Consider the following 57,671-nt stretch of genomic DNA (forward strand, 5'->3'; position numbering starts at 1 on the left):
AGCTTCACCAGCAGCTAACCAAAGCGTTGCAGCGGTATGGCGTGTCTGATAAGGCCGTCTGTAGGTTAGACCTAAGCGCTCTAACAGCGGCTTCCAGATACGGTCACGTACGTTACGATGATCCAGCGGAGTGCCTTTCGAAGTGCAAAACACAAATTCGCTGCGCTTGCCAGAAATGTGCTGTTGTAGTTTTAGCGCCTCATAGACCAGGGACGACATTTGAATTTCGCGGTATGACCCTAATGTTTTTGTGGTTTCCATAAAACCGTTCACATTAGTTTCCCGAACCAAAATGATTCGACGGTCGAAGTCGACATATTTCCATTTCAAGCCATCCGATTCTGAAGTACGCATTCCCGTGAAAAAGCGCACTGTGAAATAAGGTTTAAAGTCCTCACGTACTTCATCGATGATCAGCTTCACTTCTTCCAGCGAAAAGGGCTCCACATCAGTTTTATCAACCCTCAGTGGCTTAATGTTTTCAAACGGCGTACGAAAGCCATGGCGGTCGGCTGCCTCAGCTAAAATCATGCGTAGTGGTGTCATCACATGATTGACAAAATCGGCAGATAACTTTTTGCCATCGTCTTTTTCTTTGCCAAGCCGGGCGCGAAATTTCAGAATGTCAGCCTTGGTTATCAAATTCATCGGGACTGTGCCAAATTCAGGTTTCAGATAGCTTTTTAAAATGAAAGAAATGGTTTGCTGATAGCTATTTTTCCAGCGCACAGCATTTTCTTCATACCACTCATCCGCAAAGCTTTGAAACAAGACATGATCCGTTTTGGCTACACTTGGTTGGTAGTGACTAAAACACTCCGCCTTTCGTTTGGACGCTTCGTCGTCATGTCGCGCAAACTGTTTAGCTTTCGCAGATCCAGGAAAGTAGTCACGGTAGACAAAGCAATCCAGCCGCATATCTCCTTCAATGGTTTTGATTAATTTCTCCAGTTTTCTCCTGTTAGTCGGGTTGTCCTCTAACTCAGTTTGTTCCCTGCAGCGCACATCAAAGTGCCTGAAGTCGACTACCAGCTTGTTATTTCTTACGCCAATACTAGCCATGACAAATTCTCCCGTTAGCCATAGGAATGTAAACCCGATTGCGCACTGCGCTTTGGTACATGGTTTCTTCAATCCTTTCCCAGATGTACAAGATCTTCCTGCCGTTAAATGGTCTGATGTAGTGAACTCCTTCTAAAAACACACTGTCTCTCAGTGACTTGTTGATATAAACTGGGCTAAACTTGATTCGTTCAGCCAGCTCTTTAGCGCTTAACAACGTAGTAGACATAAACACCTCGCTCTTCTGTGGAACATTTGTTCTCAGTAAGAACAATATAAATCATTTCATTTGTTCTGTCAAAGAACATTTGATGTTGTATTTGGCATTTAGTGATGATTATTTTTCGTATAAAAGAACTGGTCGCTGAGAAAGAGCGCAAAGAGTTGAGGAAAATCACCTTGACTGAGGTGTCTGAGACGACGGGTGTAAACAGAACCACATTGTCAAAAATGTTGAACCCGGCTGTTCGTCATTCAACAACAACGTCAGCTATCGAAGCTTTGTGTAAGTACTTTAATTGCCGTGTTGAAGACTTAATGGTGTATGTGCCTGAAGGTGATTGAGGGTAGGGCGCTGTGTACAGTTTTTTTCCGGTGGCTTAGTTTTTAAATTCGGACATCTATTGTGTATACAAAGCCAATATGAGCAGAGGGTGATTGATGCTTGTAGTTAATCTTTCTAAAGCTAAGTCTCAGCTGTCTAGCCTAATTACTGCCATCGAAAACAAGCAACAAGATGAAATTATTATCTTAAAAGATGGCAAGCCGGTGGCAAAGTTAGTAGGTCTCACCACATCTAGCGATACCTTCGCACGCATTGGAATAGCTAAAAACGCCTTTGTCCTGCCCGATACTATCGATGATAAAAATGAAGAAGTTACGGCTTTGTTTTTAGGCGAAGGCTTTTCAAAACCTACAGTTTGACCGTCAGCAAATAGCGCTCTAAATAATCCGTAGTCCACTGTATTCAAAACGTACATGATGTTCTGTCCAGTAATGCGGCGACAGGACAAAGACTGTATGCTGGATCTCATAAGCTTTTGAAGCGTGATAGAGGGATTTAGCATGTGGTTTGATGAATTAACTGGTTGTACAGAAACTACTGCCAATGTCGCCCGGTTGTTGCAATACCGAGACGGTATGCTTCACTGTCAGAGTAATGGTGCTACTTATCAGGTAGGGCAGCTTACAACTCCAAGTCTCGCAGACCTTCGTAAAAAAGTAACTTTTGCGTCTACTGCGAATAGTCAACTTAAGCTATCAGAACGAATTGCTGATGCACAATCTTTGCATCGAGACTCCGCCAATGCGGGGGCTCTATTCCAGGTTGCATCGCAGTTTAATTTACTTGAAATGACATCTCCGGATGTCAGCCCAGAGCAGGGTGTGAGTTGCTATCAGTTCTATAAAACTCAAGGGCCAGCTTGCGCTATCGCCTGCGGTGCTGGAACCATTTATCGCAACTACTTTGTTCAAGTAAATGATAGCAGGGGCCAAACTGCAGAGCGTCAGTTGAATATGGTAAGCGACCTAGGTGATTGTTTGGCCAGCCAAATGAATATGTCGGTATCTGAGTTGTGGCGAATGCGAAATGGTTACCTCGTGCCCAGCACAAAAGGACTGGATGCTATAACGAATTACCTTAACTCTTTGGATGAAAACGCTTTAGATACACTTCGGTCACTACTGAGAATTGGATTACAGTCAAACACTCAGGTTACGTTGCAAGGTTCTGAGCACTGCGTTTCACAAGCCTATTGTTCAGCCTTACCTGTCGCCTACTGCGATTTGCCGATAAAAGTGTGGCAACCTTTTGCGCAGTTAGTGTTAGACGCTGCGTATGAGGCCACCTTTGCTGCGGCAGTCATTAACCACAAAACCACGGGTAACCCTCGTTTGTTCTTAACATTGTTAGGTGGTGGAGTTTTTGGTAACAGAATAGATTGGATTATCAATGCAATACAGCGTTCTTGTATGCTTTATAAGCAAAGTAACCTGGAGGTTTTTATTGTCAGTTATGGCCGTTCAAAACCTGAAGTACGTCAACTTATCAAAAGCTTAGAGCAGCCAGCAACTAACTAGCTTAAAGTGGAAAGTATCAATGAGGTGCCGTCAGCAAATCAAAAGCTATTGGGGCGGACGGTTTATCTAAAGATAATGATGGTGACTGTACGCAAAGTTTACGTGGGTAAATATCCAGTATTTGTTTGACAGATATTCAAGAGTATCTTTTAAAGGCAGTCTTGTAGGTCTGCTAAATCGTTATAAAAAGGAAGTTCAGGGATGGCAGTAAAAGCTCAAGTTTACGATATCAGGGACGTTTGGATGGCATTAAAATTGGCGGGGTACAACCTGCTGTGGACATCGATGATTTGGCTAATTACCTCCTATCTTTTTAATCTTTGGCAGTGGTTTAGTCATGGCGCCATTCTTTTGTTTATTCAAAGTACTTTGATTTACTTTGCCAACAGACGTTACCTTATCAATCTCGAAACGCAAAGTTTTGGTTTTCCAAGGTCGGATATGGAAAACAGCATTTTTGCGATCATCACATTACAACCATACTGGAATTTAATGCGCCGAAAAACAGTACTTTTGGCGGACATCGAAAACATTTATTTGGATACAAAGCGTTGGACCAGTGTTAAAAAAATGAGTAATGGTAATGATGCGAAAGGGAGGCCTAAAACAAAAAATAAAGCTACTCGACAAATTCGCTACACCCTCAATATTGCTGGCCAGTTCGGGTCAGCCAATTTAACTTTTCTAAGCAGGCAGAAACGTGACGAGGTGCGCAATGCGCTTGAACGAAGCATACGCCGAATAATTGGTAAAACAGTTGATGTCAAAGTAGCAGAGTTGTCTTGAGACCACATAATCACTGGTAATATCATGAAATTTATTCGTAATTTGTTTAGTTTGATATTTCTTTTGGTGACCGGTTATTTCTTATTTCCGGTTGCTTATGACTCAGCCATGCTCTTAGCTTACCAACACGGTCATAGTGCGATTGTTCGTGCTCATCTTCGATTTTTGCCAGATGAACGTTACAACATTGAGCTGCAAAACGCACTTAAGGCTGACGATATTGATACGGCAAATCAACTCAGTACCTTGGGGTTTCAGAATAATGTCATGTTTGAACCTGGATTATTAAAAGAGTTGGAAGACAAGAACTCTGCCTGGATGTCAGTTTCGCGAAGTGGCGATGAAATATGGAACGGATTAACGGGTAAGGAAGTAAAAACATTCACGGGTTTGAGTGCTGCTGTAGCTGCAGACCTAACAACTATTTCTGATTTTACGGACTTGTACCAAGAGTTTCAAAATTACCCAGATTACGACAATCTGACCGTTGGTTTGTCATTGCTCGGTATAACTGCCACAGGTATGGCATTTGCCTCTGGCGGTATTTCTGCAGCGAAAACGGTTTCTTTACGGTTAATGGCTAGCAGTATAAAAATGTTTCGCAAAGCGGGGCGATTTTCTAAACAACTAGAGGCTGAGCTAATTGGAAGTATGGGCAAGCTTGTAAACAAAGACGCTGTTAATGAGCTATATCGTAAAACTCAATCTGTTGAACTAAGTCAGCTTAATTCAAAACAAATGAGCGAGATGTCTGTAATTTTAGCTAGGTCAATAGACACAACAGCATTAAGAACATTAAGAACAGCTGCGGATGATTCATTGTTTATCGCGTCCAAAGGCGGCTTAAGTGCTTTATCAAATAGCTTTAAAGCAGCGGATAATTTGCAGGATCTTTCTCGTTTGAAAAAAGTTGCAACATTATCAGGCGATGAATTAGCAGGTATTGTAAAACTTGCTCCTCGCTTGGCTAAGCCTTTATTCAAAGCTATGGACATCATCTATCAGGCCATAGCGTTTTTATTCGGTGCGTTTGTTTGGGTAATTTCAGTGTTGAAATTTATTTATTCTGCTGCCAGATTAGTGTTTTAGGGAAATTGGTTTTAGCAGTCATAACTGCATAAAATTATCGGGAGATGAGAGAGAATCATGGACAGTAATGAGTTCGAAATTGAAGTCATCCCATCACCGAACGATCCTGGTGTAGGTGCTCACGTTGGTGTCAGGATCAGGCATAAAATACTAAATCTAACAGCGGAAAGCACATCAAAGCGTACTCAATACACTAACAAGTTGAATGCGATTGAGATGCTGAAAATGCAGCTGGTGGCGGCTGAAACTGTTCGATTAGTCCCACCTACAACTTGAACTGTCAGCTAAAGCAACAGCCAGCTCAGAATCGTTTGTCTTGTATGGTTTATCAACGCACAAAAATATCTTTTCTGTTCAGAGCTTTACGTCCGGCTTAAGCTAGCTAAAATGATAAATAGCGAGAGGAGTAAAGCTATGGATCTTGACGTTACCCTGCTTGAGCAGCAGAGCTTAGAAGCACTGCTACATAACTACCGACAATTAGAACAGCTAAACGGATCTATGACTTTCCTAGCCGAAGCTGATTCCACCATACTTACTGCAACAGCCTGGCATTTTACAGAGTCAGAAAACTTACTTCTAAAGCAAAAGGGCATCAAAGCCGCTATTTTGGAGTTGCTTGATACCTTAGTTGAACAACGAAAGCAGCATCGGATCCGCCCAAATAGGGAAGGTAGATTGCATGTTAAAAACGGTGTAGTGGCAATTGAATGGCTAACAGAGGGGACAGTGCTACTATCAGCCTATGAGCATACGGGGTAAGGTTAAGGGGAAAGGCATCGAAGCCACTTAAAATAAGTGTGTATCGCTGCTATCTCTGCACAGTTACCCGCTATAACGTCGAGCAGCATGGTTTTAGAGTTTTTGCCCCTCAATCAACAGGCACTACACTTGAATAACAAGAATAAACAAAATATTCGCCAATAGTGCCATCTACAACAAGCGCATAACCCTTTAAAACTTGATTGTGTTTGCCATAAGTTCGCCATTCAGCCTCAAATCTGTGAATGTCGGCATTTTCCGGTAATGCATTGTTAAACTGCAGCCAGGACTGGTGCAAATGGCCAAAGGGAAGCTCAGGCGCCGCCTGCAATGGGTCTTTGATACGGTGGTGCTGTTCTATTTCACTTAGGCTCATGGCTTCCAGTAAATGTTCGGGCCTTACTGAGCGCAGCAGTTCGATATTCTGTTCTGAAGTTTGGCTTTTACTTACTAAGTGATTGACTCGAAATAGATAAAGCGACAGTGGCCATAAAAATACACAGAAGACCGCAAGTAGGGAGAAGGCCATAACATCAAATGTTGATAGGCTTTTAGCCACGTGATTAGCTCGTTGTTCTTTTAGATTTTGTCGCCGTGTCCATTCCCAAAGTACCAGAACGATAAACCCAATCGCAATGTAAAATAGCAGTACCAAGTTCCATATATTCAACGTCTTGTATCCCTATGCAACGCCTCTTCTATGCTCTTTTCATCCGAGCTTACCTCTTGAGTTTCATTGCTAATAACGCATAGTCGTTTTACGCGCCCTTCATCAATCAAAATCATTAAATCGTAAGCATATAGGCTGCCAAAACCAGAATGTTTGTACTCCAGCATTCGTCCTCTGGGTATTCGAAGTGTACCTGTGTACCAATGTGCAAAAACTAAGTCTGGAAAGCCCGGAAAAATCATCTCAAGTCGCAATGGTTCGCCACTGTTTAGTTCGCCATGCAGAGACGAGAGATACAACCGATGGTCAATAATCTTCCAATGCCCAATATAGCCACGGTGCAAAGCGGTACTGTTTCTCGCAAACTCAATATCTACAGGTGTTCGCACCAATCGAAAATAGTCAGACAATGGACACGTGGCCATGGGTAAATCAAAGCCCAGATAGCTCAGTTTTTCAGAACATTGTGCCGTCATATCAAGTTTACTAACTGAATGCGTGCAGCGACCAAAGAGTTATTTTTAAAAACTAAGCGATGGTTATTGTGCAGTAAACCACTAAAACGCATGCTTTTTTACCTCATCCAAATTAGCCACTGTGATTTGTTGCGCTTCTGGCCTGGCTTCAATTTTGTTTAGGTCTAAATTCAGTGCCTGCACAGCGTAGGGGATGAGTGCCGAACGCACTGAGATCACGCGTTTGCCATCTACCATGTTGTAGTCGTGTTCAATAATGGCCTTTTGGTAGTCACTCAGGCGGGAATCTGGCACCAGTACTATGCTTACCTTTTGTTGCCAGCGTTGGTCTTGCTCTTTGGAATAGGGGCTGACGCCTTCAATGCTGTTAATGCCTCGAAACCGGCTTAAAACAAAATCTCTGAATTCCCGGTTTTTCTCACAGTAGGCCCTGACGTGCCAACGTAATGGTGTGCATACCAGCGTGTGCGGTGCGATGATCCGGCTTTCTTCATCCGGTGAAGTCATGGACACATAACCCATATCTACTTTTTTGCCTTCTCTGGCGGCTTGCACCAGGCCACGCAAAATTTCCGGATCCACTTGTCTCAGCGGTGGTTGCAGCATCTCGGTGTGAGGAAACCCCAAATCCAGCGTAGTAAAGGTATGAGAAAAATCTCTGTTACTGGCCAGCGCATGCAAATATTCTTCAGATAAACCTTTGGTTAAACGAGGTGTAAAATTTGCAGTCGGGCGATAGCCTTTTAATTTGCTATCGTAATCCAGATTCCCCGGCGCAATCTCGGCCAGGTATTTATTAATGTCTTTGGATGCCTGCTGGCGCGCTATACCAAAACTATTACACAGATGGTTGGTGGTTAAGCGGCCTTCCCACAATGCAATGATCTCAATCAGCCGGTAACGCATCAATACTTCCCAGCCAAATGGCAAGGCGGAGTTGTTTTCTGCTTCCATGGTAAAAATCCTTTTCTTATGATCTGTCTATTTTCGATACGCATTTTGAACGCAGATACGGTTAGATCAGGTTGCCTTACTCATCCGGATCTTTTTATCTTTATTTATCTACTCTATGGTTTTTTACAGTTCCAAACCGAGTTTGGCAAGTCGGTTTTTTTCGCTGTTGAGCCACACTTCCACCTTTGAGACATCCACAGAATGTTTGCGCCCCAAGATTAAATAACGATGTGCAAGACCAAGCAAATCATCATAGTTCCATGATCTACCTGAATGGATCAGGACGAGTTCTCTTGTTTCGTCTTTAATGAGCCCTTTAAGAGCAGTCATGTCTGCTGTAAGGGTAATTAATTCCTCCAACTCAGCTTTTTTCTTCTTTAAATCGATCGCTTTTACAAGTTTTAAATTGGCCACAGGTCGTCCTTATGTTCAGTGAGTGAAATGTCCTTTTGATTTTCGCAAAGGTTAGAACGAGCTAACTGGGTTGGTCAATTGAGTAAAATCTCGTCTGTACAAAAACAATACATGAGTAAATGTACAGCTGTAGCAATTATCGCCAAAGCCTATAGCATCTGTATTCACGGATGACATGTCACCTGATGGATAAGGTGAAGCAGGGATGTTGTAACGGATAGCCATGACGGCAATGGCAGGGACGCCACTTTCTGAGCTCTATGCTGAGTGAAGACAACGTAACTTAAAGGAGAATATCGAGATGCATAGCAATTTTGACTTTGTACAAGAGACCCATCCACACTTCTTTGAGTTGCTGTCGTCGGCAGAGCGCTTTATTGGCGATGATGCCTGCTGCTTTTTGTTAAAGATTCGGTTGGCATTGGAATTGTGGTGTTATGAGTTTGCCGATCTAAAATCAGTGCAACTTTGTGTAGAGAGCACGCTGGCGGAAAAAATAGATACCTTGCAGTCTGCATCTGTGTTACCAGAGCAGCTGGTCAGCGATTTAAAACTGTTACGCCGCTTATGTAATGAAGGCGTACATATTCGGGAGAATAACAGAGGCCAGCGCATGGTGTTTAACGACCTGAGCAAAGCCCAAATGACACAGGCGTTAAAGTGTCTGTTTGAATTGATGGTTTATGTGGTCCGCTTCCAAAATAGCGATGCCCAAATTCCCGCGTGGCGGATTTACCCAAGTATCAACTTCACCAGCTTGCTTCATAAAGCCAGCAAGGGTGACGGCGATGCTTGCGCTGATATTGCTGACTACCTGTTCAAGGCAGAAGCTGAAAACGTCCATCACTTTAGCCATTTTAAAAGTGAAGATGTCAGTTACTGGCTGCGTAAAGGCTTAAAACACCAAAGTGTAAAAGCGGCCACATTAATGGCAAGCCTAGTGCTCGATCATAAAAGAAGCCTATTCAGCCTGGATGAGGTGCAAAACGCATTGCGCTCACTTAAAGCAGGCTCGTCCGATCAACAACTGAATCATCTTGCCGGCACTATTTCTGAGCGAAAAGGCCAAATGCTTCAGGCCATCAAGCATTATCAAAAGGCGGCAGAGCAGGGCTGTCATCACTCCATCAAACGATTAGTAGAGCATTTCGCCTATAAAGATGATGCCGCCTTTGGTGAGTTGATAGCACAGGGTGTAAAGCATCGTGAGCCCATCAGTACAGTGGTTGATTTAGTATCTGCACTCGCAACACCAGAAAAAGCGAAAGCAAAATCATTCAAAAGCGCAATCATCAGCGCAAAGGCAACGTCCTTGCCTGGTTTTGGTTTTGTCGAAGGTTTGTGTTTTTTCAACGGCTTCGCTGGTTATACACAAGACAGTGAAAAAGCAGCTGAGCTGATGCTCAGCCACTATAAAAAATTGCCAGATTTTATCGAACCCGCAGTGCTTACTTTTTATGTGTTATTGCAAGCGGGCAAAAAGAGCCAGTCGGTTAACGTGGCAAAAGACGCCATGCGCCAGCTTAGCAAAGCCAATAAGATAACAGAGCTTGCGCGGCTGGAACTGGATTTAGCCTTTGTACTCATTGAGCTTTGTTGCAGCCAGCATCACGTCGCGTTCGATCAAACACCCAAAAGTCTGCTGCAAAGTGCGGCTAAAAAAGGTTTATCGGAAGCTATTAGCTTTTTGGCGCAAACCCAGTCCAGGCATTTACCAAAAAATACCAGAGCCACCTCAAAACTGCAGTCGGCCAATGGGAATTGGGCAAGTCGGTTGGTCACAAAAAGCTGCTCGTCTCAACGCGCAGCCGCATAAAGTTTAAAAAGCTTGTTTCATCCTGAGGGAATTGTTAGTGTGCTAAAAGCTCCCTTGGCAGTTGGTAACGTACTGTTAAATAATAAGGATTTTTATGGAAGCAAATTATTACATGGTCGTTGTAGCAGCTAGTTTGCTGTCTTCTGCTGTTGCATATTTACTCGGCAACCGCTCTGCTAAACAGGCAGTGACAGAGTTGGAACTCGCCAAACAAGAGTTGCTAAAAATCAATGAATTGTTGATCGCAGGCCAGAATGCGAAGGCAGTTTTGCAAACTGAGGTTCAACACGCTCAGTTGCAATTCGCCCGTACCGAAGCTGATAAGCAGGGCGTCACTGCGGCGAATCAGCTGTTGTCCAAAGAGTTAGCTGACGTAAAACAAAGTGCTGAGCTATTCCGTTCAGAAACCCAAAAAGCAAAAGAACAAAGCGCCGCCGCCCAGTCTGAATTGGCTGGTAGCGTAGCGCAGCAGCACGACTTAAAAAGCCGCTTTGATAGTGCTGCAAAAGAGTTGTCAGAGCTTCGAAGCAAAAACACCAGCCTGCACGCCGAACTCAGCGAAACCAAATCCTCTCTGGATAGCCTTGGTAAACAAAACGCGCAATTAGAACAGCGTTTGCATGTAGTGCTTGCAGAAAAACAAGAACTACAGCAACAACACACCCAGCTCACCCGTGACAGTTCAGAGGCAAAGGCGCAGTTGGAAAGCCAGCGTATGCAGAACCGTGATTTGAACTCTCGTCTCGAGCAATCACAAACTGAACACAGCACACTTAGAACTAGCTATCAGCAACTGACTGAAACCTATACTCAGCTTAAAACCAGCTTGCAAGAAAAAGAGCTGCATTTTTCCGAGCAGCTGAAATTGCTGCAAGACAGCAAATTGGAGCTGAAAAAAGAATTTGAGCACCTGGCCAACGACATTCTGGAGAAAAAAGGCACTGCTTTTAAAGAAATGAACCGGGAAAGCATGGCATCCATTCTTAGCCCTATTCATGAAGAACTAAAAGGCTTTAAAACCAAGGTTGAAGATATTCACAATCAGGAAACAGAGCAGAGGGTGAAGTTACGCACCGAACTGGAAAACCTGCAAAAGCTGAATATGCAAATCACCGATCAGGCCGAAAAACTGACCAAGGCGCTCAAAGGCGAGAAAAAAGTGCAGGGCAATTGGGGTGAACTGATGCTGGAAAACGTGCTGGAAAGTTCAGGCTTGCGCTTGGGCAGCGATTACCAGCGCGAAGTCAGCTTTGGTACCGAAGAGGGCACATTCAGGCCCGACGCCATTATCTATCTGCCGCAAAACAAACACTTAGTTATTGATGCCAAAACTTCACTGAATGCCTATACCCGCTTTGTGAATGCCGAAGATGAAATTGAGCGTAAAACCGCACTCAAAGAACATGCCCAAGCGGTAAAGGCCCGTATTTCTGAACTGGCCAACAAAGAATACACCCGCTTGCCGACCATTAACTCGCCGGAAGTGGTGATTATGTTTATCCCTATTGAATCCGCTTATGTCGAAGCGCTGCGTGAAGACGAAAGCATTTTTCAAAAGGCGATAGAGCAAAAAGTACTGGTGGCCACACCAACCACCTTGCTCACCAGCTTAAACATAGTCCGCCAGTTATGGCGCTTCGAAGAGCAAAACAAACATACCGCCGCACTGGCGGAGCGGGCAGAGCGTTTCTATAAAAAACTCAATAGCTTTTTAGAGAGCATGCAAGCCGTAGGCAACCAGTTAGACAAAGCCAAAACCACCTACAACAAAGCTTTCAGCCAGCTCTACACAGGCCCGGGCAACTTAATATTGCAAGCATCGCAATTTAAAGAGCTGGGCGTATCAGTGCAAAAAGAGCTGCCAGCTGAGTTGGTGAATGTTGCGAAGTTGGAGCTTATTTCCGATGTTTCGATTGATAGATCAGAAGGATGAAATTTGTGTCGGATTCTTCATTAAAATTTGATGTCCGTGAACCGGGAGTTTCACTGGATAAAGATGTGATCCTTCCTCAGCATACTCGCCTCATGTTTGATGAAGCTATTGGAGCGTTAAAACATCATAAAACTATCTATACCGACTGGGGGTTTGGAGCAGTCGATCCTCAAGGTCGTAATATGGTGTTGAACTTCTATGGGCCTCCTGGTACCGGTAAAACGCTAGCAGCAGAGGCATTGGCTGGAATTCTGCAAAGAAAGTTTATCCATATTGGTATATCCGAATTAGAAAGTAAGTACGTAGGCGAAACAGCTAAGAATATTACTGCAGCCTTTCAGGAGGCTGCTTTGTCTGGTGCATTATTGTTCTTTGATGAAGCTGATACTTTGTTAGGTGCTAGGTTATCGTCTGTAACTCAAGGTATTGATAACGAAATAAATGCGATGCGTTCAACTCTGCTCATCGAACTAGAGCGCTTTGACGGTATTGTTGTATTTGCTACTAATTTCGCAAGAAATTATGACGCGGCATTTGTGAGTCGAATCAGATATCACGTCGAATTTTCACTTCCTGATTTGGCTGGACGTACAGCACTTTTTGAAAAAATGCTGGTGTCGGGCATACCTACAGAAGAAACACGTCAAAACCTCATCGAAAAGAGTGCTGAACTATCAGTAGGGTTATCTGGTAGAGAAATTCGTACAGTTCTTCGTACGGCATTACCTAAAGCATTGATCAATGGTGTGGAAGGTGCAGCGCTAAAATGGGAACATTTAAGTGCTGCCATTCAAGCAATAAATAAATCCAAAAAAGATGTGGGAACACCAGTCTCATCTGGTTCGTTATCTTCGAATATAACTTTAAGCCAAAAAATGCTTGGCGTTGAAAATAAATAAGGGAGTTGGATATGGGATTTTTTTCCGATTTATATAGTGGAGCGAAGGATTTTGTAGCGTCTGCTGTTAGCACAGTTAGCGAAGGTTTTGTCAAAGCTAAAGAAATTGCTGGAAGGGCACTTGGATGGATGGCTGAGAAGGCTGAAAGTTTCATTGGTGGTGTAAAAACCGTTTGGTCAGCAGTAAAGCCTCATGTAGATAAGATAATAGTATTTTTGGAGTATGCCGCCACAAAGGCTCCGTACCCATGGCTTAAAGCAGCTTTGCTATTGTTGTCTAAGGGCCTTATCGCGCTCACAAAGTTTGAAAATTCTCCAATTGCGAAAAAATTAGATGAAGCAATTAAATGGGCAATTAAGATCGCAAATCGCTGGCAGAAAAGGAGAGAGCAAGACGAAAATCAGCGAAAAGCTGCCCAGGAAACTGAGGAATTAAGTGACGCTGAACTTGCTGAAGCGAAGAGTCACCAGTCAACATTTCGCAGTGCTGAAAGAGAGTTTGCAACTGAAGAAAATAGACACGTATTTGAACTTTCTTCTGCTATCAACGATTACGAAATCTCCCGTGCTGAATTAAAAAATGCGCTCAAAAAAGAACCTCAAAACTTCGAGCACTACTTGCGATTACGGGCAACTCAAAAATTATTAAATATGACAGAAAATAAATTTGTCTCAGCCAAGAGTATCGACGACTTAAGCTTTGATGATTTGTTTCTTGTGAAAATCGCAGCTGACTTAGTCAAAGCCAATCCTGAATTAAGTAATGATGCTGCAATGAGGTTAGACCGAATTTTGAAAGAAGTGTATGGAAGAGCGTTAGCACCATTCGTATTTGAGGAATTGGTTGCATCGTGGTCACTGCGTGTCAAGGAGTTAAATAATGTTTGGGAGCAAGACCGTAAAACGTTATCAAAAGAAAAAATTCTATTCAAAAATCTAACTTTGGCAAAAGAAATTCAATCTGATTTATCAAGTGAAGAACAAAGCCTCTTAACTCAGTTACAGGCGGACTTACCATTACAGCAAGCGAAACTGGATTCGACATTAAATGAGTTAAATGACGTGAGTCGTTATGTCGGTGCTGTCGAAGGTTTTTTGCAGCTTCTTGAGAAAGACGAACAACAATTAGAAAGTGAAGGCAAAGAATATTTGATTGACGAGGGGGCTATCGTCGGCACTTTATTACTTAAATGTGCAGAACAGAACATTCCATTTGCTTCTTTGACTGAAGACGAACAGGCGCTTGTTAACGATTATGCAAACATTTTCAAAGCAGAATCCGAGCAGAGGATTGAAAGAGTATTGGAGTCGTTTGCATGATTTTGTCTGACTTTATAAATTTCTTGTTACCTGATTTTGCTGACCCTATCCAGATTACATTTTTTATCTTCATGGTTGCGTTGATCACGCTGACCATATCCAGTGCCCACGTTACAGCGAGTGCTGGCGCTTGGAATAAAAAATGGACCGGAGGTGCTTCTGGCAAAGCCGATGACAACCTAGACATAGAGCATGGCAGTGTTATGGATCTTTCTCATGCTGTTGCCACTGCGCCAGAAAAGCTTGCAGATGTTATGCCTGGGCTGCTATTGATTGTTGGCTTGCTGGGTACATTCCTGGGCTTAGGCCTTGCTTTGAATAATGCATCTAATATCCTGAGTCAGCCAGATGCTTTAAATCCGGGCGCTGCCGCAAGTAGTATGCAAAACTTGCTTGATATGCTTCAAGGGCTGGGCACCAAATTCAAGACGTCTACATGGGGCATCATCGGATTTATTCTTCTGAAAATTTGGAGCGAAGTCACTCGTTTTGAAGAGAAGAGAATGACGTGGGTAATTCGAAAAGTTAAACAAGATCTTGATGCCAGAAAGTTAGAAACAAAAAACTACGAGGATGAAAAACTATCTCGCATAGTTAAGGCCGTTGCTGAAAACTCCCATAAGACTAGTATTGTTTTTGAAGAATGTATGGAGCGGTTGATTAGCTCAGTTGTTGGGTTAGAGAATACTAGAGAGCAAAGTGAAACACAGCGAGAATCTAAAAGGCTTGAACTGTCAATTCAGATTAGTAATCAGATCAACGACGTTGGATCTAACATAGTAAGCGGTTTTTCTTCTTTACAAGATGCTATTAAAACTCAAAACTCGAATGCTGAAATTCGTTCAATCGAAACTATTGGTGTTGTTAGAGAAGGTTTCAATGGTGCTTCACAGCTCTTAAATGCAATGCGTTATGAGCTGGAGAGTTCTTCGAAGACTCTTAAAGATTTTAGTTTAAATACTTTTAGCCTGGTTGAAGGAATGTCGCAAGCATCTTCTCAGATGGCTGAAGGTGCCAGAGGTGTTGGTGTCGCAGCTAGCGGCCTAGTGGGGGCAGTAGAAACATTTGAACAAAAATTTACCGAGGTTTTAGACCAAATAAGAGCAGATTTAGGTAACGCCATAAATGAAATGAGTCAGCAGGCAGCCAGTACATTAGAATCAGGTAGTAACAAACTCCACGCCGCAACATCCGAGATATCTGTAGCACTAGGTCAGCTATCTGAGGACGTACAAGGTACCATGCAGCAGGTGCAAGGCTCTGTAGATAAGGCATTAAAAATACAAGCAGAATCTGCGAGACAATTTATTATTTCTAGCACTACATTAAATGAAAAAGTTCAAGATTCGATTGAGATTACTAAGAAGCTAACTACCCCAATAGAGTTTGGGTTGAAAGCAATTTCAGAGTCAAATCGTGAACAAGCCGGCGTTTATCGAAAATTGGATAGCTCCATAAAAGAATTGCAGGACATGTCGAAAAAGCTGAACACTTTTGGCCAAATCATAACGCCGATAGAATCTATTTCTGACCAATTTAATACATATTTAGTAGGATTACAGGAAATAACAGAGTTACTTACCTCAATAAAAAGTACAGACCGATACCATGAAGCTATCAATGTAATCAAAAGCTCAATGCAAAACCTTGAGACGCACTCATTGGCTATTAATTCAACTCTTAAAGAAAGTTTAAAGCCGAGAGTTTCAGTCGATAAGCAAATACAGGTTGAAGCTCAATGAGAGAAAAACCAAGTGAGTGGGTCGCTATATCAGACTTAATGGCTGGTATTTTGGCTGTAGTCATGCTTTTGCTGGTAGTTGCAGTATTACAGAAAAATGTCAGTGAAATGCAGTTTCAACAAGAGCTCGCGAATGCAAAAAAAAATGCAGAAGACCCAATAAAAAATGTTGGCATATCACTGCAAGCTGTTCTTGAACAAAGTGAGTTTTCTGCATTGATGTCAGTTGACTTAGCCGCTAATCGCCTTACTTTGAAAGATGGGGTGTTTGAACGTGGCAGTGCTTGCCTAACAAATCAAGCGCTCCGCTCTGTTGAAGCTGTAAGAGACTTATTAGCAAGGTTTCTGACTTCAAACAACGCTGCGCGTATATATGTAGAGGGTTACACCGATAATATCCCAGTGAAACGCCCGGTAACAGATTACGCAAGATTTTGTACTGTATATGACGACAATTACACTTTATCAGCAGCCAGAGCGAGAGAGGTTAGGAAAGCATTGATTGGTGAACTTGACGAAGGTTCTTCAAAGCGAATAGTCGTTGCAGGTTTTGGTGATTCAAAGCCTTTAGATGGTCTTGAAGCCAGTGATTCAAGAAATAGGCGAGTTGAAGTTTTGTTTACTATGCAAAAAGCGGGCTCCTAGTGAAAACTACACTAGTTAATTTGCGAGATTTATTCTTGAGTTTTTCTCATTAAGCAAAGGATAAACTGTGCCAAAAGCGGTTTTAGGTTTTAAATTGGTCTGTAAATCTTGCTGTTGGAGCAAGATTAATACTTCAAGGAGCGACGCAGTAAGTCTGGTCGATTCACAATTAGAATAACATCATAAAGAGCGAAGGTTTAATAAGGACATTTAGTATGCCAGAAATTAACTATTCCCAGTTTGCCGATAAAACTATTAAGGCGTTAACAGCGGTCGCAGATTTTGCGCGTAGCAAGCTTACTCATATTCCTGGTAACCCAGCTGACTGCTTTGCGTTATTAAACACAGCGAATTCAACGCGGGCTATTCAAGATGTAACTGTTGCACGAGATCTGGTACGAAAAAGCCTGGGAAAACTATTACAAGAACCATTTGTGGTTTATCTGGTAGTGGAAGATGCTGAAGGTCAGAGCCACGAACTGTATATAACTCGTAGCACCCCACCTCAATTAAACTCCGGCAGGATGTTCGCAAGTTATCAAACGGAAATTGGTAAACTGGCTGAGATACCAGTTGGTGATGGGCGTGAAGTTGAATTTAAAGGGGAACGCCAATATGTCCGCGTGCTCCAAAAAGCAGGTTTGCGGCCTATTGAAAGAGCAGCAAGTTGGGATTCTCAAACTACTCGATTTATATATCCTGCTCAAAAAATCGATATTCTATTTGATTCTTTGTTGCCATTGCTCGTTGAAGCTCATTTTGAAGAAGTCGACGATTTGGATGCGCTTCTGGCACAGCCACACCCATTGGAAAATCAAACTACAGGTTACAAGCATGAAGCCTTAGTCGCAATGGAACTGCGAGACCAGCCTATCTTGGATCAATTCCAAGGCGAAATTTTCCGTTTACCGTTGGATAGTCAGCTATTAATTCTTGGGCCTCCAGGTACCGGCAAAACAACAACATTGATAAAGCGCTTAGCACAGAAAACAAACATTCTAAGCCTGGATGCATCTGAGTCCGAATTGTTTGACGATGAGGCTGCCTTATCGAAACAACGTTCTAGCTGGATGATGTTTTCTCCTTCAGATTTATTGAAACAGTATTTAAAAGAAGCTTTTAATCGCGAACAGATACCTGCTAGCGATGAAAATATACGAACATGGAGTAACCATCGAGATCGGCTAGCACGTGAAAGTTTGAGAATATTGAAAACAACAAATGGAGGAAAGTTTATCCTGCGAAACGGGCTTACCTTTTTAAAGCCAGGGGTAGATATTCCACAGTGGTACACGGCATTTGCAGATTTTCATCAATTATCGATCAAAAACCAACTATCTGAAGGTTATCAGACAGCGTTGCGTCTCGGTAACGCCGATGACATTGCTACGTTTGAAAGCCTCGAGATGTTCTTTGACGCAGAGTCGACCTATTCGCTTTTAGACTTACTCATTGCAGTTGAACAAAAAGAAGACAAGATCAAAGCACTACTAGATAAAGGCAAAGAAACAACAGACCAGTTGATTAAACAAGAGCGTGACCGAGTTTTTAAACTAGATAGGACTATTTTTGAGCGCTTAGGCACGCATCTTCGAACGTTGACGCAAGATCAAATCAATGACGATGAAGATGAATTTGAAGGTGACGAGAGCGATGTTGCTGAGCAAACGAACGATCTAAAGCTAGGTGTAGCTGCGTTTGTTGGTTCATTAAGATCGATAGCAAAGAACGTTTATTTAAAGAAATCAATTCTCAAAACGGGGCGAACCGCCGAAGTTATTGCGTTCATTCAAGATAAATTACCTGAGAATGATGTGTTGCAACAATTGGGAAAAGAGTTTGTGTTCCAAAGTGCGCTGAGACGACTCAGCAATGCACATCGCCGTTTTGTTGAAGATGTTTCAACGAGCTATCAAAGGTTTCGACGGGATAAAAACTTCAAAGACCTGTTCTACGTTGACGAAGTTATTTCTGCAACAGATATTTCATTTCCTGAGTTAGATGCGATCATCCTTTTGACCCTGCAAAATGCTCGTCAATTGATGCATCAAGCTGTCATCAAGCGAAAAATACTTGAGGTTAAATTTGATTACCTGACTGGGATCCGAAGCTTATTCAAGAATCAAATTATGGTTGACGAAGCAACGGATTTCTCAGGGTTAGAATTAGCTTGCATGGAGGCATTGACCTCTCTTGACACAAAATCATTTTTTGCATGCGGTGATTTTAACCAACGAATCACGACAAAAGGTCTGAGGTCAGAACAAGATTTTTCTTGGCTGATGCCGCGGTTAGAAATGCGCAGAATTAACTGTGTCTACCGTCAGAGCAAAAAGTTAAATGATTTCTCGCACCAGCTCATTCAACTGCAATCGGGTGACTTGACGACGCTGGGCACTCTGCCAACTTATAAAGTCCATGAGGGTGTCGCACCATTGCTTATGGAATACGCAGAGGATCTAAATACTAATGCGCAGTGGTTAGCCGAACGCATCCGTGAAATTGATAATGGCGTGAACCAAATTCCAACCATTGCAGTGTTGGTCAATCAAGAAGCACAGGTCATTCCTATGGCTGAGCTACTAACGCAGCATTTGGAAGATATCAACCTTAAAGCTGCTGCTTGCTCCAACGGTAAAATTCTCGGTGAAGGCAATGAAATAAGAGTTTTTGATATTCAGCATATCAAAGGCTTAGAGTTCGAAGCTGTGTTCTTCGTCGGTTTAGATGAGCTTGCAGAGCAAAAACCGGATTTATACGAGCGGTTTTTGTATGTCGGTGCGACTAGGGCGGCGACGTATTTAGGTTTATCTTGCATAAAGCAGCTACCAAGTAAATTAGAGCCGTTACGCGCAGTATTTGTGAGGGATTGGTCTGATAATGCCTAATTCATTTAGGACCGATAATGGATGCATGTTGTTTACAACGTCGCGAGCAATGTTTTGTTATGTAACCCAAGGAAGAATCGGTAGAATGCAACACTTAGCTGTACCGCCAAGACTGGCGTTGAACGCACACTCTACCGAGGATAATGCTCCCATGGTTGATGAACAAAGCCGTAGCCAACTGGGTTTTAAATTTGGCATCAACGGCGCACATGCTGCGCGCAGCATGATGCTAGAAGAGCTTAAGTTATTGTTTGCTGGCCGTCCCGAACACGCAAGTAAAGACGATTATCGACAAGATATCATCGACTTTAACGTGCTGCACAAAACCAGTGAAAACGCGCGCAAGTTAACGTTTAGTCACCTGGTCGATCTTTACGGCCTGTCTCCCGACATTCCGCTGTTCCGGGTGTTTCGCCAATTGTGGGAGTTGTCCGAAGCGGCGCAGCCGCTGCTGTGTTTGCAAATGGCTTTAGCACGTGACCCGTTATTACGTGGCAGTATGGATGTGATATTACCGCTGCAGCTGGGGGAGTTATTAACGCGAGAACAAATGGAAGAGCATTTAGCCGCGCCAAACCCAGACCGTTTTAGCCAGGCGTCGCTGAAGTCGTTTTCGCAAAACATTAACGGCAGTTGGACCCAAGCTGGTTACCTAAGTGGCAAAGCCAAAAAATACCGGGCCGAACCCAAAGTAACCTATGTCAACGTGGCGTTTGCCTTGTTTCAAGCCAGCTGCGAAGGCTTTTCTGGCCAGCGCTTGTTTACCAGCAGTTGGTGCAAGTTGCTGGGCAAAGATTTAATGAGCGTGTATGACCTTGCGCAAAGCGCCTCGCTGCGTGGGCTGATTAACTTTAAGCACGCTGGTGAAATTGTCGAAGTGACGTTTCCGAATTTGAAAACCGCATAATTTGTTGAGGAATTGACTGGATGTCTGATCGTTTATCCAAATTATTACAAAGCTATCAAAGCCATATCAGCATTCCGTGGAGCCAGGTGATCTCTGCCGAAGAGCGCGCCATTTTTGTGGTTTACCATAAAGAAGATGAATTAAAACTGCGCGCACGCTTGCCTGAATTTGTCGAAGCCACAGTGCAAGCGGGTCACCCCTTTATTCCGTTAGACGTGACCAACGCCTTCCCGGATTGGATGGCCAAGCAAGATTACCGCGATTCTTATTTTGAAGATCCAGAATATTTAGAAGGTAGTTACGGCTATTTCGTAGATGAACTGGTAAGCCAGCTTACTGAACAGTACCAGAACCAACAAACCGCCGATTCCGTGGTTGCCTTAATTGGCTGTGGCACGTTGTTTGGTTTTGCGTCTGTATCTGGTTTAGTGAAAGCCTTAACCACCCATATTCAAGGACGCTTAGTGGTGTTTTTCCCAGGGGAATACCACGACAACACTTACCGCCTGCTCGATGCTAAAGATGGCTGGGGTTACCAAGCCACCGCCATCACCGCGTTTTAATAAAGGACTATCACAATGCTAAACCGCGATATTTATCTCAACGATCCGCTTGAAAGCAAATTAGCCAACAATGGCGTGGCAGAAGTCAAAGACGATACTACAGCCGCGTCGTTAAGCACATTGATGTATGAGTTACAAACCTTCGTCTGTGACGGTGCTTACCAAAAAGGTTTGGAGAAAATCCTCAGCAACTTCGTTTCTAATGTCAAAAGAAATGAGGAACAACCTGGCGTTTGGATCAGTGGTTTCTTTGGCTCAGGCAAATCGCATCTCGCGAAAATGCTGCGTTCGCTCTGGACCAATCAACAGTTCCCAGATAAAAGTGACGCCCGCGGTTTAGCTGATTTACCCAATGACATCGCCGAGTTACTAGAGCAGTTAAGTCAGCTGGGCATTCAACATGCTGGCCTACACGCCGCGTCCGGCACCTTAGGAGCAGGCGCTAAAGACCAAGTCCGCTTGGCACTGCTATCGATTATTTTCCGTTCGGTCGGTTTGCCAGAGCAGTACCACTTAGCGCGTTTTGTCCTTTGGTTGAAACAACAAGGTGTGCTATCGCAAGTGCAAGAGTTTATCCGGCAGTATGTCAAAGCCCAACCGGGTGAAGACATTTGGGCCAAAGAGTTACGCAACTTGCACGTATCGCCTGTTATCGCCAAGGCGCTATTAACGGCTATGCCAGGTTTTGCCGCGGATGAAAAAGATGTCCGAGAAAGCTTGCGTGCCCAATACAAAATTGTCACTGACGTCACCAACAGCGAAATGGTTGAAGCCATCATGGATGCGCTGGCCGTCAATGGCGAACTGCCTTTAACGCTAGTGGTATTGGACGAAGTGCAGCAATACATCGGCAACGACGTGCAACGTGCCCACGATGTGCAAGAAGCCATAGAAACCTGCTGTAAAGCCAGTCAATTCAAATCTAAATTGCTATTTGTAGCCACAGGCCAAAGCGCGCTATCTGGCATGCCGAACCTGATGCGCTTAATGGGCCGTTTCCAGGTGCCAGTGCAGCTTGAAGATACCGATGTCGATTCGGTGATCCGCAAAGTCATTCTGCAGAAAAAAGAAAGTGCCCGGCCGCATATCGAACAAGTGGTGCATGACAACTTAGGCGAAATTTCCCGTCATCTGCGCAGCAGCGTCATTGAGCACAACAAAGACGACGAAGCCTGGATGGTCGCCGATTACCCATTGTTACCGGTGCGTCGGCGTTTTTGGGAAAAAGTTTTACCTGCGTTAGATAAAACCGGTACCGGCTCGCAGCTGCGTAGCCAACTGCGCTTGGTGCATGAAGCCACCAAAGAAACTGCCAATTTGCCACTGGGCGCTGTGGTGCCCGCCGATTTTATCTATGAACAAATCGCTACCACCTTGCTGCAAACCGGCGTGATCGGCAAAGAAATTTACGAAAACATCAGCCGCTTAAAAGGCGGTGATGCCGAGCAAGTGCTGCAAGGCCGTATCTTGTCGTTGATTTTATTAATCAGCAAATTGCCGTCCGACATCGATTACGGCATTGCAGCCACCGCCGATACCTTAACCGACCTGCTGATTGAACATCTGCAAGACGGCAAGCACGAACTGCGCGCACAAATGCCAAAGCTTTTAAAGCAGCTGGAAAAAGACGGTTTAGTCATGAGCATGCAAACCTTGCAAGGCGAGGAGTACCGCTTACAAACCATCGAAAGCCAACAATGGTACGACATGTTCCGCCAACAAGAAAACGAGCTTCGTAGTAACCCAACCAAGCTAGAAAGCTTTCGCGCCTTTGAAATCCAAAGCTTCGTTAAAAAACAAGCGCAGCAAGTTCGGCTCACCCAAGGTGTGGTGGCCGAGGCTCGTACTTTATATCTGTCGTTTGATACAGAACTACCGGCCGATGCGGCGAAAAAAATCTACGCCTGGGTGCCAGATGTCACCGAAAAAGCCTTCGGCGATTTAGCACGAGCAGCAAGCCCAGATCAAGCCACTATTTATGTCTATGTGCCAGCGTCCTATCGCTCTCAGTTAACCGATGCCATAGTCACGTTCAAAGCGGCTGAAACCACCTTAGAAGTGCGTGGTGTTGCCAGCACCGACGCTGGTAAAGAAGCCCGCGCTGCGATGGAATATCGGGTGATTGAAGCCGAGCGTACCAAAAACGCCATTTTAAAAGATATCTTTGCGCAAATTCAGGTCAAATTGGCCGGTGGTGCTGACGTTGTCGCCGACAGCTTGGCCTTGCAGCTGCAAAAAGCCGCCGAAACCGCCTGTTTACGCCTTTACCCAGACTTTGCCATGGCTGACCATAAAGGCTGGGGCACTGTGTATAACAGAGCCAGCAAAGAAGGTGGCGAAAACGCCATAGAAGCCGTTGGTCATAACGACGAAGCCGACAAACATCCGGTGTGCGCCAAAATCAAAAGCTTTATTGGTATGGTGAAAACTGGCGCCGAAATTCGAGAAGAGTTTGGTAACGCTCCTTACGGTTGGCCGCGCGATGCGATCGACGGCGCTTTATATGCCATGTTGGCCGCCGGTATATTAAAAGCCAGCGACGCCCAAGAAAAAGCCGTCGATGCCAAAAATCTTGACCGGCAAAAGCTTACCCAGCACAAGTTTCGCCCTGAGAATATTACCATCAGCAACGTTGAGCTGATTAAAGTTCGTAGCCTGATCAATAACATCTCGGACTTAAACTGCACCGCCAAAGAAGAAGTCAGCAAGTTGCCACTGGCGTTGCAACAACTGAAGTTACTGGCGCGAAGCGCAGGCGGTGACGCACCATTGCCGCCACCTCCACAATTACCAGCTTTGTTTGAGCTAGAAGTGTTATCCGGCAATGCTCAATTAAAGTTGGCCTATGAAAAGCGCGATGAGTTAGAAACTGCCGCCAACAGTTGGAGAAACCAGGCCGATTTAACGAAGCAGCGCCGTTCTCGCTGGGCAGAGTTGCAACTAGCGCTCAAATACTGCGCCGACTTAGCTATATACCAAGACTTAGTCGACGAACAACAAGCCATTGTGAAAAACCGCAGCTTGTTAGCCCAGCCTGATCCGGTAGAGCCGCTACTGAAAAAAGCTATTATCGCGCTGCGCGATTTAATAACAGCCCATTTGGGCGAATACGAAGCCGCCTATCATCGCTGTATGCGAGAACTGGAGCAAGACCCAGATTGGCAACGTTTAGCCAGCGATCGCCAGCAAGAGCTGTTAAAAAAAGCCAACCTGGCCGCCTTACCCAAAGTGGATTTAGCCGGCCAAGCGGCCGTATTGGATGAAATTGCCGGCACGCCAATCCAAACCTGGAACGACCGCATTGCCGCACTGCCAGGTCGTTTTGAACAAGTGCGCAAAAAAGCCGTCACGGAAATACAGCCCAAAGTGCAGCATTTAAGCATTAAAAAGCCGGTGCTGAAAACCGAAGCTGAGCTAATGGCCTGGCTTGCGGAACTGGAGCAGCAAATCAAAGCGGAACTACAAAAAGGCCCGGTCGCACCCAACTAACTGGCGTAACGCTGCCAGCTAACCCATTGGTGCACAAACTACAACTTCCGCCGGTGCTATGGTCTCGGCGTTTTCCCAGAATTTATTGCGAGGAGCAACCCATGCGTGCCGCCTTAGAAAAAACCTTACGTAGCCAATTAGAAAAAACTGTGCAAAAAGCACGGGAGATTGTCGAAACTGCGGTCAGTGAAATACTTGCTCGGTTGGGCGTTGCAGAAAATAGTGCTCCCAGTTATTTATCTGACGACGAGCGCAAACTACGCAACCGCTTGCGCGCCCATGGCCGTCAACTGGGCGATGTACTTGCGGATAATGGCAGTCAAAGTACCGAGCTACTAATCAATGAAATGGCCTACGAGCATTGGCACCGTATGTTATTTGCACGCTTTTTAGAGCAAAACCACCTGCTAATGTACGACCCGCAAACACCGGTCACCTTAGACGAATGTGCTGAATTGGCTGCCGACGAAGGTTTTAGTGACGGCTGGCAACTGGCTGCCAAACTCGCCGAAAAGATGCTACCGCAAATCTTTAAAACCGGCTCGCCGGTGTTTGACGTCAAACTGGCCATTAACCATATCCGCGCGCTTGAACAACTAATTAATGACTTACACCCAGAAACTTTTCAAGCGGCCGATTCGTTGGGCTGGTGTTATCAGTTCTGGCAAAGTAAACGCAAAGACGAAGTAAACGCCTCAGGAGTATTAATTGGCGCACAAGAGCTAAGCCCGGTTACTCAGCTCTTTACCGAGCCCTATATGGTGAGCTTCCTGCTAGATAACGCCTTAGGCGCCTGGTGGGCGAAACTCCGCTTAAGCCAAGACGACTTGGCCCAAGCGCCAAATGAACAGCACCTGCGTGAACTTGCCGCAATTGACGGTGTGCCACTAACTTATCTGCGTTTTGTGAAAGTAGGGGAGGAAGGTAGCCAGCATTGGCAACCTGCCGCTGGTTGGTTTGATGCCTGGCCAAACGAATTAAAAGACTTAAAAACCCTCGACCCTTGCTGCGGCTCTGGCCACTTTTTAGTGGCGCTGTTTTTAATGCTGGTGCCGATGCGCATGCAGCTAGAGGGCTTAAGCGCCCGCGATGCGGTCGATTCTGTGCTGCGCGATAACCTGCACGGTTTAGAGTTGGATTTACGCTGTGTTGATATCGCTGCTTTTGCCGTTGCCCTAGAAGCCTGGCGCTACCCAGATGCCGGCGGCTATCGGCCATTGCCACCACTGCAAATTGCCTGTAGCGGTTTAGACGTTTCCGCTGCCAGCAAAAACTGGCAAAAAATTGCTAATGGCAACCCAGAACTCACTGCTGCCATGCAGTGGTTTAGCCGCACCTTTAAAGATGCACCGGTTTTAGGCAGTTTAATTGACCCGAACACCAGCTACTTCGACGGTAAAAACGAAGGCAAACCTGCCCCTTGGCAGTTGCTGTTAAGTGCCCAGCAGCAAACTGGTGATGAGGAAGTTTTTGAAGCGCAAGTGACGGCACAAGGTTTAGCACTTGCGGCGAAGTTATTGGCGAGTTCTTATCATTTTGTTGCGACCAACGTGCCGTATTTATCCAGAAGCAAGCAGTGCCAGCTATTACGCAGTTTTTGTGAGAGCTACTATTCTGAGGCCCAACCTGATTTGGCAACCGTGTTTTTGGAGCGTTGTTTAGGCTTTAGTCCCAAAGGTGGCACTTCGAGCATAGTTCTGCCACAAAACTGGCTGTTTTTGACAAGTTACCGCAAATTCCGGGAAAAGCTGCTGAAACAAAATACCTGGAATTTGATTGCTCGTTTGGGAGCTAAAGGGTTCCAAACCCCCATGTGGGATTTTAACGTACAGCTGATTACGATCAGTAAAGGGGAATCAGTTCCTAATTCACAACTAAGTGGCCTTGATGTTTCTGAAGAAAAAACTGTAGTTAGTAAGATTGACGCGATTTTACATAGAGATGTCGCGACAGTATCGCAGTCGGATCAGCTTTTAAATCAGGATTGTAGGGTTTCTCTCAGTGAGTATCGTGAGTGTGAATTGTTGATGAAATATTCTTCGGGTTTGGCTGGAATACTCAATGGTGATTCACCAAGGTTTCTTAAACTGTTCTGGGAATTTCCTAAGAAAGATGCATTATGGAGCTTTCAGCAAACCACACAACAGTTTCCTAGCTACTTCGGTGGCCTTCATAACGTAGTGTTTTATGACGATGTAAATCATCATCTTAGAGAGCTCGAGTGGATTCGTAGGGAAAAATTGCATGATTCTGACCAAAGGGGAAAGATTGCGTTTGGGAAGCAGGGTGTATCAGTTTCATCTATGGGAAGCTTACCAAGTTCCTTGTTTATTGGTTCGCGTTTTGATTCTAATGTTGCAGTCATACTTCCCAATAATGCGATACAGCTCCCAGCGATTTTTTGTTATGTTCAATCAGATGAATACCGAGAAAACGTACGACAAATCGATCAGGCGTTGAAGGTTACAAACTCCACTTTAGTAAAAGTTCCGTTTGATTATGATTACTGGGATAAATACTCAAGAGAGATGTATCCCAAGGGAATACCTAAGCCTTTCTCTGAGGACTTGACTCAATGGATCTGCCACGGCCATCCTTCTGGCTCCGTAGTTTGGGACGAAAACTCCAAATGGACCGCCATAGCTCCACGTCGCATTGACGAAACGGTTCTGCAAGTTGCTTTAGCGCGTTTAGTCGGTTATCAGTGGCCAGCCGAGCTAGACCCGGAGATGGAGCTGGCCGACGAAATGCGTTATTGGCTCCAGCAAAATAGCGTGTTTGCCAGTTTGGTCGATGATGACGGCATTGTCTGTATTCCTTCGGTGCGCGGTGAAAAACCAGCCGCCGACCGCCTGGAGGCGATGTTACAACTGGCCTATGCCGAGGATTGGTCCGCCAATACCTTGCAGCAGCTATTATTAGCCGTGGGTAGCAGCAACTTGCAGCAATACCTGCGCGATAAATTTTTTGAACAACACTGCAAAATCTTCCAAAACCGCCCTTTTATTTGGCAGATCTGGGATGGCTTAAAAGACGGCTTCTCCGCGCTGGTGAATTACCACAAGCTGGATAACAAAGGCTTAGAGCGGCTGATTTATACCTATTTAGGCGATTGGATCCGTACCCAAGAACATGGTGTGAAAGAAGGCGTCGATGGCGCAGATATTCGTTTAACCGCCGCTAAAAACTTAGAAACCCGCTTAAAAGCCATCCTTGAAGGCGAAAAGGGCCTAGATATCTTCGTGCGCTGGAAACCACTGCACGAACAACCGATTGGCTGGAACCCAGACCTGAACGACGGCGTGCGCCTCAACATCCGACCATTTATGAAAGTCGCCGATGTCGGTAAAAAAGGCGCTGGTGTGCTGCGCATCGCCCCCAAAATCGACTGGAAAAAAGACCGCGGCACCGACGTCCCCAGCGCCCCCTGGTACCACCTCGGCCCACAATACGGCGAACAAGAAGGCAGCCGTATCAATGACCACTGCCTAACCCTGGCCGAAAAACAAGCGGCTAGGGCTGAGCAAAACAAATCATGATGTATGTAAAAGAGCTACATATCAGAAACATGCGGGGCTTAAAGGATGTCGAGTTAACTTTTAAGCCTGGTGTCAATCTGTTGGTCGGTCCCAATAGCGTGGGGAAATCCACGGTATTGGACGCACTGCGGATTATGTTGTCAGCACTGACATCGCGGGTAGTTGGGGAGCATCGAAAGACAAAACGTTTTACCAATCGGGATATCCGGCAAGGATTCGAGTTACCGGCACTACGCGTTGATGTTCACTTGGAACTCAATAATCAGCTTCATAAATGGCATGTGGAGGCGTTTAGAAGTTCTGGCGGTGAGGCGGTGAATCAAGCTTCAGATTACTCAGCTTTTAATCAACTCAATTTGCTGAAGCTGAAAAAAGAAAACCTCAGTAAAGCAATGCTCTGGTTACAGGATAATTCATTGCCTTTAGCACTGTATTACAGCGTAAATCGTGCGCTTAAAACGGATAGTATCAAGCCACAATTGTCGGTAACGAAAATCCATTTGGATGAACTCAGTGCTTTTGAAAATGCCCTTGAGCCAACCGGTGTTGATTTTGCTCAGTTAGAGCGTTGGTTTGCCTACCGTTACAAGTTTATTAAAAAGCAGTTTCCGGAAAAACTACCGCTGGTTGATGACCTACAGTTAAAAGCCGTCGAAGCCGCTGTGGCCGCATTTTTGCCGGAACTAGCCAACTTACATTATTGCGAAAACGAGAAAGGTCTCGTTGTTGATAAGCATGGCGAACGCTTTAACGTTAACCAGCTTTCAGATGGTGAATTAAGCTTACTAGCTTTAGTTGCCGATATTGCCCGCCGCTTAGCGATTGCAAACTCTTTTAATTTCCAACCTCTGACCCAGCCTGCATTGGTGATGGTTGATGAAATAGATCTTCATCTACACCCGGCATGGCAACGTAAAATTGTTGGGTTGTTTGAAAGTACGTTCCCGAATGTGCAGTTTATTTTTACGACGCATAGCCCGCAAATCCTAAGCCACGTGAAGCCAGAATCGATTTGGTTATTCCAGCGCAATGAGGCAGGTGAGGTAGAACCTTATCAACCAGATACGTCATTTGGGATGGATTCCAGCAGCATTTTAAGGCTGTTGTTTGACGTTTCAGAGCGTGAAGAAACTACAGAACAACAGCTTAAACAGCTGGTGCAATTTGTCGATCAGAACCAACTGGAAGAGGGTAAAAAGTTAATCGTCGAACTCCAGTCGCAGTGCGGGGATATCGACCTATTGCAACGGATGAAAGCAGTAATTTGGCGCAAGGAATTGCTGGCAGGGCGCGATGTTAAAGATTAATAAGTTGGCGCAAGAGCCTCCAGAAGTGAGTGCTTGGAAAGCACTGGTGAATGATGACTGGCAGCCCAGTTATGGCAATCTCATGGGGCAAGAACGCAGAGTGCTTCGCCAATCCTTACTCACCGAACAGGGACATGTTTGCTGCTACTGTAATCGCCGCATCATGGAAAGCCCGTCAGTTGAAAATATCGCTGAATTTCATATCGAACATTTTCGCCCACAGCATGCATTTGGACATCTTGAGTTGGAGTATCAAAACGTCCATGCGAGTTGTTTTAAAAATGACAGCCCAAATGGCAGACGTCATTGCGGCCCTGCGAAAGATGACTGGTTTGACGAAGAGCTGACTTTATCCCCGTTACATGACAACTCAGGTTCTATCCGATTTTTGTATGATGGCTCGATTTCTGGTTTAGACCAAGCTGCGAATGAGACTATCAAAAGACTTAGACTTGACCACCCTATGCTTGAGGCAGAAAGAGAGGCGCACATAGCAGGTAAGCTTGATACAGAGTTTCTTTTACAAGCAACCGTTGAAGATTTGCTTCATCTCTATCAGGCACATCAACAGATGCAAAATGGTAAATATCAGCCATTTGCATTAGCTGTGATGCAACGTATAAAAGAACTTCTACCAGCACCTGACCAGCAGGTTTTATAAGGACATTACATGAGTAAAAAAATTACCGGCGCAGAATATCCTTTAAGCAAAATTTTTAGCTCTGACTTTGATTATGAAATTCCGCCTTACCAACGCCCTTATGCCTGGACAACAGAGCAAGCTGGCGAGTTGTTTGATGATCTCTATGATTTTTACTGCCACGAAAAAGAAGACAGTTATTTTCTTGGCAGTATTGTGCTGATTAAATCTGAAAATGCACCACATTCCCAGGTGATTGATGGTCAACAGCGATTAACAACCTTAACCATTATGATTGCTGCATTGACCTCGTTACTCAGCGGTGCAGATAGAGAAGAGTGCTTCGGTTATATCCAAGAACCTGGGAAAAGACTCCAAGGTATTTCGGCTAAACCACGGTTATCTCTGCGTCTGCGAGATAGGGGCTTTTTTGCGGACACAGTACAAAAGTTAGATTTTGAGGGTTTGGCTGCACTGGATCGCGCAAAACTTGAAAATGAATCTCAGCAAAATATACAAGCAAATGCTGCTTTCCTGTTGGCGCGCTTAAGAACCAAATTTACGTCAGAAGATCTCCTGCTTGGTTTTGGTATGTTTTTAATGACCCGCTGTTTTTTGGTGGTGGTATCCACGCCGAGTCAACAATCTGCATTTCGGGTGTTCTCTGTCTTAAACAACCGAGGTTTGGATTTACTGCCAAGCGATATTATAAAAGCCGAAGCTATTGGCAAAATCATAGAGTCGAAGCGTACTCAATTTAATGATCGTTGGGAACAGATAGAGGTCGATGTAGGGCGAGATGGCTTAAACGACCTGTTAGGTTTTATTCGCATGATCTATGCGAAAAATAAAGCTCGTAGAGCACTGCTCGATGAATTCCGAGAATATGTCTTGAGCAAAGTTGCATCTGCTGAAGATCTTATTGATAAAGTGATCGCGCCATACGCAAATGCTTATATGGACGCTAAGTTTGCAAATTATGAGTCGTCGGGAAACGCTGGCGAAATAAACCGATTATTTGGTTGGCTGAACCGGATTGATAATTCGGATTGGCTACCAGTTGCAATTAGTTATCTAGCTAAACATAGCAATAACCACACGGCTATTTTGTATTTTGTTCGTAAATTAGAACGTTTAGCCGCCCAACTCCATATTTGTGCTGCGAATATTAATCAACGTATCGATCGTTATGCCAAAGTTTTAACCGACATTGAGCAATCGCCAAATTTTGAGTTACCGTCTCTCGAGCTAACCGTGTTAGAACAGGCTGAATTTCTTCGTGTCATTAACGGTGATGTGTATACATTAACCGCTCGGCGCAGAAACTATTTAATCTTGCGCTTAGACTCATTTGTTGCAGATGGCGCTGCGCGTTACGACCATAATATCCTGACGATTGAGCATGTATTACCACAGACAGTTGTTAGCGGCTCTCAATGGGCAGCTTGGTTTCCTGATGCACTCGATAGATACTCATGGGTGCATAAGCTAGCAAACTTAGTCCCGCTTACGCAAAGCCGAAATTCTTATGCGTCAAATTACGATTTTGAGCGCAAGAAAACAGCATATTTTGTTGGACGTTCTGGAGTTACATCTTTTGCCTTAACATCGCAGGTTTTAGGTGAGTCTGAATGGACAGAAGATGTTTTAAACCGTCGACAACAGCAACTTCTTGCAGTTTGTAAGTTGAATTGGGATTTATGATCGTTATGCAAGTAATTGAATTTTTAGTCAAGCAACTGCGTGATTCAGCTAGCTACAATGCTGCGGTACAGCACTCACCAGCCGCCATTTTATGGACAGATGAAGCCAAGCAGTGGCAGTCTGCCATGCCGGTGATTAAACAGTTTTTGCCGGAATTGGTGGAGTTGGGGCGCTATAACCCTTCAGAGCGCACGGGCCCAGCTATTTGGTTAAAATGTGCCATTGCCGGGGTACTTGAGGATATTGTGATCCCTTCAGGCCTTACACCGATTGTGTATCTGCCTGGTGTCAGTCGTAAGGACCTGCGTGCTATAGAGATTTGCCCTGAGCATTTAAAACCACTGGCCGAACTGCAGTATCGTGGTAGTTGGTGGGCTTATAACACCGCAGGGCGCGATTGGTCGGTGTCGTCCTTTTTAACCAATGCGAACGTTGGCTTAGAACTGGAAGTGGCAAAAGACCAAGCTACTCAAGAGGCGATGCTGACCGTCTTGTCTGAATTGTTAGAAGCTCAAGTTGATAGTTTAAAAGGCAAACGTCTGGAAGCAGCTGATTTTCTCGCTTTGGTCATGGCTGATCCAATTAAAGATGTGTTGGCCTGGCTGAATGATCCGGTTGAAAAGCAGCGTCAGTTATCAGCAACGCAATGGCCAGTATTTACTGCCTTGTGCCAGCAGCAGTTTGGTTTTACGCCGTCTGACCATCAATTGCCACAAGCGTTACAAAACCTATGTGACAGCCAAGGCCCCTGGCAAGCAGTTTGGCAGCGTTTTTACGATACTGCGCATAACCTGCCGAAGTTGGTCACTCGGTTAGTAGGTCTTCAGCCGATGGATTTAGCTGCGCCAGTAGAACACTTTGTTTCGGTCAATAAAACTGAAGAGCAAGAACTAGAGACTGCATTGGCTTTGCTCTCAGGACAAATGCCTGAGGCGGTCCGCAGCGCTATCGCCAAGCTTTATCAGCAGCATCAAGCGCGTTTGGGTTGGGTGTGGACGCGTCTTGGTTTGTCGCCATGGGTACAGGTGCTTGCGAAGTTACAGCAAGTGGCGGAACTCACCAAAGTTGAATTGAGTGGTTTTAGCCCAGAAACAATGGCCGAGCATTATGCGCAAACATACTGGCAAGCTGATGCTGCGGCAATTGCAGCAATGCAGCAAGCCAAAGAGCCGCAGCAACAAGAGATTGTCGCACATGTACTTGCGGTGATTTACACGCCTTGGTTGGAGGCCGTAGCCCATAACTTTCAACAATTAGTACAAAGCAAGGGCTATCCAGGCCAACAGGGTGTGCAAGAAGCTGTCGCACATTATCAAGTGAAAAGCCAAGTGGTGTTTTTTGTTGATGGTTTGCGCTTTGATACGGGCCAACGCTTAAAAACTTTACTGGCTGAGCGCGGTGTGAGTATTGAATTAAAAACCAGCTGGGCTGCGCTGCCTTCTCTTACTGCAACTGCAAAAGCTGCGGTAACGCCTGTTGCCGCTTTGCTAACGGGTAAACAGGACAACAATAGTTTTATTCCTTCGTTAGCAGATAAGGACGTTGATTTTAGTTCTTACCATTTTAAAAAGACGCTGCAACAACAAGGCTGGCAATATTTGGATGGCTTAGAAACTGGCGATCCAGACGGTTTAGCCTGGCTGCAACTGGGTGATATCGATAGTCTCGGCCATGAAATGCAGCGCAAATTACCGCTGCATATTGAGCCTGTGCTACAAGAAATCTGTGGTCGTGTTCAGGGCTTACTTGACGCTGGTTGGCAACATATCCGTATTGTTACCGATCACGGCTGGTTGTGGTCACCTACCAAATTGCCAGCAGATAACATTCCCGACCATATGGTGAAAAAGCGCCTTGCGCGCTGCGCCATCCTGAAAGATAACGTTGATGTTCAGTACTACAAAGCACAATGGCACTGGAACCCAAATGTCACCTTAGTGATGGCGCGAGGGATCAATGAGTTTGTAGCAGGTGATTATTACAACCACGGCGGTTTAACGCTGCAAGAGTGTTTAACTCCGGTGTTGGAAATTACTAAATAAGAAGGAATACCAGGGATGGTGTCTGAGTTAGCTGTATCGACCACTGTTATGGACGATGTTGAGTTTGTTCAATGTTTTAATGGCGTGATTGCAGCTCATTATCAAGAAGCCGCTCGTTATCAAAAAGCCTTGCCCGAGTTTGCATTAATGAGAATGCGCCAGGTTGTTGAAGGGTTGTGCTTAGAATTGGCCAGCCATGTTGGTTTGAATGTTGCTGCTGATCATACTCTTATAAAATTAATCAAAGACTTAAAAGATAGCGGCAAGTTCAAAAAAGCCATTGCAGATGATTTGCATCATATCCGCATTCAGGCTAATAAGTTTGTGCATGTCGAAAAGTTAGAATCCCCAGGCCAACCAAGTAAAGTGCAGTCTGGTACTGAGTTGGCAGACATAGTTCAAAGTTGCCGTACGGCTTTGTGCCGAGTATTGGTTGCATTTGCTTGCAGCATCAAAAATGTAACGGGTATAACTGAGCTACTGCAACGGCAATTTACAGTTATGTCACAAGAGGAGTTAATTGCAAAAGCAGTAACATCCTTGAAACCTAACGATAAGTTTTTGGCAGGTGTAGCCGTTGATGCCATAACACGAGATTTTCTATCGAAAGAAGTAGGGCTGCTTCTTACAGAGCAGCAAAAGTTCCACTATTTTTCGTTACAGCGTTTAGCTGCAACATTTTATTTGGCTGCAATTGAGCTTGATGCCAACCTTGATGAAGTGCCAAGTCAGTACCTTTCAGAAATAGGTGATGGCCTGGCATTCACACGTTGTGATCCTGAGTATTTATTTAGATTTGCAGATGTTGTAGTTCATGGCGACATAGGTGATGAGTTAAAAGCCAAAGGCGTTACTGCACTTGAGTCTGCAGCAAAAAAGGGACACGTTCCGGCCAAGGCGTTATTGGCTGGGATTTATTATCAGAATGCCAATTATGAACCTGCCTTAAAGCTCGCTTTAGCTGCAGTGGATGCCGGCGAGTTTAGAGCGGTAAAGATACTGTTTTGTTACTATGCCGAAGGTAATGCGTGCGCAATAGATAAAACTATGGCCAGGCGCTATTTAGACATAGGAGTGGAGAACGGTTATCTTCCTGCGCTCACATTGCTGGGGCAAGAATTATGTATTGGCGAACGGCTTGATAAACAGAACGCTGCTGGTCTTCAATATCTTCAGCAGGCAGCTGAACAGGGCGATCCCGATGCGATCAAATTCGTTTCTTTGTTTGATGGCACTAAAGAGCGTGAGATGCAAGAACGAGTTCAAACTCTTCTAACACAGCTAAAAAGCCATGAAACTATTCAGCAGGTGATGATTGAAGCGAAACGCTTGCAGAATCGACAGCTGGCATACCAACAAAAAGTGGGTGTGAATGACCTTTGCCCTTGCAAATCGGGCAAAAAATACAAAAAATGCTGTAAAAAGTAGGGGAGTTTAAGATTACTTATGATTTCATCCAAGCAGTTGGCTAAAAAACTCGGCATATTTACTGTCTTTTACGTCAAATATAATTAAATTATTTTTTGCTCTTGTCATAGCAGTATAAACTAATTCAGCATTATCTTTCGCTGTGAGAATGCAAAAAACTGTAGGTGACTCTAGTCCTTTAAAACTGTGTATTGTTGATATTTTGATTAACCCAGAGTTTTGCATAAAGAAGTTTTTCTTTCTTCTCCTTATTTTTTCTAAATCAGACTTTGCATTTTTCTCCTTAATAGCGATATCACCTTTAGGTGTCGATTCGTCGCAGTTCAATATATGGAAATACTCTTCCTGGCTTTCAAACATTATCGCCGTTTTTTCATTTCTATTAAAAAATACGTTTAACAGCCTCAGGAGCTCGATATTCGAGCAGACTATTGATATATCGTTCGGCACAAACATATTCTTTTTGATTTCATCTTTAATATGTGTATGCAACGATTCTAACCCGTCGGTTTGTGCATAAACCGAATAAGTTAATATATCGAAGTTCATCGCCTCTTGAGAAAGATCTGAATCAAATAACTCACTATCTTGATATTTTTCAATAAGGAATTTTCTTTGAAATGCTTTAAATAAGTTGATTAAAGGAGAGTTGGTATCTGAACGATATGATTTCGTTAATTTAACCCAACGACCAAAACCCTGCAATATTGAAGACTCTCTTTGTTTTTCGCTTCTTTCATATATGTTTTGCGACTGATCGCCAAAGAGCACCATTTCTCCATTTTCTTCAAGAAAATTATCGCGAATTATCTTCACCCACTCAGGCAGATAATCTTGGATTTCATCTATAAATATAGTTTTAAATTTAACTACTTCCTTTCCTGAAAAAATATCTGTTTTGTATAATTGGTCAAGAATTTCTTCTTGTGTTAAACCCGCTTCATGTAATTCATTAGTTATTTCGCTTATGTCTATATTCGAGTTATTAGCTTGGAGGTTAAAAAACTGATGATAGTTTGTTATTTCAAATTTATTGAAATCTATTCCATCTCTCACATCGCTAATTTTGTCTTTTATGTAATGTTTCAGTGTTATATTGAATGTTAGAATAAGCACCTGAGAAGCGTGTCGTTTTACTGCGTTAACAGCCCTTTTGGCTAATATAGTTGTCTTTCCACATCCAGCTACACCTTTTATTTTTCTGAATTCGTCTAAGCTTTCAATGTATTTTTGCTGCTGCTTATCATAGGGTATAGTTCTGCCTTGTGATAAAACATGCTCTGGAGGCGATAGTCTTCTGTAAAATTCATCAAATATTTCATCAGTGAATAATCTATTTTCATTCAGACTGTTAATTTTATGAACCAGGCGGTCTATATTTTCATTAGTAACTGATAAGTTAATATCTCTTTCAATTTGCTTCTTTTTGCTTGAAAAATAGTTGTTTGATTTTTCATAAGCAGCAAAGGCAATCAGGTTTCTTCTGAAATTATCATTATTCTCGGCATGTTTGAGAGCAATCTCTTGTTTTGCTGCAAGATATTTTGACTCTAATAAGTACTTAGTTGCTAGATGGAAATAAACAAAACAATGGATAACTCCAAAAAAATTTCTATTTAACGCTTCTAGCAAACCTATTTTAGGGAGGTGAAGTTCAAAAAAGTTCGATTTATAGCGGAATACCTGACTAAATGGAGACCTAATAAGTGAGCTATTGTTTGCAGAATGTACATACCAATGGTTTTGCATGTTAATAGTGTAGTTGCTTAAATCCCAGTCTTTGACTTCAATGATTACAGCTCCGCAGTGCTGCTTTAGTATGATAATGTCAGGCCTGTCCCCATCTAAATATGGATTAAAAAACACATGGCATCTATCACTTAATTTACTTTGAAGTGATTCGCATAGAAAAAGCTCTCCAGGTGTCGGAGTGACTTTCAATCTCTTTATAGCATTCAAATCAGGGTATAGTTTTGCCATTAGCTTGCATCTACTTCTATTTGGCAAGCTTCACGAATTTTCCCTATTAAATCATTTTTAATTCTAATTTTAAGATTTATTTCTTCAATTTTATTTTTTAGTATTTTCTTTTCTTCATCAGAATCGCTTTTCTTTAATCGATACTCGAGGGGTATTTTCTCAATATTTAACGAATGAATTTGATCTTCAAGTGGCTTGCTTCGCTCAGCAAATAATGCATTTACTTTATTGAGGCGGCTTAATGAGTCATTCAAGTCATCTAAAAAGTTATTTTTTTCTTTTAGCACTTCATTTGCAAGTTTACCTGATTCTTTCACTAGCAATTTACTGTTTTTAATGATCTCGCTACGTTCGCTCTTTGGGGTAGAAAATTTCATTATTAAACCCGAAATTACTAATATAGGTATTGCTATATATGTTAGATATGCTCCAACATAAGAAACTGTGAAGATAGTCACTAAATATAAGATAAGTGTTAGCCAGAAAGTTAGACTAGCCTTCTCATGCATTCGATTCTACTCCTTGAATCTGTGATTCATATATTAAAAAAGTGATCCATAAATAATGGAACAATAAAAGGAAAATGCTAATTCATTAATTTCGCATATTTTTTTTAATTTGGCAACGTATGCGATCTTGAAATGTATTTTCGTGCTCTATCGATGAAATAATGTCGAGTTATAGTTTTTTGTTAAATTAGATGCTGCAATGTTTGCGATGTAAACATGGTGTAATTGCATGAATGCCCATTTATACAAAGCTGCATCTTATCGGATTTTCCAGCGATATTTACCGTTTGCGCCAACGCCATCAACAAGCTAAAGCTCAAATCAACAATAAGAACAAATATGCTCATCTAACTAAATCCGCTCAGGCTTGTATCATTATTTTTGTTCTAAACGTAAATCAATCGTCAAATACACTATTTTTTAACAAGCGCGAGTATCGGGATTTTGGCTCTTCGATGGTTAGGCTTTTATCATGCGATTGAGTGAAGATCACCAGTAGTTGCTGTGTAGGTGCTAAGCCAAGTTGTTGGCAAAACTCTGCTAAATCGTCGGCGGCGATTCTGCGGGAAAATGCATCTCGATCGGGCGCTAAATTATTGCAGTCGATCACAAATACCATAACTTCAGTGGTTGGTTGGCAGCCTAAGTCTGATGCAGAGACCAATTCACCCTCTTGAATCTTGTTTCCCGCATTCACCAATTGCTGAATAACACCGCCTGGTGTTGTTTGGTCAAAACTTTGACCATCGATAAAATGAATGGATAACCAAACTGGTTTATTTGGAACGTCTTGCTCTGTTCTAACTGCAATACCTGGTTTTAAGGCGTAGTAGCTCTCAAGTGACTCTAAAGCCTCTTGGCAGCGGGGTGCGTTTGCTATGAGCTGTTCTTTGTTTTGTGGATTACCTGTAAGGTCTAGAAACTCGACATGCCCAAAGCCAGCGCACTCCATGGTCAATTTACTCACCAGAGCCTGAGGTTGTTTTTGTGAGAGCACCTTCATTCCACGATCAAAGCCATTGACTTGGTAGGTCTCACAAATATTTTCAAATAACTGAGTTATGGGTTCGAAGTTGCTGGTTGTATCTATGGCCTCAAGGGTATTTAAAAACTCCGTATAGGCAGCCACGGCCTTGAGATTGGTGAAATGTAATGCTTTTGTATTATGGTGATACCCGCTGGCACGGCCAATATTGGCTTGTACTACCGCGGCGATATTTGACACTGTGCTATCCCAGCTGGCAATAAGGCTGTCTTTCATTTCAATGCCGAAATTTATCCCTGCGCGAAAACTGGCAACTGTAATTGCAATAATTTTTTCATCAAATAACTGGGCATTTTGGTATTGGCGTCGAAACTCTGTGAGTGAGACCAATTCATGATCTTCTATTCCAGTAAGTTTTTGGCCAACAATAAAAATTTGGTCTGCTCTGAACCCCTCTTTTATAAGAACCTGTTTAGCAAGTTGTGCGCTGTTGTTGCCAACTCGAATAAGTGCCCATCCGCCATTTGGGTGACTTTTTAGATGCTTTAGAAATAGACTGCGTGGAATTGATTCATCGGCAAATGCTCTATGCTCTTCAAACAAATCGACAATCTGTTGGCGTTTATGCATTTGTCGAATGCCATGATAGTCGGTGGGCGTTTTGTGAAAGACCAATGCTGTGTTAAATGCTTGCCGCAATATAGATTCACTGCCTGCAGCAAATAATGCACTGAAAGGCGTGGCCGATATCAATGCAATCCTGGTTTCTGATGCTTCTTTTTCTATATAGTCAAATAACTGTGCGTAACGGATAGCGTCGCTCGCTGAACCATAGTGACATTCGTCAATGATCAATAACTTTGGTGGTTGCTGTTTGAAATGCTGTAAGAGTGCGGTTTGAAAGTGCACCAAATTGCTTACTATCATATTAGGGCAGTGAGCTAAATCCTCCGCGGCCTGTTCTTGAAGCGCTACATCGGCCATTGTAACTAGAAACAAGGTGTCTTTTAGTTTGGAACGATCACAGATGTCGCTGTCACTGAGCGACAAACGCTGTAAACCACCTAGTGTCAAAGCGATGCCTGATTTACCTGATTGCATCTCAGCAGTCAAAATGACAGCCCGATGACCAAGCTCGAATTGCTGATAAACTTTTTGTGCAGCATGTCTTTGGTGTTCGAAGGTTTTTAGCTGCAACACCTGTTCAATCCTGTCTCGATGAAGACTAGCTTTACTACTCATCGATTGCGCTCTTTTTCAGAAAACTGAGATTCGTCACGGATCGTGTTGACTTGGTCCGGACCTTCATTGGACTCAATTTTGATTCGTGTTCGTTCGGCGTGATATTCACCGCGCTTGTATAGCACGAACATGGTGTCGTCACGAGGAACTGAAAAATGATCACACATCTCGTATACATCATCTAAGGACATGATTTTCTTTTTAACCCCGTCACGTCTAGATATGTTGTAAACGCTAAAAATGGTAGCGGTGATCAGTTTGTTTTCGGAATACTCGCCTGAACCAGGAAGAACAATTTGGTTAAATTCGATGTTTTCACCTTGGTCAATGGAGCGGGTAAAACTCAGCGTTCGCTCTTTCATGGTGCCTTCTTTACGGGCTTTTTCTGGATTGTCGTAGCTATCTCCATTGACCCACTGTGCTTTCACCCAGTTTTTATTAGCCCCGCGCATGGCACGATTGCCTTTTACTGTGGGCCCACCAGCTTTTGTCATTTCTTCTCGGATTGTTTCTATGGACTTTATGAGCAGAGGATCTGAAGTGTGCTGGGAATAATCGTAAGCAGGTTCTAAAAGTTTGCCTGGTACAGCGATGTAACTGTCTGTCATATAAGTTTCAACGTCGCCGATGGGGCGTCGACGTTTGGCTTTGATGGTTAAACCTACATCTAATCCGTTGACATTGTATTCTTGGCAAATTTCATCGAAAAACTCACGTAAACCATCAAAATCTGAGGCTGCGTGTTCAGCAGTGTTTTGGTCTAAATAATCTAGAATTGCCCCGTAAGCTTGCGCTGCATTAAGGTTAGTAAAATGGATAGCATCTCGATTCGGGTGGTAACCGCAGGCACGTCCGACGTTTGCCTGTACGACGGAGGCAATACTGGTTACTGTATTATCCCAGGTTGCAATCAAACGGGTTTTCATCATTTGACCAAAGTTGATGCCAGCACGACAGCCCGCGACTGTAATCGCTATAAGTTTTTCATCAAAATCTATACATTCATCAAACTCTCTTTTGAACCGGTCAATCGACGTGAGTTCTTCTACAGGAACATCATTTAACTGGCTACCGAGGATGAAAATATTAGCGGCGCTAACACCGCGTTCAATGAGCTCCATTTTGGCGTTCATCGCGTTATTTGGGTTAACTCGAACCAAAGCCCAACCCGCACCTTCATATTTATGAAAGAGATCCATAAACTGATCACGGGCTGTTGATGTTTCTAAAAAGTTTCGTGTCGTAGTATCCAAATTTCTGATTTGTTTTGCCGCCAGCATCTGGCGTACGCCGAAGTAATCTTGGCTGGTTCTGTGGAATACCAGTTTTGTTTTGAAGTCACGGCGTAGGATGGAGTTTTTAGCAGCGTTTTCGGCAATTTCCTGTGCTTCTTTTAGAGCGGCTTTATCATTTTCCCTAAGTGCCAGGCTCTCTAAATGTTTTGCCACTTCATACTCTTGTTCTGCCGCATAAAGCGCGCCAAAAGGTGTAGCTGAAATGAATACAACCTTGCAACTATCGTTTTGTTTTTCTAGATAATCAAAGATTTGGCAGTAACGGATAGAGGATGCATTTGAACCGTAATGACATTCATCTATTAAGATTAGTTTTGGCGGGTAGCCTTTGAAATTTCGTTCAATGTCTTGCTCAAAACGCACAAAATTGCTGACGATAATATTTTTGGCATTTGCCAAATCTTTCTCCGCCTGATCAATCAAAGCTATATCTGGCATGGTGACTAGATACAACGTATCTTTGAGTTTAGCCTTATCGCAAATATCTTCATCACTTAGCGATAAGCGTTGTAAACAGGCTAAAGCTAAGGCAACACCAGACTTTCCTGCCTGCATTTCCGCTGCTGTAACCACTGCGCGTACTTCGCCTTGGAGTGCATCAAATGTTTTTTGTGCGGCAGTACGTTGATGCTGGAAGAGACTGTCGCTATTGAGGACCTGCTGCACTAGGTGTCTGTGCTTGACGGCTTTTTCGTTCATTCTATTTTCCCTTTTGATGAATTCAGTTAGCTCTGTAAACGATACTTATACCAGCATTTACATGTAACTGGAACAAGCAAGGATAGGGGGTATATTTACTTAAAATCATGCGCTTAGTATTTGCGCATTTAGAGCTGAATCTTAATCGAATGTCCGCGCGTTTGTGGCAAGGTCTATATAGTAGATGGACTATCGGGTTTCTGCGCATACGAGTTGACGTTATCAATTTTATAAACAGAGTAGCGATTGAGTACAACCAAACCTGGAAGGCACTGCAAGGTCAATTGCTATTAGTAAAGTAAATGGCAGCGCACAGGTGTCGTTTCTCCAACTGAAAATATAAGAGTCTGGTGATTTCTACACAGTAAATTTGACGTTATCAAAGCGACGAAGTTATACGAAAAGAAGAAGGTGTTTGAGTTACTTTGGAATCAGAGCGCGCCTGATTCTACTGGTATTGGCGACCAGTCCTTGTTGGTAGACAGTAGAGGCAGTGCCAATTCTAGTGTCCCGAACGCTTCAAGCAAAGTAATACAAAACAAGGTACAATCCAAGCCAAAAGAAAGCAAGTTAGACAAAGAAGCGATGTGATGAACGATAAGAAACGCGAGGCCTTGATGAAGTTAAAGCGTCTGATTGATGAACGCAGAAGTCAGATGAATAGCGGTGTTGCTCCTGAAATGTTTCTTGCTGTCGCTCAGGTTTACGCGTTTTCAAATTCAGATGGGGTTGTGAAGTTTGCACAGTGGGTGCGTGACGTGATTATGTCGACTCGCACTCTTGGTATTGATGACGATAGCGTGAAGCCGTTTTTAAAAGAAGCCTATGGTGCGATGGCTTCAAACCCTGAAAAGTATGGCATTTCAGATGAAGTTGCCGATACTATGGATGCGCCGCGCGACATCCGCAAAATGGATATTACCGCATTACTTAATGAGCTGTAGTAGAGCAATGACACCGAATCAGATCAAAAAAATTAGGGTGAATCTGGAGAGCTCGCTCAAGGCTCGGAACTTGGTGCATTACAACACAATGAAGATGCACAAGGAGTTGGAGCCGTTCTTGGACAATCTGATAGCAGAGTTCGTGCAGACAGTGGACGAGAGCAGGCATCAGATAGTGGACCATTACTCAAGGCAGCAGATGCCGGACAAGGTGCAGCTGATGAACAATGAGTTTCTGCGAGCCGAAAACGAAGCACTCAACCAAGTCGCCGAAAGGATAATGGCAATTACCGAATTAAGTCTGGAGAGTTAAAGCTGTCTGGCTGTTGGGCGTCCACCGCTGAGTAGAACGTAGCTATACGTTTAGCTTGTCCAAAAGATTACCCTAAACATCGGTGGAGATGGCAAGTTACTGCAATAAAGGCACTAGCTTGTTTAGCAGTTTATTTTCTATACTACAGATGAAACCTTGTTTTGGCCCGAGATTGCGCTAGGGGATTCTTTGAATTGATTGGTCTGCGCCCTTTCCCAGAACGAGGTTTTTTTAAATAATCCGCTCGGTTAGATGGTTTGTTAAACGACTGCATCGAAGCTCGAGCAGTGTCATGATTCATTACGTTCCATACCAACATCAGCTTCAGCAAACAAACCATTGCTCCGTCGCGCACTGGTCTTGTTAACATTAATTGGTACCAAATAACCTGAATTAGTTGAGCGTTTTGGCAAGCAAGATGCAGTTTGTAATGCGCTGAGAGTGGATTGGCTCTGTAAATCAGTAGATATTAAAAAATTTGGAGGTGTTTATGCCATCAATACATTTTGTCGAGCGAGTTAAAAATTACGGTGTAGCTAATGAACAGACAGGTGAATGGTTCACTGGCAATTGGAGAATTACTTATAAAACTGCCGAAAAGCTTATAGGAGCAGATGTCTATTTGCATTCAGGACAGAAGACGCCATCTTTCATTGGCGGGAAAATAATCAGTTTTCGATTGAACCCAACCAATCCTAAAAGAGTTATTTTTCACTTTATCAGGTTGGATAGCCATGAGGGGGTTGTAACGCCAAAAGAAGGCTGGGGCAATGAGCAAAAGAGAATTTGGGACTAAATAACTGATCCTAATTGTGATACACCGTCTTCAGCCCATGTTTTCCGCCAGGGAACGGAGCTGCCGTTTCCATAAAATGGTCTACCTGCTCCAGTAGTTCATCCATCGTTTTACATCGATGATTGCGGGTAATTGTTTCATGCAGCGCATGCCAGAGCTTTTCTATTTTGTTATGCCACGGGCTGTAGACCGGTAAAAACAGCAGCTTGAACTTCGGGTTTTCTGCCAGCCACTTTTGCGTTTTCTTACTCTTGTGAATGATGTAATTATCCACAATAAAGGTCACGCTTTTCGCCCGCCTGTACTGGCCTTTGACCTTCTCCAGTAACTCGATAAACAGGTCGCTTGTTTTTCGCTGTCCACCTACATAGCTGATTTGCCCCGTTTGGCTGTGCAGCGCTCCGGCTAAATAGTGTTTCTTGTTTTGTCCTGGTGTCGCGACTTTACGCTGCTGACCTTTGAGGCCCCATTCCGCTCCAATCTTCGGGTTCAGGTGGATATCCACTTCATCTTCATAAAACACCGGATGGTCGACACTGGTGTTGTCCAGCGCTTCTCGCATCGCTGCTAACTTCGCTTCTTTGTCCGGGTCACGTATGTACAGCGTCGGTGCTGCCCGCCGCCAGACAATCCCCAGCTTTGGTAACCAACGTCTGATAGTGGAGCTATGTACCTTGATGCTGCACAGCTTTCTGAGCAGCAACGCGAACAACTCAGTACTCCAGCGTGAGCGCTGATAGCCCAAGGTTCGTGGCGTTTGCTCCAACAACAGTCTCAACACCTTACAAATAAAGGCTTTGGGCTGGCGAACTGGCCTGCCAACTCCTTTTGTTTTCAAGCCATCAATACCGGCCACTTCGTACCAGGCGAGCCAGCGGTTCACGGAGGAACGCCCCGCCTGAAGCACACGGGCGACTTCAGATTTAGTGGCACCTTTTAACACCAGAAGAACTGCATTGGCTCTGCGGCATAGGTCTTTATCTCTGGTTTTATGAATGACTTTCTTCAAACGACGGGTTTCAGCGCCATGGAAAAATGTTATTTTGTTCATACTCAATGCGGTTAGTGATTTGTGTGGTTTGGCGACTGATCAGATCGCTCAAACCGCATTGAGTTCCCGCCTGCAAGTGATCTACTAATTGGAACAGTTATTTAGCTGTCCTTACTTTTCGTATTGGCCAGTGATGTTATCAGCTTAGTGGAGGAGGAACTGTCGCTAACCTCACCTTTAGCCTTTAAAAATATCCGCATCAATATGCGTAGCATCCTCATACAAATCGCCAAACCTGCTGATGAAACGACCTCAAGTGGTTTGCGGCCTGCGAAATTATCAATGTTGGTCAGATTTATGGTGCTCCGCTTCATGTGTTCTTTTGCTTAACGCCAGCCTTTGCGTTGGGCAGCGTAAAGTAGTGCTCAACAGTCTGGTTTAAGATTTTTCGATGTCTCTAAAGAATAATCTTACGTGGCCTATATAGTTTTTTGAGTTTTCAATTATGTGCTCTGGCACTATCAGCTCGTTCCTCGAACGATAGAGAGGTTCCACCACCATGCCATACAACGCAAGTCTTTGTTGACGGAAGGGAGTTTGTTGCATGATAAATAGTTGTTTAAGTTGTTCTTGAATAGCTTCCCAATAGCCTACCGTGCTCACCATCCATTCGTAGGGATCAGCGGAGGGCATCAGCAGGAACTCGTCATACGCCAGCATTTCTTCGCAGCAAATAATAGTCGTGGCTGTGTGTTGTAGCGGGATTTTGATCATGGGCAGATTACTCCTGGTTTTGCTGTGATAAAGAGGTGATTACAGAGTTTAAAGCGCCAAGTTGCTCAGCAGAAAACAGCTGCTTTAGGTTGTGGTTGGTGCGCAATAGAGTGGCCAGATTGGATAGATTCTCTCGGTCAGACTTCAGCACCAGGTCAAATACTTGTTCGTAACGCAGATAAGGCAAGGCTGGCTTGAGCATAGATAGGTCATCGGGTGCCAGAAAAACACAACGGGTAATGATGCGTTGCAGCCATAGGACTTCAGCGTAAAAAGTCGGCATGACCTCGCACTGACAAAAGGCTAGTGTGTTGAGTACCGGATGTGCTGGTGCTTTGCTGATAATCAACTGAGTGGCCAGATAAAAAAAGGGCCATAACTCATGAAACTGTTGGCGTTTGTTCTGGCTGTGTTTGGAGCCATTTTCTGTAAAACAGCAGTCACTCGCACTGCTATTAACTTGTTGAAAGAAGCCTGCTTGCAGCAGGTTCAATAGATCTATGGCTTCATCCAGTGCCTGAGCCGATGCAATGTGCTGCTCTGCAAAGGCCCAGTCTTTTAATTGTTGCTGTAAAGCCGGGTACGGAAAGTGCAGCCCATCCATGAATACCTTGATACGCTGCTTGTCGTCTTCACTAAAAGCCGACTGGATAAGCTTTAGCTCTTCCTTGGTCAGCTGACGCTGCAACCGCTCAGTTAAAATACGCAGTATCAGCGACAGTGATGAATAGCCGTGATCCTCTGTACGCACCCTTTCCAAAATAGCCAGCAGTGATGGGTTCTCCTGGATGTCCCATTCGGCAAAATCCATTGTTATACCGCGATACATTGACTGCAGCATTCCAGCTTCCATACAAAATCCGCACATAGCCTTACTCCCACTTCTTGACCTGAACTCAGCTTATCAGTAGGTGCGACGTATTGTGTCGCAGCGCTGACTATAGTGAGCCTTAAGTGCTGATAACGGAGTAAGAAATGGAATCATTACCTGTAGTTGCGGTGATAGGGGTTGGTAGTTTGGGCTGTTATATAACCAGTGAAATTGCTTCGCATGGTGTATCAGAGGAAATCGTAGAAGAATTTTCGTTTGATCCGGTTCGAACAGATATTCACTGTATCTATCTGCATAAAAGTGAAAAAATTCTGCAGCAGGCTGAGCCAGAACTTTGTTTTCAGTTGAAGCCTGATTCTACAGACGAAAACTACCAGTTGCAAAGCTCGGATTTAGACCGGTTAAAGCAACAACTTCAGCAAGCAGATATGGTGTTTCTTGTCGGGGCTTTGGGTGGAAACAATGGCGAAACTATTGTGCAGCTTGCCGCCTTGTGTAGCGAATGGAAAATTCCGGCCGTTGGTTTTGTGGTATTACCCTTTCAATTTGAGGGCAAACCGAAGCTGCACCAGGCCACTATCGATTTAAGCCGGTTAGAGCAGTTATGTAAGGGCGCATTGAGTTTTCCAAACGACAAACTAAAGCTGGTGCTGGGGGCGCAAGCGCCGCTTGAGCAATCTCTTGATGCCAGTAATAAGTTTCTGGCAAAGCTACTTGCCAAGTTGCATCAGATATTGACGACCCCTGGCTATATCAACCTCGATTTTAACGACGTTTTAACTGTGCTTTTGGCTCAGGGGAAAGCGGTGGTCAGCATTACTGAGCTGGCCGTTTCAGAAGACAGCCAGAACGTAGACAAAACCATGGAGCAGTTGATTAACGAGGGCATTCAGTGTTCTTTAGCTGATGTTCAGCACATTAATACAGCTACAGCGTTGGTATGGTATCTGGAGGCTCCGGCCAATTTCCCGTTGCAGCATTATGTGTTGCTTGGGAATTTAGTGGCGCAACGTTTTCCTTATGCGACAACCATTATCAGTGGTTTAGATACCAGCAGTGCAGGGTGGTTAAAGCTGACTTTGATTGCGACTGGCATGTCTAAGTCAAAGACTGTTTAGGAACGAGCGTTAAACACAGTAGTTTTTAAGAAAAAGGTAGAGCAATGAGTAATATAACTAAAATGATCGAGCATCTTCAATCACCCAAAGAGCTACTTTTAGCCTATGAAGCTATAAAACAACGGATGCAGGATTTGGGGTATTCATCAAGCCATACAGATCCGGTAGGCCAGTATGCAGAGCATTTAGTGGCAAAACTTTATTCAGCACAACGCACACGAAATGGCACTGCTGGCTGCGATCTGATATCGCATGACAACGTCAGAATTGAAGTGAAAGGCCGGGTTGCACGACGAGATGGTTACGTCCCGAAGACCTACATTATGGATTCCAATGTGCAATCCCAATTTGATTACCTGGTCTATATCGTATTTGACAAAAACTATGAGGTTCTTCGTGCTGTTGGCATGACCGTGAATGTGTTTAAGCAAGTGGCAAACTACGTTGAACATACCAACTCTGCGGGAAAATGGGTGTACAAAGCCAGCGAAAAGAATATGCAACAACCTGGTGTGGATGATTTAACTCAAGATCTAAGAGAGTTAGGCGAATAGGCACTAGCTTATTGAAGGCCAGCTGCGTTTCACAATTAGGTGCGTAGCTTGCCCGTAGTTTTAAATCCGAGACATCCTCTAAAAACTATTGTGCTTAAAACAGGAATTCGTTTATAAGTAAGTTATTGCGAGTATGTCTTTATTCCCCTGCTGTTCATGGAGTGAACTGGATGATGTTGTTTGATGTATCGTCTCTGCGCTTTTTTTCACCCGGTCTGTTGTTTACTAACCGCCGCCGTTTCTCTGAAATAGTGCCAGTGCTTGCCTTGTGCTTGGTTGTGGCTATTAGTTCAGTAACGTCTTTTGCTGTTCTTGCCAAAGAACCTTTTAGTCTTGCTGACATTCAGGCCGAGCGGCGTGAACTGTGGATGGGTTCTGCAACAGATAAAGAGGGAGTCGTTCAAGACATCGATCACCGTATTGCTGACATTGAACACGACCACGTTCGTCGTGCCGCCTTGTTTATAATCAAAGCTAATTTACTTCAACATCATGGAATGGTGGCTATAGAGGAGAATATTGGCAAGGCACTGTTATTAATTGATGAGCGAACACAGCCTGAGTTGTATCTCTACGCCATGGTAGTTAAAAGTTATGGCATGTATATGTATCAAAACCAGGCCGAGCAGGCCGCAACATTACTGGAAAAAGTACAGCAGCACCCTGCATTAAAAAATGATCTTTATGTGCAGGTACAGGGCCTATCAAGTTTATTGGAAGTCTATTACAGGTTGAATCACTTCAACAAAATTAGTAAACCTTTATTTCAATTAGCCAGGACTTTAACCTCAAAAGAAATGGCGCCTGAGTATCAAGGGTTTTTCAGAGAGCTTGACGCTGAACTGGCTTATCACAGCAGTTTGATTGGTGATAAACATCAGGCTATCGCTATATATAAAAAAATGATAACCGAAAGTAAACTGAAAGGACAAATTGATAATATCGCGATAGTAAATTGCAATATTGCTAATATGTATTTCCTGCCGTTGTCAGAAAAAATACATTATGCCAAAGCCTCGCTTGCAGCGGCTCGCAACTTGTCTTGCTCAGATGTGATGGAAAAGCTGGTACTGTTAGACGAGATACAGCAAGGGAATTTGTCCAATATTGCTCGCCTGCCTCAGTTTCATTCAAATCAGCAAATGCCTCGTTTAAACGAACGTTCCGCATATTATGCGGGTTTAGCTTATCTGCAGTTAGACGACCTGGCAGGCGCACAACGCATGGCCAATAGGATGACGGACCCCAATAACTGGGAACGATATGATTTGCTACAAAAAATGTATGAAAAGCAAGGCAATTACCGAGATGCCTTTGCTGCCAGTCAGCGCTTTCATCAACTGCGAGCAGAAAAAGATGCGAATGCCAGAGCTTTGATGCTTAGCAGCTATCAAACCCGTTTAGAGATGGCGCAGGAAGACACCATTGCAGCTGAGCAAGCCAAGCAAGCCGAGCAGCTTCACGCTGCTGAACAAAAAGCCGAAGCGCGTTTGCAGTTGATGCTGACCGTCATTGCTGCTGGTGTAGGGATCACATTAGTTTTAACGCTTTATCTTTACCGCAGTCGTCAGTTACAACACAAACTCCAGCAGTTATCGGACACAGATCCATTGACTGGTTTACTAAACCGCCGGGCATTTTTGCGCCAGGCTGAGCAGTTAAAGCAACTCGCTGAGCGCCAACAGTTTCCGCTCTCCGTCGCGCTTATTGACCTCGATTATTTTAAACAAATTAATGATAAATACGGTCATCAGACAGGCGATACTGTGCTTCTTGCCTTCGCTAAGGCTGCGAACAGCACACTGAGACAAACAGACCTATGCGGGCGCTTCGGTGGTGAAGAGTTTATTCTGCTTACGACCCAGCAAGATACCACTGCCTTCGCCGCATCTTTACAGCGGCTGCAGCAATGCTTTACTAAACTGTGTTTACATGACCTTCAGTTAGGTTTTGCTGTGAGTTTCTCAGCAGGTATTTCTACTGTGTTTGAACAGAGCGCAGGAGTGCATCAGGATATTGAGGAAGCGATTCGTCAGGCTGACGAGCAACTATACTTTGCCAAAGCCAATGGTCGACAACAAGTTTGTACGGAAGGTTTATGTTTGCAGCTGGTGAGTGCATGAGGGCGGACATTACTGGCTAATTATTTAAAGAAGGTTAGTGCCAACACGATTTGGCAGGGTCTAGTAGTGGTTTTTTATCAAGAATTTAACGCTGGTTTTGCATCTGGTAAAACCAAAGAAAGCGGACTGGCACAATATACAAATGCAAGCAGCAATAACTAAAAAGCGCGAATATTGGAGATCCCAACATGGGCGAATGGTCTGAGTACTTCGAAGATTTCCCAGAAGAAAATCCTGCAAATTATGTAGACGGTAGATTCAACCCTGAACTGGCAAAAACAATCAGGCAGGAAGAGCAAAAAATCTCAGATGCACGTGAAGAAATAAACAAACTTCTTTTAAATGCTTGGCTTAATGAAAAAGAAAAGCACTATCTAGCCACCGAAGAATGCCCGCAATGTGGTTTAAAGGAGCTAAAAATATACAACATTAATAGCAGTTTCTACCTTTGCGAGTGCCAAGATTGCGGCACATATGGAAAAGGAAAAACTCTCGAAGATGCCACAGCCGCTATCATCGATGCCTTTGGTGAAGGGCTGAATTGGAGAGAAATAACGGGACCGTGGAGCCGTTAACCAACCAAACCTACCCTAGGTTTATTCAGTATACAAATCAGCCCCAGCTCTTAGTTTTTGCTTTATACGCTCCCTAAGCTCTGCCGGGCTGGTTACTTCAACCGAGGTGCAATGCGACAGCAGCCACCATTCTAATTGCCAGCCGCCAGGCACTGTAGCTTTGAGCCTGAAGCCATGATCTTCGCTTGGTTCTATGAGCATATCCTCGGACAAAGGGGATTCAGTTAATAAGGCTGCCATGTAAGCGTTTATTTTGGCCTCTAACTTAATACTATTGCCGTTGGAAAATTGTAAAGCTCCGGTGACCAGGTATTCACTTAATGAAAATCCATCTGGTTTTTGCGACTCGGTGTCCAATACGGTTGCAGTCTTAAACCTATGCAGTGCAAACAGGCGAATGTCTGTATAAGGGCTGATTGTTGCGACCAGATAGGTAATATGTCCTCGTTGTACCAGACCCAGCGGGTTTAGCAGATAGTTCTTTTCTGTGTTGTCGTGAAGAGCAAAATAGCTTACTTGTAGCTGTTTATCATAAACCAAAGCCTGCTGAATACTATCGACTACTTCGGGGATTGATTGTGGTTGCAGCATAGGTAAAGTCGGGGATACCACCGCAATTTTATCAATCAAACTGGCGCTGGGGTTTGAAGGCGATAAAGCTGCAATTTTAGATTTGGCCTGCTGAAACTTCGGTTCCAGGCTGTGAAGTAACTGTTTCGGTAATACAGTTTTTATGGTGCCTTCAACCATATGCAAACTAATGGCCTCAGCAATACTCACTCCGGGAATATCAACAGAAGCATTGTCCATCCAGCGCCACAGATAAGGGGTAGCTGATTCGTCGCTAATCAGCGGAAAAATGCAGGATAGTTCTTGTAAATCGCGTTCTACTGTTCTTTTAGATACCTCAAAACCAGCATCATTGAGGAAATGACATAGCTGCAAAGCAGAGCAACCAGGGGCGCGGGTTGGCAGTAGTTTTAGCATCTCCCAGTGTCTGCTAAGGGTATTTCTGAATTTTGTGGCTGACATAGAACGTCCTTGTTTGCTTTGCCCAGATAGTATCAATAGTTGGCATAAATGCTGAACCAAAAAAATAAGCCAATAGCTGCAGTCGCATTCATAAATTGCCTTGGCTTATCTCCTTCCAAACCAACAACAGCTTCAGCAAACACACCAATGCCCGGTCGCGCACTGGTCTTGTTGTTCCAGGCTCGTCATTAATTAGCCTGACTGATGTCGTGATGCGGATTTCCAATAAACCGGTTTTACTGATTTTTTTATGCAGCACTTCCTGGCTTTTGGTAAAAGTTAGCGTGCCGGTATTGTTCTTGTCGCGATCAATGTAGCTGTTGTTTGAAAGATCAAAAAAGCTCACTATGTTGATATCGGGCGGGGCCTGGATGATGTTTGCAATCAGCGTTTGCCAGCGTTCTGTGATGGTATTGACGATCAATGCATCATATTCGTCGTCTAAGGAAGTTCGGTCAGAGAACGTTGGTAATAGTAGCCTGAATTGCATCTGCTGCGGCGAGATCTCGAGCTGTTTAGCAAATGTCAGCAGGGTGGTCACTTTATCCGGGGCGCTACTGCGTGGTAAGTAACCTTTGCCTGGCACTAAAATAGACAGGATGTCCTGAACCTCTTGTACCTTGATGTTGTGTAACGTGCCAGTGGAATGCAAATGATCACACCATTCGAGCACTTGGCTGAAATTTGCTTTGGTCAATTTTGTAAACAGAACTTGATTAAATAAATTCTGAATATGCTGGCCTGATTGGCTGGCGGCACTTTCATAGGCTTGGATTAAGCCCTGTACTTGGGGCACGCTGATTTCGAGTCGTGCTGCTATTTTGCTGAGTGAAACGCCTTGCTCAAAATGTTTGAGGAACTTCGCTAACTGGCTGAGGCTGATTTTGACAGACGTAGACTTTAGCGGTACTTGTTCAGGTTGAGCGCGTTGGCTTTGCAGCGAAAGCGCCGCATTGTTTTTAAGGTGTTCAACCCCGGTAAGAGACACTTTTTTCTCGACCTCAGCAGGCACTCTTGTCAGACGTAATGGGTATTGGCTGGTCATTACGCTGTCATAGCCGTGAATTTGAATCAAGAGCTTACGGCTGACCTGACTTGGATTGCTCATGGTAAGAAAACCAAAAACATCCAATAAATGCAGGTAGCTGCTGCAGGTTGTTTCTATGGCTGAGTGGCCAAGTAGATGGCTGACAACAAATAACTTCTTTCGACTGAGAGCAAATGTTAAACCGAGGCGTTGTTTGAGCTTGGTTGAGACTTGTTCACTTAGCCAGTCGTGCTTTAAAAATCTGACCTGGATTGCGTCGTTTTTACGTTGATGCTGATGCAATAAATAGTAAGTCCAGTTTGCGAACGAATGGCGCAGATGGTGAAACCTGAAATTTTGGTCTTGAGTCAGTTGTTTCAGGCAACGGGTCAGGTAATCAAATGCGTCGATGACCAAGTCCTGATCATCAAATAAATCACGGTCTACTCTGTATTCTAATCGTGCATTATCAATAAAACCTTTCGCAAACTCGATTTCAGTGTCAGGCCAAAATGGAGCCATTGGAACATTTCTGGAGCTGTGGGGGGATTTGAGTTCACGCTGCTTATTTCTGCGAACTCTTACCTCAGACAGTTGGCCGTTTATTTGAATGTCTTTGATCTTGAGTTTGGCGGCTTCATTTCGGCGTAAGCCGCAGAAAAAGCCGAGACAAAACAGTAGACGGGCAACTTTTGCGGTTTCATCTTGCTGCTTACGCAGATGGCTGAGTAATAATTCCGCTTCCTGGCAGGTGAGCAGATTGGCGTCTGTTTTCGCCTGATGTCCGGGTATGTTGAGCTCACTTAAATCCAGATCGGGCACTATCTGGTTGTTCAGTAAAAATTTGGCAAAATACCGAACGTAGCCGCAGCGCTGTGGAGATTTTACTAAGGTGACAATTTTATTCAGCGCTTCAACCCAGTCTTCGCCTTCAGACAGATCGTAGTCGTCGTTCGTCAATACAGTAAGAACAGGTGTTGCCAGGCTCATCAGGTAGTCTTTTACAGTGTCCTTCCGCAACACTCTTTTGTGGCTGCTGCCATATTCCAGTAGTTGAATACACCAACTGAGCAACAACCAGCACCATGGATCATCGGTAAAATTGCTCTCTTGCTCCAGCCATACCTTGAGTTCAGTTTTGGCTGCGGTGAATTCCTCTTTCTCTTTGGTAAATAGCATGTTGGTCATGCTCTTAATCAAACTGAGCTTATCTTTAACCAGTAGTGATTTTTCCGCTTTGGTTTGTTTTTCTTCAGTCAAACCGCCGTTTTGTGCGAAGCGTAAAATGGTGCGTCGTTGACGCTCAGGTAACGACCAGCTCTGTTCCTGCTCGTCTTTTGCAATAGGTTGTGGGTATCCGGTGATTACCCTTAACCACGATTCTCCCTGCAAGGGCGTAGTACGGATTTTGCCTGCAAACTGTCTTGCCAGTAGCGGTGTTGTGGTAAGCGTCAGATGCACTTTGGCTACGTCTTTAAGCTGAGTATAGTTAAAGCCGGTTAGAGGGATTTCAGGCAACGCCACTTTTAGATAGGCGTTTATAGCGCCACTCACCGTCATCTTGTTGTCCTCCTGGCCGCGCTCTAGCCAAATCTGACGCAGAAATAGCAGGCTTTGGGTATCCAGCAGCAGTCGTTTTGAACTATGTTCGTAATAGCTGAACTCTCCAAGTTGTTTAAAATGTGCCTTTGGTCCCTGGATGATAAGGCGCAATAAATCTTTATCCAGCACCCCGAGTTTAAACATTAACCAGAGTACTAATCTGCCGGACATTTCGAGCTGTGAGGTGAGAGTTGTGGGTGCCTGAATTTCCTTAGATAGCTGCTCATGAACTGTTGCAGCCAGATGCCCACGCAATAATGCAGAGGCAGTGACGACAGGCATATCGCTTTTTGTGGTGACTAACCTCGGAATGGGTGGGGCCGTGATACCTGTGACTTGCGTTAACTGTCGGATCAGCACTTCGAGCAGATCCAGTTGAACAGCGCGCTCCGCGGCGCGTTTGCTGAGTCCTTTTACATAACCAGTGATGCTATTTTGCGTCAGTGAATTTTGCGCTAGGTCGAGCAACAAATGTTTAGCCACTCGGTTTTTTAAATCGTCAAAATCTTTTACCAGATCTGCTTTGGATAGCGATTTTTTCAACGATGGATGAGTTTCAAACCCCAGGCTTACCTCTGAACTTTGCAGATAAGCATGCAGCGCGTTAAGTAACTCCGGAAAAAAAGTGGGGTGCTTGCGCTGTAGCCACAGACTTAGTTCAACAGTGTTGGAAGGGCGCGCCATCCTTGCTCCTGTAACATGGTATCGATGACCGGGGTAAGTAACGCAATGGCTTCAGAGATTTCAAATGAGGAATATTCTCCTAGCGCGGCTTCTCCGGTTGACCAGTGGCCCATTTGGAAGTTGCTGAGTTCTGGCGGTACGCACTGTTTCAGTAAATGGCTGCGCAGAACATGACGGCCAAAATTGATAGGATAGGCAAAATTTTCCAGCTGAGCCTGTAACCACTTTGGAGTGATGGCGTGGAACTGCAGCTTTCGATATTTGTGGCTCAGGTAAAACAAAGGGCCTGGCAAACGATCATTATTTTTCATTTGAGTGATCAGCGAGTGGTTTTGCGTCAGGCTATTGACCAATGCCGTGGTTAATTTATTAAGCGCAAGCCTCACGTGCTCCGACAATTCTGGCTGTAATACAGCGAGATGATGTCTCAGATGCACAATATGATGTTGATAGTTCAGTAGCTGCTGTTCTAACAGGGGCGCGACTGCAACAATTCTGGTGTTGGTGAAATCGTCGTCATCTTTATCACTAATCACCATGGCATGATATTCAGGTAAAAAAAGCTTAAAAGCGGCAGTGGGTTTTTGACAGCCCGGTAACCCGTGCCCTGCAGCAACATAATTGCGGTGTAGATCACATAATGATTGTGGTACTCCACGACTTTTTTTACTGACATTTGCAACTCTGATCGCTTAAAGATTGACAGCCGGTGTCTCAGTTGATCTGTTAATTGTGTGAGCTCTTCGGTGGTAGGTACTGTGTTTGAACCCATCTGATTGTGCTCTTTAGCCACAAAGCTTGTCAGACCCTCCGGTAATTGAGAATCGGGATCTATTTGTTGTATATCCTGCTGCAACTCGCTCCAGAATGTGTTGAGTTGCGCCGCAATTTCTGTCGTTGTGGTGTGTGAGTAAAATCGTGTCACTCGAGTTTGATAGCTATAACCACCAAAGGCGAACAGCAGATTGATAGGGTCTTGCTGTCCTTTGGCTATCATTCTATGAAGGCAGAAATTTTTTAGTTTTTCCGTACTGAGCTTGATTTGAGTTTTCTTATCGAGATTTTTAAAAAAACGATATAGCTCTTTATCTAACTCTTTTTCGCTGATGGAGTCTGGGATCAGCTGTTGCGGCTTCGCAGCGATCCCATCGGGATGTAATGCATTGACCAGCGGTATTAACGCTTTTGGGCAACGCAGCACAGTGGCTGCTGTGGACTGTTCTTTAGTAGCCGCAGTTACGTTAAAACGCCACCAATACGTCTCACCATCATCACTGAATAAACCTTCTTTACCGGAGTCGTTGAACCTCATGGTCAACAATTCACTTATTGTTCTGCCGGTGAGCAATAGCCCCCAGCAGCAGAATAGCGCTGACAGCTTTGTTGTTGGCAGGGCAGATAGTTTGAGCCCTGTTAGTGCTTTGAATAGCGCCAAAATTTCGTAGGGTTGGATCAGGTGTTTATCAAGGGCATGGCCATTGTGAGCACGCTGCAATCGCTGAGATATATCAAAAACACGCAACAGTTTTTGCTGGCTATCTAACACCGTATGAATTCGTTGAGCCCTGAATTTGGGCCGCTTTTGTCCAGGTTCAGGGCGTTCTTCTACCACATCAATATCAAGAGCAAGATCGTCTGGTAGTAAACCACTTTCTTCAATGGCTTGTTGCTCCGCCGGTTCACGTTTATGCATGCGCAGCAGCGGGTCATTTGGTACCGGATAGCTCAGATCAAAATTACGTTTACCAAAGCTACGCCTTTTCGCGTAGCGGCGTTTTTTGGTTTCTCGTCCTTTCCAATCCAACAGAAAAAAATGGGCGAGCTGCCGGACATAGTTTTGAGTTTTTGACTGTAAATTGTCAGTATCCTCCAAATATTCTTCCAGACGTTGACCAATAATCTGGGCCAATTCAGAACGAACGAATAGTGCAGAGTCGAATTCATTATCGTTTTGTAGCAACAATCTCAGAGCACCAGCGGCTTCTTTGAGTTTTGAGCTGGTCGTAGTGAATTCGGCATCTATGCGGTCTTCATTGTTCCAGTAATGCTGTAGGAACAATTTCACTAGTCTGATATTTTCAGTCGAACGCTTTATTCGTGCAGAGGCGGCAAGCTCAAAACAGAGTGCATAGACCGGTTGTTCGTCACACCAGCCATTTTGTTTATGTCTATTGTAGAATTGTGGGTGTTCGTCCGACAGTCGCAGCACTGTGTCACGTAATGCATCTTCTGCTTCTGCGGAAAGGTGGAAGAAGGATTCAAATTCACTGCCTACCTCTGCTCTGAGCAGTTCCAGTGCCTGCAGTATGTACCCGATCCCGCGCAGGTTTTCAGGCAGATCCAGTCGGACAACAAATTCCTGAGGCAGCAAGGCATCGTCGCTAAAACCAAATTCGCGCTGGAAGTGCCGAAACGTCTCAATGGACAGGGTAGGGCTAGGC

Annotated in this window: 46 protein-coding genes (2 of these 46 only partly in view); 29 read left to right on the forward strand and 17 right to left on the reverse strand. The window is 44.2% G+C overall.

Annotated features, from left to right (window positions below; genetic code table 11):
• A protein-coding gene (locus OM978_RS09855) for a site-specific integrase (RefSeq protein ID WP_264346711.1) crosses the window boundary here: on the reverse strand, positions 1-1,134 show its 5' portion. Its footprint begins 135 nt before the window's first position; 1,134 of the gene's 1,269 nt are visible here — the first part of the coding sequence; it begins with the start codon at positions 1,132-1,134; its stop codon lies beyond the left edge, outside the window.
• Positions 1,055-1,291 carry a hypothetical protein gene (locus OM978_RS09860; RefSeq protein WP_264346712.1) on the reverse strand — a complete coding sequence of 79 codons (237 nt, stop codon included), beginning with the start codon at positions 1,289-1,291 and terminating at the stop codon, positions 1,055-1,057. Before OM978_RS09860 ends, OM978_RS09855 begins: the two co-directional genes overlap by 80 nt.
• A 104-nt stretch (positions 1,292-1,395) precedes the next feature.
• Between OM978_RS09860 and OM978_RS09865 the strand changes: the two genes are divergently transcribed.
• From OM978_RS09865 to OM978_RS09890, 6 genes are all read left to right on the forward strand, one after another.
• Positions 1,396-1,626, forward strand: coding sequence for a helix-turn-helix domain-containing protein (locus OM978_RS09865; RefSeq protein ID WP_264346713.1), 231 nt, complete (start codon positions 1,396-1,398; stop codon positions 1,624-1,626).
• A gap of 96 nt (positions 1,627-1,722) precedes the next feature.
• Complete coding sequence (locus OM978_RS09870; RefSeq protein WP_264346714.1) at positions 1,723-1,986, forward strand: type II toxin-antitoxin system Phd/YefM family antitoxin; 264 nt, start codon at positions 1,723-1,725, stop codon at positions 1,984-1,986.
• 141 nt (positions 1,987-2,127) lie between these two features.
• Complete coding sequence (locus OM978_RS09875; protein WP_264346715.1) at positions 2,128-3,144, forward strand: hypothetical protein; 1,017 nt, start codon at positions 2,128-2,130, stop codon at positions 3,142-3,144.
• A 201-nt stretch (positions 3,145-3,345) separates the two neighbouring features.
• Entirely contained in the window at positions 3,346-3,930 is a 585-nt protein-coding gene (locus OM978_RS09880) for a hypothetical protein (RefSeq protein WP_264346716.1), read from the forward strand.
• A 24-nt stretch (positions 3,931-3,954) separates the two neighbouring features.
• Entirely contained in the window at positions 3,955-5,019 is a 1,065-nt protein-coding gene (locus OM978_RS09885) for a hypothetical protein (protein WP_264346717.1), read from the forward strand.
• 414 nt (positions 5,020-5,433) lie between these two features.
• Entirely contained in the window at positions 5,434-5,781 is a 348-nt protein-coding gene (locus OM978_RS09890) for a hypothetical protein (RefSeq protein ID WP_264346718.1), read from the forward strand.
• A 109-nt stretch (positions 5,782-5,890) separates the two neighbouring features.
• Here the strand turns inward: OM978_RS09890 and OM978_RS09895 are convergent, their stop codons facing one another.
• From OM978_RS09895 to OM978_RS09910, 4 genes are all read right to left on the reverse strand, one after another.
• Positions 5,891-6,451, reverse strand: coding sequence for a hypothetical protein (locus tag OM978_RS09895; RefSeq protein WP_264346719.1), 561 nt, complete (start codon positions 6,449-6,451; stop codon positions 5,891-5,893).
• Positions 6,448-6,927, reverse strand: coding sequence for a hypothetical protein (locus tag OM978_RS09900; RefSeq protein ID WP_264346720.1), 480 nt, complete (start codon positions 6,925-6,927; stop codon positions 6,448-6,450). Before OM978_RS09900 ends, OM978_RS09895 begins: the two co-directional genes overlap by 4 nt.
• 81 nt (positions 6,928-7,008) lie before the next feature.
• Entirely contained in the window at positions 7,009-7,881 is an 873-nt protein-coding gene (locus OM978_RS09905; RefSeq protein ID WP_264346721.1) for a WYL domain-containing protein, read from the reverse strand.
• A gap of 123 nt (positions 7,882-8,004) precedes the next feature.
• Positions 8,005-8,295: a hypothetical protein gene (locus tag OM978_RS09910; RefSeq protein ID WP_264346722.1), complete on the reverse strand. Its 291-nt coding sequence runs from the start codon at positions 8,293-8,295 to the stop codon at positions 8,005-8,007.
• Positions 8,296-8,596: 301 nt separating this feature from the next.
• Between OM978_RS09910 and OM978_RS09915 the strand changes: the two genes are divergently transcribed.
• The 16 genes from OM978_RS09915 to OM978_RS09990 all read left to right on the forward strand — a co-directional run bounded on the left by OM978_RS09915 (position 8,597) and on the right by OM978_RS09990 (position 35,155).
• Entirely contained in the window at positions 8,597-10,111 is a 1,515-nt protein-coding gene (locus OM978_RS09915) for a DUF4145 domain-containing protein (RefSeq protein WP_264346723.1), read from the forward strand.
• Positions 10,112-10,205: 94 nt separating this feature from the next.
• Entirely contained in the window at positions 10,206-12,044 is a 1,839-nt protein-coding gene (gene rmuC, locus OM978_RS09920) for a DNA recombination protein RmuC (RefSeq protein WP_264346724.1), read from the forward strand.
• 5 nt (positions 12,045-12,049) lie between these two features.
• Positions 12,050-12,943: an ATP-binding protein gene (locus OM978_RS09925; RefSeq protein ID WP_264346725.1), complete on the forward strand. Its 894-nt coding sequence runs from the start codon at positions 12,050-12,052 to the stop codon at positions 12,941-12,943.
• 11 nt (positions 12,944-12,954) lie between these two features.
• The gene (locus tag OM978_RS09930; RefSeq protein WP_264346726.1) at positions 12,955-14,262 is read left to right on the forward strand and encodes a hypothetical protein; all 1,308 of its coding nucleotides are present in this window, start codon (positions 12,955-12,957) and stop codon (positions 14,260-14,262) included.
• Complete coding sequence (locus OM978_RS09935; protein WP_264346727.1) at positions 14,259-16,004, forward strand: hypothetical protein; 1,746 nt, start codon at positions 14,259-14,261, stop codon at positions 16,002-16,004. Before OM978_RS09930 ends, OM978_RS09935 begins: the two co-directional genes overlap by 4 nt.
• The gene (locus tag OM978_RS09940; protein ID WP_264346728.1) at positions 16,001-16,648 is read left to right on the forward strand and encodes a flagellar motor protein MotB; all 648 of its coding nucleotides are present in this window, start codon (positions 16,001-16,003) and stop codon (positions 16,646-16,648) included. The genes OM978_RS09935 and OM978_RS09940 overlap by 4 nt, the downstream gene beginning before the upstream one ends.
• A gap of 215 nt (positions 16,649-16,863) precedes the next feature.
• Complete coding sequence (locus tag OM978_RS09945) at positions 16,864-19,536, forward strand: ATP-binding domain-containing protein (RefSeq protein ID WP_264346729.1); 2,673 nt, start codon at positions 16,864-16,866, stop codon at positions 19,534-19,536.
• A gap of 151 nt (positions 19,537-19,687) precedes the next feature.
• Positions 19,688-20,443, forward strand: coding sequence for a hypothetical protein (locus OM978_RS09950; protein ID WP_264346730.1), 756 nt, complete (start codon positions 19,688-19,690; stop codon positions 20,441-20,443).
• A gap of 20 nt (positions 20,444-20,463) precedes the next feature.
• Positions 20,464-21,006 (forward strand): BREX protein BrxB domain-containing protein, encoded by a 543-nt coding sequence (locus OM978_RS09955; RefSeq protein ID WP_264346731.1) that lies wholly within the window; start codon positions 20,464-20,466, stop codon positions 21,004-21,006.
• Between the two features lie 15 nt (positions 21,007-21,021).
• Positions 21,022-24,495 (forward strand): BREX system P-loop protein BrxC, encoded by a 3,474-nt coding sequence (gene brxC / locus OM978_RS09960; RefSeq protein ID WP_264346732.1) that lies wholly within the window; start codon positions 21,022-21,024, stop codon positions 24,493-24,495.
• A gap of 101 nt (positions 24,496-24,596) precedes the next feature.
• Entirely contained in the window at positions 24,597-28,034 is a 3,438-nt protein-coding gene (locus tag OM978_RS09965) for a BREX-1 system adenine-specific DNA-methyltransferase PglX (RefSeq protein ID WP_264346733.1), read from the forward strand.
• The gene (locus OM978_RS09970; RefSeq protein WP_264346734.1) at positions 28,031-29,341 is read left to right on the forward strand and encodes an AAA family ATPase; all 1,311 of its coding nucleotides are present in this window, start codon (positions 28,031-28,033) and stop codon (positions 29,339-29,341) included. Before OM978_RS09965 ends, OM978_RS09970 begins: the two co-directional genes overlap by 4 nt.
• The gene (locus tag OM978_RS09975; RefSeq protein WP_264346735.1) at positions 29,328-30,002 is read left to right on the forward strand and encodes a retron system putative HNH endonuclease; all 675 of its coding nucleotides are present in this window, start codon (positions 29,328-29,330) and stop codon (positions 30,000-30,002) included. Before OM978_RS09970 ends, OM978_RS09975 begins: the two co-directional genes overlap by 14 nt.
• 9 nt (positions 30,003-30,011) lie before the next feature.
• Positions 30,012-31,685: a DUF262 domain-containing protein gene (locus OM978_RS09980; protein WP_264346736.1), complete on the forward strand. Its 1,674-nt coding sequence runs from the start codon at positions 30,012-30,014 to the stop codon at positions 31,683-31,685.
• 5 nt (positions 31,686-31,690) lie between these two features.
• Positions 31,691-33,727 carry a BREX-1 system phosphatase PglZ type B gene (pglZ, locus tag OM978_RS09985; RefSeq protein WP_264346737.1) on the forward strand — a complete coding sequence of 679 codons (2,037 nt, stop codon included), beginning with the start codon at positions 31,691-31,693 and terminating at the stop codon, positions 33,725-33,727.
• A 15-nt stretch (positions 33,728-33,742) separates the two neighbouring features.
• Positions 33,743-35,155 (forward strand): tetratricopeptide repeat protein, encoded by a 1,413-nt coding sequence (locus OM978_RS09990; protein ID WP_264346738.1) that lies wholly within the window; start codon positions 33,743-33,745, stop codon positions 35,153-35,155.
• 24 nt (positions 35,156-35,179) lie between these two features.
• Here OM978_RS09990 and OM978_RS09995 read toward each other — a convergent pair whose 3' ends face one another.
• The 4 genes from OM978_RS09995 to OM978_RS10010 form a co-directional block, all read right to left on the reverse strand.
• The gene (locus OM978_RS09995) at positions 35,180-37,135 is read right to left on the reverse strand and encodes a nuclease-related domain-containing DEAD/DEAH box helicase (protein WP_264346739.1); all 1,956 of its coding nucleotides are present in this window, start codon (positions 37,133-37,135) and stop codon (positions 35,180-35,182) included.
• Positions 37,135-37,512 (reverse strand): hypothetical protein, encoded by a 378-nt coding sequence (locus OM978_RS10000; protein WP_264346740.1) that lies wholly within the window; start codon positions 37,510-37,512, stop codon positions 37,135-37,137. Before OM978_RS10000 ends, OM978_RS09995 begins: the two co-directional genes overlap by 1 nt.
• Before the next feature lie 529 nt (positions 37,513-38,041).
• The gene (locus OM978_RS10005) at positions 38,042-39,871 is read right to left on the reverse strand and encodes a DEAD/DEAH box helicase family protein (protein WP_264346741.1); all 1,830 of its coding nucleotides are present in this window, start codon (positions 39,869-39,871) and stop codon (positions 38,042-38,044) included.
• Complete coding sequence (locus OM978_RS10010) at positions 39,868-41,865, reverse strand: DEAD/DEAH box helicase family protein (RefSeq protein ID WP_264346742.1); 1,998 nt, start codon at positions 41,863-41,865, stop codon at positions 39,868-39,870. Before OM978_RS10010 ends, OM978_RS10005 begins: the two co-directional genes overlap by 4 nt.
• A 590-nt stretch (positions 41,866-42,455) precedes the next feature.
• Between OM978_RS10010 and OM978_RS10015 the strand changes: the two genes are divergently transcribed.
• The 3 genes from OM978_RS10015 to OM978_RS10025 all read left to right on the forward strand — a co-directional run bounded on the left by OM978_RS10015 (position 42,456) and on the right by OM978_RS10025 (position 43,918).
• Complete coding sequence (locus OM978_RS10015; protein ID WP_264346743.1) at positions 42,456-42,809, forward strand: hypothetical protein; 354 nt, start codon at positions 42,456-42,458, stop codon at positions 42,807-42,809.
• 7 nt (positions 42,810-42,816) lie between these two features.
• Positions 42,817-43,122, forward strand: coding sequence for a hypothetical protein (locus OM978_RS10020; protein WP_264346744.1), 306 nt, complete (start codon positions 42,817-42,819; stop codon positions 43,120-43,122).
• Positions 43,123-43,612: 490 nt separating this feature from the next.
• On the forward strand, positions 43,613-43,918 hold the full coding sequence (locus OM978_RS10025; RefSeq protein ID WP_264346745.1) for a hypothetical protein: 306 nt from the start codon (positions 43,613-43,615) through the stop codon (positions 43,916-43,918).
• A 10-nt stretch (positions 43,919-43,928) separates the two neighbouring features.
• Here the strand turns inward: OM978_RS10025 and OM978_RS10030 are convergent, their stop codons facing one another.
• From OM978_RS10030 to OM978_RS10040, 3 genes are all read right to left on the reverse strand, one after another.
• On the reverse strand, positions 43,929-44,969 hold the full coding sequence (locus tag OM978_RS10030; protein WP_264346746.1) for an IS630 family transposase: 1,041 nt from the start codon (positions 44,967-44,969) through the stop codon (positions 43,929-43,931).
• 378 nt (positions 44,970-45,347) lie between these two features.
• On the reverse strand, positions 45,348-45,683 hold the full coding sequence (locus OM978_RS10035) for a hypothetical protein (protein WP_264346747.1): 336 nt from the start codon (positions 45,681-45,683) through the stop codon (positions 45,348-45,350).
• Between the two features lie 7 nt (positions 45,684-45,690).
• Entirely contained in the window at positions 45,691-46,524 is an 834-nt protein-coding gene (locus OM978_RS10040) for a hypothetical protein (RefSeq protein ID WP_264346748.1), read from the reverse strand.
• A 134-nt stretch (positions 46,525-46,658) separates the two neighbouring features.
• Between OM978_RS10040 and OM978_RS10045 the strand changes: the two genes are divergently transcribed.
• The 4 genes from OM978_RS10045 to OM978_RS10060 all read left to right on the forward strand — a co-directional run bounded on the left by OM978_RS10045 (position 46,659) and on the right by OM978_RS10060 (position 50,885).
• Positions 46,659-47,633, forward strand: a complete 975-nt coding sequence (locus tag OM978_RS10045; RefSeq protein WP_264346749.1) for a hypothetical protein — start codon at positions 46,659-46,661, stop codon at positions 47,631-47,633.
• Between the two features lie 44 nt (positions 47,634-47,677).
• On the forward strand, positions 47,678-48,187 hold the full coding sequence (locus OM978_RS10050) for a hypothetical protein (protein ID WP_264346750.1): 510 nt from the start codon (positions 47,678-47,680) through the stop codon (positions 48,185-48,187).
• 368 nt (positions 48,188-48,555) lie between these two features.
• Entirely contained in the window at positions 48,556-50,310 is a 1,755-nt protein-coding gene (locus OM978_RS10055; protein WP_264346751.1) for a sensor domain-containing diguanylate cyclase, read from the forward strand.
• Between the two features lie 188 nt (positions 50,311-50,498).
• Positions 50,499-50,885: a hypothetical protein gene (locus OM978_RS10060; protein WP_264346752.1), complete on the forward strand. Its 387-nt coding sequence runs from the start codon at positions 50,499-50,501 to the stop codon at positions 50,883-50,885.
• Positions 50,886-50,906: 21 nt separating this feature from the next.
• On the opposite strand, the gene OM978_RS10065 is transcribed toward OM978_RS10060, so the two are convergent.
• From OM978_RS10065 to OM978_RS10080, 4 genes are all read right to left on the reverse strand, one after another.
• Positions 50,907-51,917, reverse strand: coding sequence for a helix-turn-helix transcriptional regulator (locus OM978_RS10065; RefSeq protein ID WP_264346753.1), 1,011 nt, complete (start codon positions 51,915-51,917; stop codon positions 50,907-50,909).
• 88 nt (positions 51,918-52,005) lie between these two features.
• Positions 52,006-55,029 (reverse strand): tyrosine-type recombinase/integrase, encoded by a 3,024-nt coding sequence (locus OM978_RS10070; protein WP_264346754.1) that lies wholly within the window; start codon positions 55,027-55,029, stop codon positions 52,006-52,008.
• A 170-nt stretch (positions 55,030-55,199) separates the two neighbouring features.
• A complete protein-coding gene (locus OM978_RS10075) occupies positions 55,200-55,769 on the reverse strand; it encodes a hypothetical protein (RefSeq protein ID WP_264346755.1) in 570 nt (189 codons plus the stop codon).
• On the reverse strand, positions 55,763-57,671 hold the 3' portion of the coding sequence (locus tag OM978_RS10080) for a hypothetical protein (RefSeq protein ID WP_264346756.1). It continues 2 nt past the right edge of the window; only the last 1,909 of its 1,911 coding nucleotides appear in the window; only part of the start codon is in view: it crosses the right edge, with 1 base visible at position 57,671; its stop codon occupies positions 55,763-55,765. The genes OM978_RS10075 and OM978_RS10080 overlap by 7 nt, the downstream gene beginning before the upstream one ends.

Origin of the sequence: Rheinheimera sp. MM224, from assembly GCF_947090785.1 — a bacterium.
GTDB lineage: Bacteria > Pseudomonadota > Gammaproteobacteria > Enterobacterales > Alteromonadaceae > Pararheinheimera.

What these genes read in the sequence shown, in the direction of transcription:
- OM978_RS09980 (WP_264346736.1), top strand. Translation starts at nt 30,012, where the DNA reads ATGAGTAAAAAAATTACCGGCGCAGAATATCCTTTAAGCAAAATTTTT.
- OM978_RS10075 (WP_264346755.1), bottom strand. Translation starts at nt 55,769, where the DNA reads ATGGTGATTAGTGATAAAGATGACGACGATTTCACCAACACCAGAATT.
- OM978_RS09955 (WP_264346731.1), top strand. Translation starts at nt 20,464, where the DNA reads ATGTCTGATCGTTTATCCAAATTATTACAAAGCTATCAAAGCCATATC.
- OM978_RS09975 (WP_264346735.1), top strand. Translation starts at nt 29,328, where the DNA reads ATGTTAAAGATTAATAAGTTGGCGCAAGAGCCTCCAGAAGTGAGTGCT.
- OM978_RS09940 (WP_264346728.1), top strand. Translation starts at nt 16,001, where the DNA reads ATGAGAGAAAAACCAAGTGAGTGGGTCGCTATATCAGACTTAATGGCT.
- OM978_RS09890 (WP_264346718.1), top strand. Translation starts at nt 5,434, where the DNA reads ATGGATCTTGACGTTACCCTGCTTGAGCAGCAGAGCTTAGAAGCACTG.
- OM978_RS09930 (WP_264346726.1), top strand. Translation starts at nt 12,955, where the DNA reads ATGGGATTTTTTTCCGATTTATATAGTGGAGCGAAGGATTTTGTAGCG.
- OM978_RS09945 (WP_264346729.1), top strand. Translation starts at nt 16,864, where the DNA reads ATGCCAGAAATTAACTATTCCCAGTTTGCCGATAAAACTATTAAGGCG.
- brxC (WP_264346732.1), top strand. Translation starts at nt 21,022, where the DNA reads ATGCTAAACCGCGATATTTATCTCAACGATCCGCTTGAAAGCAAATTA.
- OM978_RS09990 (WP_264346738.1), top strand. Translation starts at nt 33,743, where the DNA reads ATGGTGTCTGAGTTAGCTGTATCGACCACTGTTATGGACGATGTTGAG.
- OM978_RS09915 (WP_264346723.1), top strand. Translation starts at nt 8,597, where the DNA reads ATGCATAGCAATTTTGACTTTGTACAAGAGACCCATCCACACTTCTTT.
- rmuC (WP_264346724.1), top strand. Translation starts at nt 10,206, where the DNA reads ATGGAAGCAAATTATTACATGGTCGTTGTAGCAGCTAGTTTGCTGTCT.
- OM978_RS10055 (WP_264346751.1), top strand. Translation starts at nt 48,556, where the DNA reads ATGGGTTCTGCAACAGATAAAGAGGGAGTCGTTCAAGACATCGATCAC.
- OM978_RS10035 (WP_264346747.1), bottom strand. Translation starts at nt 45,683, where the DNA reads ATGATCAAAATCCCGCTACAACACACAGCCACGACTATTATTTGCTGC.
- OM978_RS09860 (WP_264346712.1), bottom strand. Translation starts at nt 1,291, where the DNA reads ATGTCTACTACGTTGTTAAGCGCTAAAGAGCTGGCTGAACGAATCAAG.
- OM978_RS09875 (WP_264346715.1), top strand. Translation starts at nt 2,128, where the DNA reads ATGTGGTTTGATGAATTAACTGGTTGTACAGAAACTACTGCCAATGTC.
- OM978_RS09885 (WP_264346717.1), top strand. Translation starts at nt 3,955, where the DNA reads ATGAAATTTATTCGTAATTTGTTTAGTTTGATATTTCTTTTGGTGACC.
- OM978_RS10010 (WP_264346742.1), bottom strand. Translation starts at nt 41,865, where the DNA reads ATGAACGAAAAAGCCGTCAAGCACAGACACCTAGTGCAGCAGGTCCTC.
- OM978_RS09880 (WP_264346716.1), top strand. Translation starts at nt 3,346, where the DNA reads ATGGCAGTAAAAGCTCAAGTTTACGATATCAGGGACGTTTGGATGGCA.
- OM978_RS09965 (WP_264346733.1), top strand. Translation starts at nt 24,597, where the DNA reads ATGCGTGCCGCCTTAGAAAAAACCTTACGTAGCCAATTAGAAAAAACT.
- OM978_RS10060 (WP_264346752.1), top strand. Translation starts at nt 50,499, where the DNA reads ATGGGCGAATGGTCTGAGTACTTCGAAGATTTCCCAGAAGAAAATCCT.
- OM978_RS10025 (WP_264346745.1), top strand. Translation starts at nt 43,613, where the DNA reads ATGCCATCAATACATTTTGTCGAGCGAGTTAAAAATTACGGTGTAGCT.
- OM978_RS10015 (WP_264346743.1), top strand. Translation starts at nt 42,456, where the DNA reads ATGAACGATAAGAAACGCGAGGCCTTGATGAAGTTAAAGCGTCTGATT.
- OM978_RS09870 (WP_264346714.1), top strand. Translation starts at nt 1,723, where the DNA reads ATGCTTGTAGTTAATCTTTCTAAAGCTAAGTCTCAGCTGTCTAGCCTA.
- OM978_RS09900 (WP_264346720.1), bottom strand. Translation starts at nt 6,927, where the DNA reads ATGACGGCACAATGTTCTGAAAAACTGAGCTATCTGGGCTTTGATTTA.
- OM978_RS10045 (WP_264346749.1), top strand. Translation starts at nt 46,659, where the DNA reads ATGGAATCATTACCTGTAGTTGCGGTGATAGGGGTTGGTAGTTTGGGC.
- OM978_RS10040 (WP_264346748.1), bottom strand. Translation starts at nt 46,524, where the DNA reads ATGCTGCAGTCAATGTATCGCGGTATAACAATGGATTTTGCCGAATGG.
- OM978_RS09950 (WP_264346730.1), top strand. Translation starts at nt 19,688, where the DNA reads ATGGTTGATGAACAAAGCCGTAGCCAACTGGGTTTTAAATTTGGCATC.
- OM978_RS10005 (WP_264346741.1), bottom strand. Translation starts at nt 39,871, where the DNA reads ATGAGTAGTAAAGCTAGTCTTCATCGAGACAGGATTGAACAGGTGTTG.
- OM978_RS10065 (WP_264346753.1), bottom strand. Translation starts at nt 51,917, where the DNA reads ATGTCAGCCACAAAATTCAGAAATACCCTTAGCAGACACTGGGAGATG.
- OM978_RS09935 (WP_264346727.1), top strand. Translation starts at nt 14,259, where the DNA reads ATGATTTTGTCTGACTTTATAAATTTCTTGTTACCTGATTTTGCTGAC.
- OM978_RS10050 (WP_264346750.1), top strand. Translation starts at nt 47,678, where the DNA reads ATGAGTAATATAACTAAAATGATCGAGCATCTTCAATCACCCAAAGAG.
- OM978_RS09970 (WP_264346734.1), top strand. Translation starts at nt 28,031, where the DNA reads ATGATGTATGTAAAAGAGCTACATATCAGAAACATGCGGGGCTTAAAG.
- OM978_RS10030 (WP_264346746.1), bottom strand. Translation starts at nt 44,969, where the DNA reads ATGAACAAAATAACATTTTTCCATGGCGCTGAAACCCGTCGTTTGAAG.
- OM978_RS10020 (WP_264346744.1), top strand. Translation starts at nt 42,817, where the DNA reads ATGACACCGAATCAGATCAAAAAAATTAGGGTGAATCTGGAGAGCTCG.
- OM978_RS09905 (WP_264346721.1), bottom strand. Translation starts at nt 7,881, where the DNA reads ATGGAAGCAGAAAACAACTCCGCCTTGCCATTTGGCTGGGAAGTATTG.
- pglZ (WP_264346737.1), top strand. Translation starts at nt 31,691, where the DNA reads ATGCAAGTAATTGAATTTTTAGTCAAGCAACTGCGTGATTCAGCTAGC.
- OM978_RS09995 (WP_264346739.1), bottom strand. Translation starts at nt 37,135, where the DNA reads ATGGCAAAACTATACCCTGATTTGAATGCTATAAAGAGATTGAAAGTC.
- OM978_RS09865 (WP_264346713.1), top strand. Translation starts at nt 1,396, where the DNA reads ATGATTATTTTTCGTATAAAAGAACTGGTCGCTGAGAAAGAGCGCAAA.
- OM978_RS10000 (WP_264346740.1), bottom strand. Translation starts at nt 37,512, where the DNA reads ATGAAATTTTCTACCCCAAAGAGCGAACGTAGCGAGATCATTAAAAAC.